The sequence below is a fragment of the Acidocella sp. KAb 2-4 genome, assembly GCF_020567705.1.
Classification (GTDB): Bacteria; Pseudomonadota; Alphaproteobacteria; order Acetobacterales; family Acetobacteraceae; genus Acidocella.
On record NZ_JAJDJU010000006.1, the window covers coordinates 1 to 57,458 of the forward strand.

Consider the following 57,458-nt stretch of genomic DNA (forward strand, 5'->3'; position numbering starts at 1 on the left):
GACGAACTATTGATCTTTCGGCCTGCTCAATCGCCATATGCCACGTAATCCCGCAAATATTCGAAACTGATTTTACCTTATCAACCAGCTAAATTATCACAACAACGAAGCTTTTACGCCACTTGTGCACGTCTATAATATTGCGCGCCCCTAGCCATTAGAGACCAAACTATCGAGCAACATTCCCACCTTCCTGCAATCCTTACTCTCCATGAAGCTTAAGAAAACCTTCAGCACGACGCTTTAGCGCTGCCTTGCGCTCCTCAGGTGTAATTTTTTTCACGCCGCTGGAAAGGGTATCTCCCAACTGCGCGAACTTCACCTTGCGCGTCTGTGGGACCGGTTCTCGCGTAGCCTTATAATTGCGGAACACCACAGTCCCCTGTTCGCGACCGGTAGTATCAATCCAGTTCGCGTAACCCGGATCTCTGTGCGCGACGACTGCGGTAAAGCTGCCATTTTCATTCACCACAGCGTGTCTCATATTTATCGTCGTCTGCCGATGAATGAAATTAAGTGAGCGCGACCACACATCACCCGCTTGTAGTGACCAATATACGCCATCCGGCAATTGGTCGAGTTCGATTATAAGCGCTTCGTCCTCCGCAAGATCAAATACGGCCATAGCGTAATTCGAGGATGGACTACCAACCTGGCTTGTGACCGTGCCAGGAAGAAATTTCATATTATTGAATCCAGATACCTTCGTATACATGTTGAACAAGTTGATATTGAAGTCATTTATGAGGTAGCGTAAAAACGCTGTGCCGCGCTCAATGCGCTCAGCCATAGAATCTTCAGAAAATTCATCAGCGTCATAATAATCATCGGGGATCTCGCTGATGCGCTCAATGCGCATCTCTCCCGGATCATCATTCCAATCGCCGATAAAGCGGCGGAACAATAGGAACTGATATGGTGAGTCCGGACTTAATCCAATCCAATTTCCCTCATGTTTCTCGGCGCTAACAATGCATTCGAATGTACCATCCGGATTGATTTCGAATTGAGACAAATCGTAATTGCCGATCGCCTTTGAATCGGGATGCCCGGATAAATGGTTGAGCACCTGAACCAGGATAAGGACCAGATCGCCGTAACGGCCTGTCAGCTTATAGGTTTGACGCCCATCGAGAAAAGCCGTCAAATAATTAAGGTCCGGACCGTTCTGTCCAAGCGTATACATATCCGTCTGCCACCCGGTATTCTTAAACAGACGCGGATGCATCATGCGCGGCGCGACGGCAAAATTGTATACCATAGCCAAAGCTTCAAGCATCGTATGATACGCTTTAGCCCGGTGTTGCGGATGTTCCTTGAACCGCGGCGTTTCCTCCATCCAGCGCAACACCTCGTTCTGTGTCGCATGGAAATTCCTCCAGGCATCTTTCAGCCGCGGCGTCGATTCTTCGCTTGCAAGCGTCACTTTATTTCTCCCGTGCACCCGGCCCGGGGCTGCGCCAATAGCGCACCCCGGCTCGGGTAATGAAACTGCCAGAGGCGTCAGGGAAAGGCTAAAATGATTGTTTTATCCGCCGACGCGCTGTCTAAAAATTCTTTCAAATCCTCCCCCAGGCGCCGCCCCCTTGCATCGTACGCTGAAATACCATTAGCATGTACACCTAAATGTCAAGCTCTCTCGGAGGGTTCGTAACTGGGTGGCATATGACTGGGTACCTGTATGACGCCAAACTGGAGGAAATTGAATGCAAAAGCCTGATTTAAATGGCTTTTCCGTTGACCTTAACGACAGAGTTGCTGTGGTACTCGGAGCATCAGCCGAGGGAGGCACAGGCTGGGCCGTCGCGGAAGCACTGGCCCGCAACGGCGCCAAGGTCATCGTCGGGGCTCGCAGCATCGCCCCGCTTGAGATCCTGGCCGACCGCATTGGCGGCGTGGCCATGCGCTGCGACGCCGGGAACGAAGCCGAGGTGGCAGCTTTAGCCAAAGCCGCGGTCGAGCATTTTGGGCGTCTCGATGTCGCGGTGAACGCGGCTGGCCTTCCGGTCATGGGCGCCATCGCAGACCTGCCTCAGTCCCAGCTGGATGCCGCCGTGCGCGTCAACCTGTTCGGCAATTTCTATTTTATCCGCCATATGGCCGAGGCCATCGGAAGCAACGGCTCGATCGTCATCATCAGTTCAATGAGCGCCACGCAACCCGTGCAACCGCATGTTGCCTATGCCTGCGCCAAAGCGGGTACAGATTGCTTGGTCCGTTACGCGGCACTCGAATATGGCCGGCGCAACATCAGGGTCAATTCCATCCTACCCGGTGCGATCAAGTCGGACATGGCGCGGGAGGCTTTCGCCACGCCTGGGTTCGAGGAAGCTTTTGCCCGGGAGGTGCCGCTGGGGCGCGTCGGCTACCCCGAGGATTTCGCGAACGCGGTGCTGTTTCTGGCAGGCCCTGCCTATGTCACCGGCGCAAATCTGCAGATCAACGGCGGCGCGCACCTCACCCGTATGCCCTATGCGGACGAATTGCCCGGCGGCGAAAGAGCTTATGGCTCCGGCAAGGTTATTGGCGACCGGTAACACCAGATCACGCCCAAATTAGTTGCAACACTCAAAATCATACGAGGCTTCACGATGGTAATATCTACTAAAGCACAGCGAATTCTCGTCTGGTGGTCGCTTATTTTCGTGACCATTTTCGGATTGGCCTTGGCTTTCCTGATCCAGATGATACCCACCCCGCCAGCGGATTGGTCACCAGCTCAGGTTGCCGCCATGTATGCCAGCCGCGGACCAACGATGCGTCTTGGCTGCGCGATCGCCGCGTGGACCAGCGGGTTCATGGTTCCGCTGGCCGTCGTTATTTATGCGCAGCTTTCACGGCTTGAAAAAGGCACGCCCGTCTGGTCAACACTACAACTGGTCGGCGGCATCATGATGTCGATCTTTCTCGTGCTGCCACCAATTTTCTGGGGCGCGGCCGCGTTCCACCCCGACCGCGCGATCGACGCGACAGCGGTCATGAACGATCTCGCCAACCTTACCCTTGTCACCACCGACCAGTACTACATGTTCCAGATGGTCCCGATCGCGGTGATTGCCCTCACAACCCCCCCGCAACACGACTCCGCCTTTCCCCGCTGGGTCGGCTGGGTCACGATCTGGGCCGGGCTGATATTCGAGGTCGGGCCGTTCGGCTTCTTATTCAAGACCGGCGTGTTCGCCTGGAACGGTCTGTTCGTATTCTGGTTCCCCCTCACGTTTTTCGGTGCCTGGATCGGCGTCATGGCCTGGTCACTCCTGCGTGCCATCCGCCGGCAAGAGGCAGGCTAACTACGACAAAATCTCAACCGGCTGCCGCCCTGACGGCAGCCGGTTGAGATTTGACAGCCGCACCGAAGGCCTATGAAGAAATTTTCAGCTCGTTCTGAATTGCGTGTAGCGTCAACCAGGTCATCACCAGAAGCCAAACGAAGAACGCACTGGCCGCCCCCCAGAAAGCCAGAAGACCATTCCAGGCAAATGGCCCAGTGCGAAAACAATAAGAGAAGCCTCCGGGGATAAAAAGGATCGCCACCCAGATATTGAAAAACGCGCACCAGCGGGGAAATATGGGCATCGGCGCCTGATCCTGTAAAACAGCCGCCGCGATACCGCCAAACTGGGCGATGAAAGTCGGGAAGGCTGGAATAATGATCAACCAGCCTGCATCATTGAGCAACTGCGTCAGGTTGGGGTCACGCTCCGGCCGGAACGCCGCGATCGCGAAGATCATTGTCGGGAACATCACCGTGAGGACACCAATCGCCCCGGCGCCGAGTTGCAAATATGGCCCCAGCCGGCTGATGCCGGAAATGCGCCAGAGCTGCGCCGAAATTGCGCCAATGAGCGCGGTGTAGCCCGTGATTCCAAACAAGCTGAGAATCATCCCCACCCGGATCAGCCCTGCCTTGGCCTGATAAATCGCCGCAATATGGGCCGCGTCCAAATTCGGCGAAGGCGGCGGCACAAAGCCCGCCATCAACAAACCAGCGCCAAATGTTGCGGCACAAAAGGGGCCGCCCCACGCGCAAATCTTTTGGTCAAGCTGGCTCACCACCCATCTCCGCCGTTGAAGCTGTTATTTTGCCAGGGTGCCATATCCCAGTCCGGTACTGCCAGGAGGATTCTTAACAGGTATCGCCGAATTTCAATCGGATTACGCCATCCGCGATGGATTAGCCGGGACAAAGCCCAATCAAGCCCCAAGACGCCGGAGAATTCTTCTTGACTACCGAGCAAGAGCTCTGTAAACGCATTACAGAGCATTTGCTCGGTAATGCCATGTGGCGGCTGTGGCAACAAGAATTTGGAGGAACTCGGCGTGACGACAATGCAAGTGCCGGCGCATGTGCCGGCGGATCTGGTGCGGGATTTTAATTATTTTGACATGCGCGGAGAAACCGATCTCTACCAGCATTTCCGCAAATGGCAGGACGGGCCTGACATCTTCTACTCGCCCCATTTCGGCGGACATTGGGTGCTCACCCGCTACGACGACATTGAACACGTGCTCAACAATGCCGCAGATTTCTCCAGCCGGTACCAAACCACACCGCCCAACCCCTCGTTGGTGACGATGATCGAGCATGATGGCCAGTTGCACCGCGACTTCCGCGCTATCCTGCAACCTTTCTTTCTGCCCAAGAATATCAGCGAGCTGGAAAAAGTCGCCACCGACCTTACCGTATTGCTCATCGATGGCTTTTACGCCAAGGGTGAATGCGAGTTTACATCCGAATTCGCACTGAAAATGCCAATCATCATCGTTATGAGCCTGTGCGAGCTGCCGCAAGAGGATACCCCGTATCTGCTCGGCATCGTGGAGGACATCACCCGCTCGGGCAGCACCGAGGAACAGACCGAGGCATTCGGCAAGCTGTTCGGATATTTCGGCCAGAAGATTATCCCGGCGCGGATGGCCAATCCGGGCAAAGACATGATCAGCGCCATCATCCAAGGCAAAGTCGATGGCGGCCGCTCTCCAACACCGGAGGAAATTCTCGGCCTATGCGGCCTGCTGGCCATCGGCGGGCTCGATACGGTGGCCAGCATGCTCGGCCTCATCGCCCTCTTCCTAGCCAATAACCCAGGCCATCGCCGCCGGCTGATCGAGCAGCCGGAAATTCTAGGCCCAGCGATTGAGGAGATGATGCGCCGCCACCACATCGCCAATGTCGCGCGCGTTGCCGCGCGGGACCTTGAGTACAAGGGCGTTACCTTCAAGCAGGGCGACATCATTCTCACCGCCACCAGTTTCGCTGGCATCGACGACCGGCATTTCCCCGATGCGATGACTGTTGATTTTGATCGTCCGGATAAAAAACACCTTGTATTCGGCCGAGGCCCGCACCAATGCATCGGCTCCTTCCTGGCCCGCACTGAAATCCGCGTCTTCCTCACGGAATGGCTGAAGCGCATCCCCGATTTCGAGGTCAAGGCCGGCGAGAAACCAATCTCCCAGCCCGGTAAGGCCAACCGTGTGGAATATCTGCCACTCACCTGGAAGGTTTCATGAGCGAGACCGTAACAATGAAGCGCTATATCTGCCTTTTTTGTGGCTTTATCTACGATGAAGCCAAGGGCATGCCCGAGCACGGCATCGCTTCCGGCACACGTTGGGAAGATGTGCCCGAAGATTGGATGTGCCCGGATTGCGGCAACGACAAAGCCGCTTTCGTCATGGAAGAACTCTAAGATCAAGCGACAAGACAGCGGGACGCCAAAGCCAAGCCATGGACATAAATATATCCGATGATCTGCTCAAGCAGCACCTCATCGATCCGGAGCTCTGCATACGCTGCGATACATGCGAGTCGGCTTGCCCATCCAACGCCATCACGCATGACATCCGCAACTATGTGGTGGATGCGGATGCCTGCAATGGCTGCCTGGAATGCATCTCCGGCTGCCCCACCGGCGCCATCGACAATTGGCGGACGGTTCACCGCGGCGCAGCCTATACCGTGGCCGAGCAGCTTGGCTGGGACCACCTCCCCCCTGCCATGGGAGTGGCCGAAAAGACCAGGCAAGGCATCCCAGCCTCAGCCGCCACGCCGATGGAGAACGCCTATACCCGCGAAGCCCCGCTGCGTGCCATCGTGGTAGAAAACCGGCGCCTGACGGCGGAGACCAGCGCGAGTGATATCCGCCACATCGTGCTGGAAGCCGCCGACGATTTCGCCTGGCTGGAGGGACAGTCGATTGGCGTCCTTCCCCCGGGTTTGGACGCCGCCGGTCACCGCCACATGATGCGGCTCTACTCCGTGGCCAGCCCCCGCGGCGGTGACAGCGGAATAAAGAACCGGCTGGCGCTGACGGTGAAGCGGGTGTTGGAAGACCATGAAGGCAAGCCGCATCGCGGCCTTTGCTCCAACCATATCTGCGACCTGCAACCGGGCGCGGTGGCCGAAATCACCGGCCCGCATGGCCGTAATTTCCTGATGCCGGATGATCCATCGACAACATTGCTGATGATCTGCACCGGCACCGGCATCGCGCCAATGCGCGCCATGCTCGCTCAGCGCCTGCAACGGCTGCACACAATAAGCGGCCGGCAAATCCTATTTTATGGCGCGCGCACGCCGGAAGAAATGCCTTACCATGCCGAGTTGCTCGCCTTGCCGCGCGGCTTCGCCGAGACTGAATTCGCCTTCTCCCGCGTCGATGGTCAGCCGAAGCGGTACGTGCAAGATGCTCTACGCGATCATACGGCATTGGTGACCAACTGCCTGTCCGACGAAAATTGCTATATCTACCTGTGCGGGTTGAAGGGCATGGAGGCGGGCGTTCTGGCGGCGTTCGAAGAGATCTGCCGAAATTCCGGCATCGACTGGCACGAGTTAGCCGGCAAGCTCAAGCATAATGGGCGTCTGCATGTGGAAACCTATTGAAGCACCCGGGCCGGTTTGCTGGCGACACCAACTGGCGTTATGGAGCCCGGCATGACCACCACGGCAAAGCAAACCACTCGCCCCCGGCGAACCCGTAATGGCCCCTCGACCGAGAGCCGGATTCTCGACGTCGCGGAGAATCTGTTCGCGGAATACGGCTTCGACGCCGTGAGCATCAATCAGCTTGCCACCGTCGCGAACGTGACGATCGGTGCGTTGTATCACCATTTTCCGAGCAAGGAGGCGCTCTACGCCGCGGTAACAAGGCGTGTCTTCACGGCCAAATCCAGTCCGCCGCTCGCGATAACCTGGCCCGGCGCCTCCCCCCGCGAGCAGCTTACCCGGCTGGTCTCCTGGTTCGTCGGCACAATGATCCTCGACAAAAATTTTGGCCAGTTGCTCAAGCGTGAGCTGCTCGACCCGCGCCCCAATACACCGGAACTGATCGGCCAAGAGCTGTTCCAGTCGCAGCGCGAACTCTGCAAGCAACTGCTCGGCGAGCTTGTGCCCGGCGCCAATCCGGATGAGGGCGTCGCCGCCATGCTGGCCCTGCTGTTCGGCTACACCAACCTAAAGGGTATGCAGGCAATACTCCCCGGCATCAAGGACAGTTTCGACCAGCCCGAAGCCATCGCCGAGCGCGTCGTCAACCTGCTCCTTCATGGCTTGCAGGCCGAAAAGACGCAGCAAAACCAAGGCTGACCGGGCAGACCGCGTCAGCCCCGCTTGGCCTTACGCCGCGGACGTTTTCACCCATGCCGGATTCGTCCGCCCCGCCGTGGCCTGCGACGCATAGACCGGGTTCGTGCAATCTTCCAGAATATCCAACCGGTTGGGATTCGGCCCCCACCCAAGCTCTGCACGCGTCCGCGGACAGCGCGTACGGCTGCAGGCAGAAAACACGATCGGGCCGGTAAACTTGTCCCAGATCTGGATCGACTCCTCAACCGTGACGCTGCGCGTGCCAATACCCAGATGCCGGGCAATCCCCTCCGCCATCATGCGGTTGTTCAACTCGCCCGAGACAGCGTGATAAAGCGCGCCGCCGACACCACGCTCAATCGCCCGGCTATACACATCGGCCAAATCTTCAACATGCACATTCGAATATAGATTGAGTCCGCGCCCGACGTAACAGACAGCCCCCGTCGCCTGGGCGGAGTGATACATGTCAGCGATGTAACGGGCGCCACCATTGCCCCAGATCAGTGGCGGCCGGATGCAGATGCCGCGCACACCATCGGCCGTGGATTGACGAACCATTCTCTCCACTTCCAGCCGTGGGGCGACTTGCCGACGCGGCGTAAAAACGTCATCCTCGGCAAAGCTGCGCTCATCCCAATCGCCGTCTGTCCGAATGGACAGCAGGCTGGTGCCGCCCGTAAAAATGAATGTCTTTCCAGTGCCACGAAGCGTCTCCAGAAGCGCGCTCACCACACGCCGCTCGCCTTCATGCATCAACTGCGCCATCCATATCACCGCGTCCTGAGCCGCGATAATGTCCGGCAACGCCGACAGATCCTCCAGATCGCCAAACACCGTCCGCGCGCCAATCTTCTCCAGCCCTGGCACGGCCGACGCATGACGGATATAGGAAGTTACGGCATGTCCATCCTCCGCGAGCCTTGCCGTCACATGCCGGCCTACATAGCCGGTGGAGCCGAATACCAGAATCTTCACGCCCTGTCCCTCCAATTTTATCGTGGTTCAGACTAGATGTGTCTGCGCCACTTGCCTCGCCCACTATGATCAAGGCTGACGGCTACGACAACGCCAAAAACGAGCCGCCATAGCACAGTCCACGCCAAAATCATGCAGGCGCCGCAATCACCTACTCACCATGACGGCGCAAATACGCGCCCCGGCGCCGGCCCAGTTCCTGCGTACGCTCATCTGGCGAAACCCGCCTCGTCTCGGCTGGCAAGTGCCGCGCCAATTCGTCGAACCGAACGCGATGAATTACGGGCTGGGCCGGACGGCTGGAACGGTAATTGCGGATCAGGATCTGGCCTTGGTCAAATCCCGCACAATCCAGCCATTGCGCCACACCAGGGTCCCGGCGTGAGAGCACAAGCCTCACCGCGCCATCGGCATCAGGCGCGACCTGGGCGGAATTCAATGTGCTCTGCCGAGTGCGGAAGTCAATCGGACGCAGCCACACGTCAAAAATCTGAATTCCCCAATAAATCCCATTGGGTGGCTCTTTTAGTTCAATAATCAAAGCCTCATCATCCGCAACCTCGTAGCATGCCAGCACATATTCCGCGGTCGGGCTGCCAACCTCGCCGGAAATCGCCGGACCGATCGGCGCGAACAGGTTAACGCCCTTGGAATTCGCATGCACACGCTGGTAGAAGGCAAGCATCCACTCCTGCACAATGTAGCGGACATAATCGGCGGCAAAATTAATCCGGCGTGCCGTATGCGCCTCGTCAAATTCATCTGCGACGTAATGATCTGGCGCAATGGGGCTGATCCGCTCGATATGCAACTCCGTCGGCACCTTGTCCCACCCCTCAATCGACGGGCGGAACAGGAGCCACTGATAACCAACATCCGGAAGCAGGGGGATCCAGTTCCCCTCGGCCTTTTCGGCACTCAGCGTCACCGTAAAGGAGCCATCCGGCGCGATCTCGAAATCGGCAAAATCATAGTTGGCGACCATGCGTGAATTCGGCGATCCCGGAAGCGCGCTGTTATGCTGCGCGAGCAGCATCTTACTGTCACGGATATTCGCCGTTATCCGGTAGGTCTGCGCACCATCGAGAAATACGGTTGCATAGTGGAAATCCGGCCCATTCCCACCCGAACAATAAACATCAGTTTGCCAAGCCGTGTTCTTGAAAATCCGCGGATGCGCCATCCGCGGCACCAGCGCGAAATTATAGGCGATGGCCTGAGCTTCCATCAGCTGATGATAGGCGCGGGCACGCTGGTTGGGCGCGCTATCGAACTGCGGCGCGGTTTCAACAGCGATGCGCATCTCCTCAAGCGTCGCCAGATACCGCTCCCATGCGCGGCTTAAAACCGTTGACTTGCTCGTGAATTTCTTAGCGGTCGCGTCACCAAACATCGCCTTCATTCCTCCATACATTGCGGTGAACCTTATGACCGACGCCACGGACGGGGAAAGATGACGACCAACGGAGTTTTTACGAGCATCACGAACAGATAAAACATTCCCCTTGGCTGTCGTCACGCCGACGGCCCTGCGCCCCCTTTGCGGCGCCTCGTCTGCCGCTGCTGGGCGGCAAACTCAGTCGGCGACACGCCGTGAAACGCCACGAATGCCCGCGTAAACGAGCTCTGCACCGGATAACCCGTGCGCCGCGCGATTTCAGCGAACGGAATATCGCCCGCTTCAAGCAGCTCGATCGCCCGCATCATACGGATCCGCGTAAGATAAGCCAGAGGCGGCATGCCAATGATGGCCGCAAACCCCGCGGCAAAGCGCGACCGGGAGACACCAACCTCGTGCGCCAAACTGGCGACGGTCCAAGGCCGGTCAGGCCGCGTGTGCAGCAAGATAACCGCCGCATTAACCCAGCGCGTACTCGGCGCCCGGATCTCCATCGGCTGATCCCGCCAAAAGCCGTGATACATCCCGCGCATGCTGTGCACGAAGCACAAACTCGCAAGCATGCTGCCAAAAGCCGACGCCCCCGGCCCGCGCAGGGCCTCCAGCCATTGCGCCGGATCTCCCGCCAACGCCCGGTCGTGAGGCGGCGCCCCGGTTTTGGTCATGAGCAATACCGCCGGGGCCGCCCGCACCGCCCGCGCCGCCGGCGACATATAGGCAAGCTCCAGCACGCAAGACATCACCACCGCCACGGCCGGTGGATTGCCAACCGGAATAGCACGCGGCTCCTCCCGCGGCGGCGTGTCGAGTACGACCTCCTCCTCCCTTCCCCGTCGGGGATGGGTCCCCAGGCTGTGCCGATCACCGTAGAAAACCAAAGCCGTCTCGCCGCTCTCCAGGCGCATGGCGGGCGCCTGCTGGCCGCCAACAGCGAGCCAGACACCACCTTCCAGCACCACATGCAGCACTGGCCGCTCGGCATCCGGGAATATGGCTGCCGCATCTCCGCCCAGCTCCACAACCGACACGCGCGCCTCGATCACCCTCAGATCACTCAACAGGGTCTCGCTCAGTTGCCCCCCGGGCCTGTCCTGCCCATCGGGGGACAAGCCCTGCCCCCATAACGCGCCGGATGATTTGAGACGGCTTCGGTCGTGCATGAGCTTGGCGTTCCGCTCACCGTTTGGCTCGAAGATCTAAATAGTTTTTCCGGCGCCGCGCAAGCGCCAGAGTTACGCCGGTTAGCGCGGCATCATCCGGCGCTCACCTTCGGCTGCTCGATCAACCCGAGCAATCTCATATCCTTCAGGTATTTGTGGATGTACCCCTCACTGAGCTGCGGCACCTCCGGCCCGGCCGGGATGGTCTTCACCATGGCCTGGAACTCAGCACTGCTGACAGACATGGGGTGGGCCGGATGCGGCGCCGCGAAGTGCCCGAGGATCGACAGCGATGATTGCTGCCGCTCACTATCCGGCAGGTTCCGCAATTTATCCTCGAACCTGCGCACCCATTCCTGGTGATCGCCGATGCGCTTCACAGTGTAACCCGCGCTCTCCACCCAATCCACCACCGTGTCGAGCGACAAGCCATCATCGTGGTGAACATTGATCAGGTTGTAGCTGAAGAAGCCGGCATAAGGTCGGGCGCCGATCTGCTGCATCGCCGCCGCGACGAAATTGGCCGGCAACCCGTCATAATGGGCACGCTGGCGCTCACCGTTCGGGCCGAGCTCATAGAAGGATTTGGGCGCGATCCCCGTTTTCACGAGACTGAACAACAGCCGCGTAAACATATCGGTGACGTTGATCTGCCCTATATAGCGGGCATGAGGCATGATCATGTCCGCGCGGAACACATTCACCGGCAGGCCAAATTTTTCATTGACCTCACGCAACATAACCTCGCCGGCCCATTTGCTCGCCCCGTAGCCAGACGCGTACATGTCGATCAACGGCATTTCCGGTGCGCTTTTGCGCACATCCATCGTCTCCGGGCCATGCGCGAGATCGGCGCTCATATGCGGCACCGCGACGGACGACACGTAGTCAAATCGCTTCAGCCGCTCCATCAGCGCCAGACGGATGAGTTCCGCCGTGCCCAGCACGTTGGGCTCAAAGAGATTCCGGTAGGAGAGGCGGTGATTCACCAGCGCGGCGGGATGCACAATGTGATCCACCTCATCGGCAAGCCGCGCGAAGTTTGCCTCATCCAGCCCTAGCTTCGGCGTGGCGAGATCACCGACCAACATTTCCAGGTGGCGGGCGGCAAGCGTCCGGAAGCGCGCGGCCAGGTCATGGTCCAAGCTGCCAATGGCTTCATCCAGCCGCGCCCGCGCCGCCTGTGCATCCGCGCCGCGAATGATGCAGATGAGCTTACCGTCCACCTTGGCAAGCTGCTCCAGCCATTCCAGACACAGGAACCGGCCAAGGAAGCCATTCGCACCTGTCAGCAGTACCGTCTTGCTGACAGTCACCGGCGGTGCCGCCGCCTTCGCCGCCGCCAGCGTCGCTGCATCGAACAGCACGTCGAGCTTGAAATCAGACGCCTTCACACGCTCCGGATCAGGATGAATCTGCTTGTACCGTTCCAGCGGCCCGGCTTTGCCGAGCGCATCGTCGATATAGGCCGCCAGGCGCGAAGCGCTGGCCGAGGGATGCAACACGGTACTGACAGGCACGGAGACGCCGAACATCTCCTCGAACAGCAGCGAGAGGCTGACCGCGCCAAATGAGTCGCCGCCAAGGTCGGAATAGCTCTGATGATTATCACCATCCAGCGCAGCGAGGCCAAGATTCGCCTTGAACGCACCGACGACGCGATCAAGCGTCGACTGGCCGTCGCCACCCTGGCGCAGCAATGCGAGTTCGTCCCGCTGCTGGCGCTCCATCTCCTGATACATGGCCTCAAGCCTGTCGGCGTAGCGCCGCTTCAAATTGGGCCGCAACGGTTTTCGCACGCTGGAGAGAAGACCGTTTTCAAGGGTGAAAGCCTCACGCTCGATCAGTACATCGCGCGGCACCTCGAAGGATTTCAGCCCGGCATCCCGCGCCGCCTCCTGGAGGTCGGCAAGTACAAGCTCCCTCAGCTCAGCATCGCTCGGTGCATGGCCGAGCCGTGCCTGCGCAAGGTCAAGCGCCGGGACAACCACGGCAAGCAGGAAAGACCGCTTGGAGCTGCCATAAACGTAGATCTGCCTAATGAACTTGCCACGGGCGAGAAACGCGGCCTCCAGCGGCCCGATGGCCACAAACTCCGCCTGGGAGAGCTTGATGACATTATTGCGGCGATCAACCCAGACCAGGTGCCCGGGCCCCCGCTCCTCCATAACATCGCCGGTTTTAAGATAACCATCCGCATCGAAGATCGCAGCACTCGCCTCCGGGCGCTTAAAATAGCCCTGGATCATAAGCGTGGTTTTCACCAGCAGCTCACCGCGCGGGAACGGCCGGTCCGTTGTGTAATAGCCGAGCTCCGGCACATCAGCAAGCTTGTAGTCGACCACCATGCGGGGGACGATTTTGTTGAGCCAGGCCAACGCGCCGCCGCCCGCTTCCGTGCAGCCATAACCTTCAATCATCGGAATATCGAAACATTCCGCCATGAACTGGCGCACCTCCGGCGCGGTTGGCGAGCTGCCTACGCCACCGGCATTAAGGCGGTCACCGAGGAAGGACTTACTCATCTCCACCCGGACCGCCGCATCGGCAATTTCGGGAGCCTCCCCGCCCGCAACGCGGCGCTGAACCTCGGATTGATAGTGCTGGTAAACCAGCTCACACACACGCGGTATGAAGCTGATGAAGGTAGGCCGCGCAATGCGGATATCCTCAAAAAGCGATGACATGTCGCTCTTCAGCGTGAAATAAACAGTACCGCCCTGCGCAAGGCCGGAATGCACCATATTCCGGCCCATGAAATGGTTCATCGGCGCGTAGCCGATGGCCACGGTTGGCACGTAAACAGGCATCCAGCTCCAGAACTGGATACTGATCGCATCGTGGATCAATGCCCCCTTCGGCGTGCCGGTACTGCCAGAGGTGTACATGATCATCGAGATATTATCGCGGCCGCGAGGCGACGGCGGTAGCGGCTCGAAGGTGAATTGCCCGCCATGGCCGACTGCTTCCGAGAATGTCGTCAACGTCGCCTTGCCACCATTTTCCGCGAGCCTCGCACGGACCGCCTCCACCAATCGGCGCTCGGCATCAATCCGGCTGTCATAGTCAATCACGATCAGACTACGGATCGTATCCTGCCTGCACGCATACTCGGTCGCCAGCGCCAGATTGTCGATATTCGCAATCATGGTGACTGGTGCGGTATCACGCAACACCTCTTCCATATCGTGCCTGGACAGATTGGCTTGCAGCGGCACGCTCACGGCCTGGGCATAGATACAGGCAAGATCAACCGCCGCCATCTCCGCACCGGTAAACGCGATGAACGCCACCATGTCACCGGCCGCAACGCGATGCTGCGGATGGTGCCGCCAGAAATTGGCGATCCCCTCGACCTGCCCGCGAAGCTCAGCGTAGCTAATCGTTTTGAATGCAGGCAGATAATGCCGCAAGCTTTCGCCCGTGCGGTCATCCTGTCCGATTTCATAAGCGCGCGATCCTAACGCGGGGCGTTCGGCATAGCCCTCCAGAGTCGCGGCGATGATTTCACGGTATGAGATGTCGGGTTCTTGAATCCTGCGCGTTACCTCGTCCTTGGGCTTCAGCGCGTTTAGCTGCGGGTCGGCCTCAGCCATGTCCCAGATCCGGGCTCCGGCTTTTTCAATGAGATGCTGCTGATTGAACTCCTGGACCATCTCTTCCCCCTAATTATTGGCCTTAGAGGAGTATGCTAACGTTCACGCGGCCGGCAGGCCACGATTTCCTGAGGCACATCTATCGCAGATCGTCCAGAACATTTAACGATTAATCCACCCCCCGCATATCAGCTTCGTCGCGCTCACAGCGCACCATGGCGGAATTAGCGCGCCGGCGGAGCAGGTCCAGCTCACCTGCGCCGGCATTTATCTCCACCGCCGCCTCGAAACAAGATCGCCCCCGGTGGTGGTGTAGGAGCCCGGCAATCGGGGCGGCACGAATTGAAAGTCACTTGCTCGACGTCATCCTTGCCAACATCGCATCCATCCAGCGCGTTGGCAGCAGACGGCTGAGCAGCACGGTAAGCTGCGCGTCCTTGCCGACAAGATAGCGCAGCTTCGGCATGCCGGGGCCAATTGCCGCGCGCACCGCCACACGCGCGACGTCTTCCGGCTTGGACGCGAATTTAAGCGCACCCGTCGCCATTTTCCGATAGCCGCGATAAAGCGCGCCATAAGTCGCCTCAGTCTGCGCATCCATGCCTGCCAGCGCCTGATCCACCAACGGGCCTTGTGCCGCCGCCATCGGCGTATTTACGCCGCCTGGTTCCACCAGGCTGATGGCGATGCCGGAGCCATGCAGTTCCCGCCGCAGCGCATCCGCCAGCGCCTCCAGTGCAAATTTGGAGGCCGCATAACCGCCGATCATTGGCGCGGCCACCCGCCCTGCCATCGAGCTGAACAGCACGATGCGCCCACGCGCTGCGCGCAGCAGCGGCAACATACCCTGCACCACACTCACGGTGCCAAATACATTGATCGCGAAAATCTTCTCCAACGCCGCCCGCGACATGAGTTCAACCGGGCTGACCGGCTGCACCGCGGCACAGAACAGCAGCGCATCCAGCCGTCCGGCCAATGCCGGAATAAGCGCCGCCAGCAGCGCTTCCACCGAGGCCGCATCCGCAACGTCACAGACAAAACTCCGCACGACCAAAGGCGCGACCTGGGCCGCCTGCTCCTCGTTCTGTACCACGGCGAAAATCCGCGCCTGCCCTTGCAACTGGCGGACCGCCTCCAGCCCGATTCCCCCCGCGGCACCGACAACCAACGCCGTACGTCCTGCTTCAATCCCCATATTCCACCTCTCCAGCGTTATCGGTAATATTTTATGTCGTTGGTTACCTTTATGCCGCCGACACCCGATCCGTGATCGCCACCCAAGGCACCATTTGCACTGAGCCCATATCAAAAGCGCTCGAGATCACCATGTCTGGCGTTCCGGCACGCGCCGCCAACGCCGCCAATGCCTGTGCCGGGTCTGCCGCCTCAAACTCATAAATAGCCATGTACTTCCATTGCGTTTCACCAGCTCCAGCGAACGAAAACCGCCGCGCCGCCTTGAAACCGGGAACACGCAAGACGTCCGGCAGATGCTGTTTCGTGTACCAGGCATTGTACTCATCGTCCTTGCCCGCCACCGGGTTGGACAGCACAACCAGCACGCAACTCTTCATATCTTGGCTCATTTCCAGTTCCCTCGCGCAAAAGCACACATCGCCACTACAGAGCGCTTATTCTGTAAACACAATTACCGGACAAGCCATTCATGGTCAACCAGTGGGATACGCCTACTTTTACCGAGAATGGCGTGATTCACAGCAAGCATGGCGAGATCCGTGTCATTCCTTCCCTTGTCCAGACGCGCCCCGGCTCTTAAATCGTCCGCATTATCCGTCACTATGCTTGGGATAACCGCGGTTGCGGAAAAGCCCGCGCGCCTCATAGGTCCCCTCCATAAGGGCATCTTGAGTTAAGATATCTGGAGACCTCCACATGCTGACCGCACGCAAGCCTGGCATCCAGATCAACCAAGCAATCTCCCAAATCGTCTGGTCTAAAGATGTCGAGTTCGCCCACATCTTCAACGGTGTCTCCGTGGTCGTGCCATATGTCGAGCATCTGCTTAACAGTGTGATGAATGAAGTCCGGACAAACTACGCCGCCGACAACCCGCTACTAAAGGAAGAACTTGACCTCTTCATCAGGCAGGAGACCAACCACTCGATCTATCACAATCGATTTAACAAGCTTATGCTTGACGCTGGTTACGACATAAAGCCGGTCATGACCAAAATCACAGCTGAGCTGAAGGCATTACGCGACAAGCGCTCACTCGCGTTCATCTCCGCTTATTGCGCCGGCTTCGAGAACACCGCAACCTTCACGGCACAGTATGTATTTGAGGCATGCGACGAATTCTTCATCGGCGCCGATCCCACCGGCGCCAATCTTTGGTTGTGGCACATCGCCGAGGAATTTGAACACCGCATGACCTGCCATGAAGCGTTCAAAGCCGTATCAGGAAATTATCTGATGCGCATATGGGGCTTTGCGTACAGCTTTTGGCACATTAACTGGAGCTTCTGGCGTGCCACCGCCGTGCTCCTGAAGAAGGAGCGAGAGAGCATGACGCCGGCCCAACTCAAGGCCTCGCGGCGGAACCACATGCGTCTGATGCGCCGCCAATTCGTCTATGCCATACCACGCATGCTGCCTCTATTGCGGCCCGGCTTCAATCCGGCCAAGTTGACCGTGCCGCCAAAAATCGCCGCCGCTCTTGAGTTTTTCAAGAAGACGGATCCAATCAACGAAGCCTTTACCAGCGTTTACCCCATGGCGGCGGAATAGCCGCGCCTCCACCACCGGCCCCGTCACCAGGTCTGCATCTACAACTTCAGGCGGCCCCTGTGTTCTTCAACAAGCATTTCGAGCAAAGCTTCGAGCTTTCTGGCCTGCTGATCGCCAAGAATGGCATCAATTTCCTGCACCTGCGCGCGCGCCGCGGCGCCGAGCGGATCGCGCACCGCGCGCCCTTTCTCGGTAAGATGAACAACCGACACGCGACCATCGGTCGCGCTGCGGCTTCGCCGCACGAAACCCGCGCGCTCCAAACGTTTGAGAGACTGCCCAACCGTCGCCTTGCCAATGTCCAAACGCTGCGAGATTTCCACCTGAGACAGCGGCTCCTCCCGCCATAATTCGCGCAGCACATAAGATTGCGCCGGCGGCACACCTGTATCCGCCACACGCCCAAGAAAATCCATCGTCATCAGCCGCGCCAGATATTGCACCAGGTATGGAATCGACCGACGGGACGGCAGATCCGGTAAATCAAAAACCTCGCGCTCAGCGGCACCGGGGGGCTTAGCCATCTCTATCCTTCTTCAGATTATTCCGTCATACGACTGACAAAAGCACCACAACACATATTTTAGGGCCCTGCGGCAATCAGTGCTTGCGCGCTGCGGATAAAGTTCGGCGCATGGATATACGGCAGCACCGTCATCTTCAAGTCCTTCACCAAGCCCCTACTGAACCGAGATGAAATGATATTCCCCGCGCTTGCATTGCGTAAATTGGCCCAAACACGGAAGTAATGCAGCGTCTTCTCATCCACCTCAGCGCCACCGGCTTCGCGGTAGCAATCCATGAACCGCGCCCAATCGAGCGCACGGCCGACCGTAACCTGGACATACCCCAAATCCTCCGCCGGATCGCCGATATGCGCGAACTCCCAGTCCAGAATGGCGCTGATCTTGTCGTCATGAAACAGGAAATTGTGGAACCCGATATCGCCGTGCAGCAGGCTCGGCCGGCCGGCGCGCTCCGGCACATTGTCGAACATCCAGCCATAGAGCGCACAGATCGTGGGAGACGGATGATGCGCCTCGGTCAGAAAGAACTCATACCAATTACGGATATAACGCTCTATGCAGCCCGAGAGGTCCATATCCCATAATTCCGGCCGGATCGAATCCGTAAGCGCACCGAGTTCCAGCATCGGTGGCAAGTTGTGCAGCGCAGCCATTTCACGCGCCAGCATGTCGGCGAGCCCCTTCGGAATTTCCGCCTGCGCCCCAAAGAAACTGCCGCCGATCCTGCCCTCTGACTTTCGCATGACAATGAAATGCCCTCCGGGGAGCTTCTCATGCTTCGTATCCAACCAAAGAGCATCCGGTGCGGCAAAACCTCGCTCATGCACGGCGCGGATCAGTGCATATTCCGGCTCGATCTGGTGGCAGTCATTCGCCAAACTGGCATTGTCGCTCAAATCCCGGCGCATAACATATTCACCGGAAAGCGCCTTGCCCTTGGCCGCAAAAATCGTCGTCTGCTTACCGAAGCCGCCCGCGAGCGGCAACACCTTGGTCACCTGCAAGTCTGGCTCATCGAAACGCTCTCGCAGATAAGCCGACAGCGTCTCAACCGTTATCGGGGCGTCCTGCACAGGCTTCGTCTCCGGCGCGGGCGGAACATGCATCTGGCCGGTCAAGTCATCCGCTTCCCATCCGGTAAGCGCCGCCGCCAGCCGCGCCCGCAATTCTGGCGCAAGCACCGCCCGGTTGGCGGCTATAACGGCTTGTTCTACCACCGCAACGCCCTCGCGCCACAACGCTTCGAGGCCGGCAATGCTGTGTTCGTCAGCCGCCGCCGCTGCTATGGCCTTCCACTCAGCCGGCATCGCCAAGGGGAGCGCAGGCTCTTCGAGCACCGCCGTGAGCCGGGCAAACTGCGCGCGTAGCGCCACTTCGCCCCCCGCCTCACGAGCCTGCAACAGCCGTAAACTATGAGCGATTGCCTGGGCGCTCGATCCATCGGTGCCCGCGTCAGCGAGCAGCGGCAGTAATTTATCAAATTCCGTGACCAGTGACGCCAGCACACGATCCGCGGGAATAAGCATGGACGCCCTTTCATCGTATTCTTCTGGAGCTTTGCACCTTGACCACTGGCCGCAACGTTCGCTAGCATACTACCGACGAATTCGGACCATGACAAGCCGCCTTGTCGAGGCGCATAAGTAACGAGGACTGCCCTAGCGCCACTTGCACCAGCAAACACAAACCAACACCAGCATCACACAAGACATCCAGGAATGACCTCAAACCGCATCCCAATGCCTAGCCTTGCCGTCGGGCATAGCTCCGTTCTTGAGCTCCATGGCAAGCGCGTCTTTATCTGCCGTTCCGCGGCTGGCTGGCACGCCATGCTAGATGCCTGCCCCCATCAGGACAAATCTCTGGAAGGCTCGCGTATTCGGCACGGTTCGGTGATTTGCCCGCACCACGGCGCGCGCTTCAGCCTCGATGACGGCCGCTCCATGTCTCCCCTCACCCCCAACGGATTGACGTTATTGCCCTGCCGCACGATTGACGGTGAGTTGGAAATCGACATCCTGTAGCGCGGCGCCACTTGTTATGCGCAGCCCGCCGATGAAATAAAGAAACTCCGCAATGGGGATCCGGATGAATATCTCGCGCGCGCATATTCGTGTCCGGTTATTTCATAACCGGCACAAAATTCTCTGGAACCCGAGAACGATCTCCCCAGGGACCCAATGTTTTCGCGTCGTCTGTTAAACACGCTCCACGCCGTCGCCGGCGTCTTTCAGCCGGTCACGCGCGTCGCGCCACAAACCTGCGCCACCCTTCAGCGCGCAACTCACACGCGGGGCAGGCGCCGCAGCCATAGCCCCATTCGTGCATGGTCTGGCGATCGCCATGATAGCAACTATGCGAGCCCGTACGGATCAGGTCCACGAGCGCCGCGCCGCCAAGTTGCTCGGCCAGCGCCCAGGTTTGCGCCTTGTCGATCCACATCAGCGGCGTATGCAGCACGAAGCGCGTGTCCATGCCCAGATTAAGCGCGAGCTGCATGGCTTTCACCGTATCGTCGCGGCAATCCGGGTAGCCGGAATAATCGGTCTCGCACACGCCGGTGACAAGGTGCTTGATCCCGCGCCGGTAGGCGATGGCGGCGGCAAAAGCAAAGAACATCAGGTTGCGGCCCGGCACAAAGGTGCTGGGCAGGCCGTTCGCCTGCATGGTGATTGCGGTGTCCTTGGTCAGCGCGGTATCGCTGATCTGCCCCAAAACGGCGAGGTCGACGACATGATCCTCGCCCAGCTTCGCCCCCCAGTGCGGAAACGCGTCTGCAATGGCCGCGCGCAAGGGGGCGCGCACCGCCAATTCCACCCGATGCCGCTGGCCGTAGTCAAAACCGATCGTCTCAACGCGGGCGAAGCGGTCCAGCGCCCAGGCCAGACAGGTGGCGGAATCCTGCCCTCCGGAAAACAGCACCAGCGCGGAATCGGCGTCCATGCTCAGCCCTCGCCCGGCCCGAAATAGCTGCAGCGGTCGCCATTAGAGGCGCGCGAGACGGTCACGCGGCACAGCCCGGGGACAACCGGAGCCAGGCGGCGCCAAATCCAGGTGCAGAGATTCTCCAGCGTCGCGGGGCCGAGATCGGGGATTTCATCAAGGAAATGATGATCCAGCGCCGCGCGCGTGTCGTCGAGGGCACGCGCCAGCAACCCTACATCCATCAGCATCCCGCTTTCAGGGTCAGGCTTGCCGCGCAGCGCCACCTCGGCGCAATAGGAATGGCCATGGATACGACGGCTGGACGCCGTCTCGATCTGCCGGTTCAGCGTATGCGCGGCATCGAAGATGAATTGTTTGCTGAGCTCAAACATTAGCGGATTCCCAGGACCTTATGGGTTTGCAACGACAAGCGCCAGCGCGGATGGCCAAGGCAGTACGCCACCGCCGCCTGGGTGTTGGCGGCGGCGTCCGGGCCGTCCATGGGTTGCAGGAGGAAATGGCTAAAGGCCAGGGTCTCGAAGCTCTCCGGCCCGGCACCCTCTTGCGGAAACACCAGCTTCAGCTCGTCCCCCGAGGTCACGGCCAGAGGCGCGCCGGCCTTGGGGCTCACGCATAGCCAGTCGATCCCCGCGGGCGGCGCGATGGTGCCGTTGGTTTCCACGGCGATTTCAAAGCCCTGGGCATGCAGCGCGGCGATCAGCGCGGCGTCCACTTGCAGCAGCGGCTCGCCGCCGGTGAGCACGGCCAAGCGCTCCCCCGCCCCCGGCCACTGCGCCGCCAGGGCCGCCGCCAATTCCTCCGCCGTCGCGAAACGCCCGCCCGCGGTGCCGTCCGTGCCGACGAAATCGGTGTCGCAGAAGCGGCAAACAGCGGCGGCGCGGTCAGCCTCGCGCCCGGACCAAAGATTGCAGCCCGCGAAGCGGCAAAACACCGCCGCGCGGCCGGCATTCCGCCCCTCGCCCTGCAAAGTGTAGAAAATTTCCTTAACGCTATAGGCCATCGCAAGGCGCTTTAAAGACACCCTGCGCCGGTGGCAACGGCTGGTGCCGGCATGTCAGCCGCGAACAGGGCCGCCGCTCCCGTGGAGAGTTTCGGCCGCCGCAGGTGCATGGCGCAAATTCCGACTCGACTCCTGGGCTGGGTTGTGGATTCTATGTTCCCGTTATGTTCTAACCCCAACCCCTCCCTGCCCCACTGCGCGCCGTCCCGGCGCTGCACGAGCTGCGCGCCCCGCTCGGCACGGCCGCTCATGCCGGGCTGGCGGTGGCGTTGCTGGCGGCGTCGAGCGCGCCAGTGCTGTGGGTGGGCGTCTCGCCCGACTGGTATCCGCCCGGCTTGGCCTGGGCGGGGCTCAACCCGTCGCGCTGCCTGTTCGCCCGCGCGCGCAACGATGCCGAGGCCCTGGGTCTGGCCGAACTGGCGCTGCGCGGCCGTATGGCGGCGGCGTGCGCGGGGCTTTCGCGTCTCGCCGCCAAGCGCCTGGCCCTGGCCGCCAAGCATGGCGGCGCGCTGGGGCTGGTGCTGCGCCATGCCCCGGCGGTTACGGCGCAAGATTCCACCGCCGTGCTGGCATGCTGATTTGGCACGCCAGAAGCGGGGGGCAGACTGCGGGCCGAGCTGCTCTACGCCAAGGGCGTGATGCCCGGGGTGTATTGGCTGGAGGCTCATGATGACACGCCGTTGGCTCTCCCTGGCCTGCGCGCGACTGGAAGAGGCGTGCCTGGGCGCCACGTCGCTCAACGCCCGCTTCTACCGGGTGGACCGCGCCTGCCCGGCCATAACGCTGGGCTTTACCACCCCCTGCCGGGACGCGGCGCAGATCGCCCGGCTGCTGAAGGAGAAACTCACCGAAATCGCCCCCGGTTTCGGCATTGAGGCCCTGGCGCTTGAAGCCGGCAGCACCGAGACGCTGGCCTTCACCCAGCGCAGCACGCTCGACGACACGCCGGATTATACCGTGGCGCTCAACACGCTGCTCAACCGGCTGGGGCCAGAGCGGCTTTGGCGGGCGGCCGCGCGGGAGAACCATATCCCCGAATACGCCGCCACGCCGCCCACACCACCCGCGCCAGGAGCGCATCATTGGCAAAAGCAGGGATTTTCACTGAGTCCGAGGGCGGCAATTTCTCCTGTCGCCCGGCGACTCAGCGCAGCGCCGCCCGGCAAGCGGAAATGGCGTTGCGCAGATGTCGCCGCTGCCGCTCCGGCGGCCAATGCGACGGTTCATCAAAGGCCGCCTGCACGGCAACGCCCATCAGCGTGGTCAACAGCCTGGTCGCTTCATCATCCAGCGCCGCCGGCGAAGCGGTTGGGCATTCTTGCGCGAGCAGCCCCCCGACCCGCTGCCGGGCCGCCCGTAATTGCTCGCGCTGCACGGCGGAAAACTCGGGGTCGGCAATGGCCACGCCCCAAAACACCACCCAGACTCGCCAGTTTTCCCGCGCCTGCGCATGGCAGGGCAGCAGCGCGTCGAGAAAGGCTGCCAGCGAGTCTTCGCCGTTTTCCGCCGGCATCCGCGCGGCGCGCGCGGCCGTCAGCTGGTAGCAGTGCAGAAGCAATTCGCGCTTGCCGTTGAAGTAATGGCTGACCACCGCCGTGCTGTAGCCCGCTTCCTCGGCCACGGACCGGACGGTAACGGCATCGAGCCCCTGGGTGGCGATCATCCGCGCCACGAGTGCCGCGATCTCCAGCCGGCGCTGATCATGGTCGACGATAAGAGGCATTGACCCAACCTGCATAAAAGTATAATCGCATTATATATAACGCTTGTAATAAAATAAATCCAGCCGCGCTTCGTCAAGGCCGGTGAGGAGGGGAACGATGATGCAGGCAACGGCTTCAGCCGGTCAAACACAGGCCCCGGTCCAGGATGAAATGACGGTTGACGTGCTGGTGGTCGGGTCCGGCATTGGCGGCATGACATCCGCCGTCACCGCGCATGATCTGGGCTGCGGCGAGGTGCTGGTGATCGAAAAGGCAGCCAAATTCGGCGGCACCAGCGCGCTGTCCGGCGGTGTCATCTGGATCCCCCACAACCGCCACGCCATCGCCGCCGGGCAGCAGGATTCCCTGGCCGAGGCGCATGATTACCTAAAGCGCACGATCCCCGACGAGATCCGCCGCGATGACATGCTGGACGCCTATCTGCGGGCCGGGCCCGAGATGATCGATTTTCTCGAGGACAACACCGCAGCCCGTTATGTCTCGCTCGGCATGTACCCCGACTACCACTCGCATATTCCCGGCGCGAAGCTCGGCCACCGCGCGCTGGAGCCGGCGCCGTTCAACGCCGCGCGCCTGGGCGGGGATAACGAGATCGTCAGCCACAGCCATCAGCTCTGGTACATGTTCGGGCGCATCCCGATGACGCTGACCGAGGGCAACACCATCCAGGTGCGGCTGAAGGGCTGGCAGAAAATGGTGGCGCGGCTGCTGCTGCGCTACGTGGTGGACATTCCCTGGCGCCTGCGCTCGCGTTACGACCGGTACCGCAAAGTCGGCGGCGCGGGGGCGGCGGCGCTGTATCTGTCGCTGCAGCAGCGCGGCGTGCGCATGTGGCGCAATGCGCCGATGCTCGAACTCTTGCACGAGAATGGCCGCGTGACCGGCGCGGTGGTGTGCCATGAGGGGCGTGAGATCATTGTGCGCAGCCGGCGCGGCGTGGTGCTGGCCGCTGGCGGCTTCGAACATAACCAGGCGTTGCGCGAGCGGTACTTGCCGAAGCCGACCAACGAGGCCTGGAGTGCGGGCGTGCCAACGAATACGGGCGATGCCCTGACGCAGGGCCAAAATCTCGGTGCCGCGACGAGCCTGTTGAACAAAGGCTGGTGGAACATGACCTGCAATGTTCCCGGCGAGCCGCGCCCGCGCCTAGTGATCATCGAGAAGGCATTGCCCGGCTGCTGCCTCGTCAACCGCGCCGGGCGGCGCTTCCTCAATGAATCACAGAATTACCAAACACTGGTCGACCGTCTCTACGAAGCGCATACCGAGGAAAACCCCTGCGTCCCGGCTTTCCTGATCTTCGATGCGCGATACCGGCGCGATTATATCATCGGCCCGCTCCTCACCGCGCGGATGCGCCCTGATTGGACCTTCCCGAAAAGCTGGTTCACCGAAGGTTTCATTGCCAGGGACCGCAGCATCGAGGGGCTGGCGAGACGGATGGGGATCGACCCGGCGGGGCTCGCGCAAACCGTCGCGCGCATGAATGAGTACGCGAAGACCGGCAAGGATCTGGAGTTCGGCCGTGGCGACACCGCCTATGACCGCCATTACGGCGACCCGGAGATCAAGCCGAACCCCAATCTGGCGCCCATCACCGAAGCGCCGTTCTACGCGATGAAGCTGCATCCGGGCGATATCGGCACCCAGGGCGGGCTGGTGACCGGCACGAACGGAGAGGTGCTGCGCCCGGATGGCACGCCAGTTGCCGGGCTGTATGCCACGGGCAATTGCACGGCGGCGGTGATCCCCACCTATCCCGGCCCTGGCGCCACGATCGGCCCGGCCATGGTGTTTGGCTACCTGGCGGCCAAGCACATGGCGGGGCTCTCGCAGCTTGCCGCGGCGGGAGCCGCGCCGTGACGCCCGGCATCGGCGCGCCGTTGCGGCTGGCCTCGGCGCAGGCGCTGGACTGGGATGCGGAGGCGGATATCGTCATCGTCGGCTTTGGCGGTGCCGGCGTGGCGGCGGCGCTGGAGGGGCTGGAGCGCGGCGCCAGCGTCATCGCGCTGGACCGGTTCGATGGCGGCGGCGCGACCGCGTATTCCGGCGGGATCGTCTATGCGGGCGGCACGGCGCAGCAGCACGAGGCGGGGTGCGAGGACAACCCGGAGGAGATGGCCAAATATCTGGCGCAGGAGGGCGTGCCGGTGAGCTCCGCGACGCTGGAGCGCTTCTGCCGTGACAGCGCGGCGAACCTGGCCTGGACCGCGGCCCATGGCGTGCCCTATGCCAGCACGCTTTACACCGGCAAGATCACCTACCCGCCCGAAGGCAAGTTCCTTTACTACAGCGGCAATGAAAAAAACCCGCAGCGCGCCGCCAAGGCCAAACCGGCCCCGCGCGGGCACCGCGCCGTGGGCAAGGGGTTTACTGGCTCTACGTATTACGCCCGGCTGCGCGAGGCGGCATTGCGCCTGGGGGCGCGCGTGATTCCCCACGCCCCGGTGCGAAGGCTGATCATGGATGCGGCGGGGAATGTTCTCGGCGTCGAGGCGGATCAGCTCCCTGAGGCAGCCCAACCTATGCACCGCAAGCTGTATGCCAGGGTCAACCCCTACATCCCGCTAAACGGCAAACGCGCGGAGCGGGCGATTGCCGCCTGCGCCCGGTTCGAGCGCGAGGCCGGCGCGCGCCCATTGCGCGTGCGCGCCCGCAAGGGTGTGGTGCTATGCGCTGGCGGGTTCATCTTCAATCTCGCTCTGCTGGCCCAGCACCGGCCTGAGCTCGCCGCCTCCTACAACGCGCTGATGCGCATGGGCAGCATGGGCTGCGATGGCAGCGGGATCGAACTCGGGCTGTCCGCGGGCGGCGAGGCGGCGCTGATGGAGAGTGTCTTCGTCGGCCGTTCTCTGTCTCCGCCGGAGGCGTTTCTGCGCGGCATCCTGGTGAACCGGGAGGGGCGGCGCTTCATCAATGAAGATGCGTATATCGGCGATGCCGGACAAGCGATCGCCCGCCAGCCGGGCGGCTCCGCCTGGCTGGTGCTGGACGCCAGGATGTTCTGGCGCGGCGTGAAGGATGTGCTGCTGTTGGGGCGCGGGCGCTTCCTGCTCTGGGGCTTGCCCGTGCTGATCAACATCCTGCTCGGCGGCACCCGCCGCGCCGGCACGGCGCGGGCATTGGCGAGGCGCTGCGGGGGGGATGCCGCCGGGCTGGAGGCCAGCATCGCCGCCTATAACGCCGCGCAGGCGCAAGGCGCGCCTGATCCGCAGGGTAAGCAGGCGACGAACACCGCCGCCATTGCCGCCGGGCCGCTCTATGCCATCGATGTCTCTGTGCATAACCGGTTCGGCGCCACCTCGGCCTTTACGCTGGGGGGCCTGCGCGTCGCCGAAGACAGCGGTGCTGTGCTGGGCAAGGATGGCCGGGCAATCCCGGGCCTCTATGCCGCCGGGCGCACCGCGTTGGGGGTTTGCTCCAGCGCGTATTTCAGCGGCATGTCGATTGCCGATACCCTCTTCTCCGGCCGCCGGGCCGCACGCGCGGCAGCCGAGAAGGACGCCGAAAAGAGCCTATAGCGGCGGCATCGCGACGTAGCGGGCCAACGTTTGGTGCAGGTGGCGGATGCGCACCTCCTGGTAGCTGGAATAGATCACGTCGGCATCGCCGCCATCGCGCAGGCCTTCCTGGCACATCGCCAACCCGGTGCTGTCCTGGTCGTAGATTTGCCCCAGCCATGGCGGCAGGGCGCCGGAGCCGCTATAGCTGTCCTCCGGGCCAAGCTCGACCAGTTCGGTCTCCGGCAGGGGAGAGCCATCCGCCGGCTTGGGGCGGAAGATGAAGAAATCGAAGACGGCTTGGTTGGGGTTATCGCGCACCGGGGTGAAGCGGTAGGCGTAGGGGTAGGTCAGAGACCGGAACAGAATGAAATTGGGGAAGACCGAATACTGCATGGCATCGGCGGCCTCCGCATCCGAAAGCTGGCTGTAGTCGCGCCCATCGGCGGCGCTCATCGCCTGGCGCGTCGCCTCGGCCAGAAAGGTGCGGGCGCGAACGCCCTCGGGCAGTTCCGGCACCTCGGCATCACGCCCAAAGACCACGCGGATCGCCGCGTCCAGCACTTGTTGCTCGTTCAGCCGGTTTGGATACTGGTCGCTCTGTACGCCGGTGGGCTCCAGGAAGCGGCTGATGTTCTCGTTGCCGGGCCAGACATCATATTGTGTGCTGGAATCGCCGCCGAAGGGAAGCGCCTGCGCGTGGATGCCGCTGAGATGGTAGGATTCGACGAACCCCTCGATGCATGTTTTCCAGTTGGCGTTGATGGTCTTGCGGATCATCTTCGCCAGATACACCGAATCCCGCGGCCAGCTGGCGAAATGGGCTGGCAGATTGCCGAGATAATCCTCCAGCGGTTTCGCGTTCTTGTCGCGGTTGATGAAGACGAAGCCGCCCCAGCGCCCGACGCGCACGTCCCGCAAGTGGAATTTCGCATCCTCGATCTGCGGGAAATCCCAGCGCGCCGGAACATGCGCCAGGCTGCCATCGAGATTCCACGTGAAGCCGTGGAAGGGACAGGTGATTTTCTGTACCGACGTGTCCTGCATGCACAGCTTCATGCCGCGATGCAGGCAGCTATTGTAAAATGCCTTGATCTCGTCCGGCGCGTTGCGCACGATGAGCACAGACGCGCCGGGGCTTTCATACACAACGCAATCGCCGACTTCCGGAATCTGTTCCTCTCGGCAGGCAACCTGCCAGACGCGCGGCCACATCCGTTCCAGTTCCAGCCTGGCGAAGTCCGGGCTCGTATATTGCGAACGCGGCACACGCGAACAATCGATCGCCGTTTCCGAATATTCCGTCACCACGGGCGGCGCTGGGTGCGCGTCATTCTTGATGACATCCTGATAGAGTGGCGCCGGGCTGTCTCGATAGGCCGGTGTCGTGCGCGTGTCTGCGGCTTGCGGCATGGCTCCATTCCCTCATTGGCTGTTCGTGGGCTGATTTTCCGCGAGCATAAGGGGGGAACCGGGAAAGTCAATCTCGTATTCTAGCATATCATTTAGAGATGCCGCGGCGGCGCGGCCAACTCCGATGCCCCGGTCTTGCCGCTGCGCTCAATCAGGCGGGCGAACGATACGACGCGGCCAGCGCGATAAAGGCGCGGATATAATCAACGGCCTCATCGGCCTCGCGCACACCCAGAAAAATCTGTTTGGCCACGCCTTCAGGCCCCAGCTGCACGGGGTACACATCAAAGCGCGGGCGCGCTTCCTCCACCAGCCAGCGCGGCAGGGCGGCCACGCCGCGCCCATGCGCGGCCATCAGGAGCATGATGTCGGTGGTCTCGATGGGTTTATGCTGCCGCGGCGCAATGCCGGCGGGCGTGAGAAATTGGGTGAAAATATCCAGCCGGTCGGCGGGCACGGGATAGGTGATGAGCACTTCGTCGATCAAATCCTCGGGCCGCGCGAATTTGGCCCCGCGCAATTTATGCCCCGGCGCCACCACCAACACCTGCTCATAATCAAACACCGGCATGAAGCTTAAGCCCGGTTTGAACAGCGGGTCGGGGGTGACGAGCATGTCAATCTCGTGCCCAAACAGCGCGCCGATGCCGCCGAACTGGAATTTCTGGCGCACATCCACGTCCACACGCGGCCAGGCATCCAGATAAGGCGCGATGATTTTCAGCAGCCATTGATAGCAGGGGTGGCATTCCATGCCGATGCGCAATTTGCCCCGTTCGCCTTTGGCGAATTGTGTCAGCCGCTCCTCGGCGCGGACAAATTGCGGCAGCAGCCGGCTGGCGACCGCCTGCAAAAACGCACCCGCCTGGGTGGGTGCCAGACTGCGCCCCTCCCGCCGCCAGATTTGCACGCCAAGCTGCGCCTCCAGCTTAGCAATGGCGTGACTGAGCGCCGATTGCGTGAGGTTGAGCTTGGCGGCGGCGGCGGTGAGAGAGCCTTCGCGTTCAACCTCGTTGATGATGGAAAGATGGATGCGGTCGAGAATGGGCACAGGAGATCCATGACAGAATTTCATTGATTTATGAAATCATATCACTTTTGCTCATGTGCGCAACGCCCTATAGGCACGTCAGTTCTCCTCTCCTGCGCAGGTGTTGTCATGGCCCACACGCAAAATCTCAGCTTTCCACGCCTCGGCGCCGCGCTTCACCAAGGATCACGCCGCGATGACATCCACGCCCCCACCATCCCGGCGAAGGCCGCGGTCCACCCCCTGCGCGCGGGGGCCGCATGAGCAACATGACCAAGGTTGCGCCCACCTTGCAGCGCTGGCTGGCGGGTGAGCGCATCGGCCCGCTGCCCGCGCGGAACACGAGCGCGCCGCCACCTGCCCTGTCGTTCGAATTCTTCCCGCCCAAAACGCCGGCGCTAAAGCAGCAGCTATGGCATTGCATCCATCGCCTTACCCCGCTGGCGCCGCGCTTCGTCTCGGTCACCTATGGCGCCGGGGGCAGCACGCATGCGCGCACCCACGCCACAGTCTCGCGCCTCGCGCGTGAGACCAGCCTGGTGCCCGCCGCGCACCTCACCTGCGTCGGCGCCACGCGCGACGAGGTTGATGCCGTGGCCCGTGGCTATTGGGCGGCAGGCGTGCGCCATATCGTGGCGCTGCGCGGCGATGCACCGGCGGGGAGCGCTTACGCCCCGCATCCGGGCGGCTATGATTATGCCAGCGATCTGGTGGCGGGCCTGCGCCGGATTGCGGATTTCGAAATCTCCGTCGCCGCCTATCCCGAAACCCATCCATCGGCCATGAGCGCGCAAGCCGATCTCGACAATCTCAAGCGCAAGCTGGATTCCGGCGCGACGCGCGCCATCACCCAGTATTTCTTCGACACCTCAACCTATCTGCGCTTCCTCGACCGCGCCTTGGCCGCCGGCATCACCGCGCCCATCGTGCCGGGCATCATGCCGGTCTCAAACTACGAACAGGCCGCGCGGTTCTCGGCGCTATGCGGCACCAGCGTGCCCGCCTGGCTGGGGCATCTGTTCGAGGGCACCGAAAACGACCCCGAGATACGGCGCATCGTCGCCAGCATCGTCGCGGCCGAGCAAGTGCGCACGCTACAGGCCAACGGGGTGGACGAGTTTCATTTCTACACCCTCAACCGCCCCGACCTGACTTACGCGATTGCCCATATTCTCGGCGTGCGCCCCAAGGGCGGCTTGGCGGATCGGTGAATCCGCCTCCCCCCTCCTGAACACTCCCGCAAACCCCGCCAAGGCCATTTTCACGCTCAACGCTGCGCCGGCGGATCCCCCTTGATCACCGTCTTGCGCACGCCCTTGGGATCAAGAGCCGCGATCAGTGCCAGTTGCTCCGCATTCGGCAGCGGCGTGGTCGGAATATGCTCCGGGCGTTCCAGCGGGAAGCCCGTATTATCCTGCACCTCCTCAAAACTCACTCCCGGATGCAGCGACCTCACCCGCATCGCATTTCCCTTGCCGCCAAAATCCAGCACCGCCAGATTTGTCACGACGAGGGGTATCTTGAGCTCCGACGGAATCCGTCCTCCCGGATAACGCTGCGGGTTGAAGCCCGCCGAACAGACATAATCCACCTCGCCGGACACAAAAGCCCGCGTGTTATGCGCCGGAAAGAAGAAACTATTGGGATGATGGATCGAGTTTCCAGGAAACCCGCGCGCGCCCAACATCGCGGCTTTCGGCTTGGCATGATCCCCGATCACCGAGATATTCGACTGTCCAAACCGATCCATCTGAACCGGCGCGACCATCGCGTGGCGCTTCCCTCCCCACAACCCGGAAAACACGCGATCATAGGGCGACCACCCCTCGACCTCTACGTCATCGACATTACCACCAACCGGCAAAGGCTGCGTCGTATACCAACACTCACCATCGGTAATCGCCAGCGCCGGATTGAAGGTCTGCTTCGCCAAGCTCACCGCGATACGCGGAAGCGGGCCAATACCCGTCCCCATGATCTCGCCATCATGACGCCAGGCCTCCGCCGCCGCTACAATAATCAATTCCGCCAGGGAACAGGAGATTTCACTCATATCGTACTCGCTTCAATATATGGGCTTAGATAGCGCTAAAATGGCGTCCGGCCCGCCAGCCGCCGCGAGATAGGCCGCATCGTCCACATCCAAAAATGTCTGGCGATAAGCCGCCCACGCCTCTGCGGAAGCCGCGCTATCCGCATATAGTTTAAGATGCTTCAGATCCAGATGATAATCTGGCGCCGCCGACGTCGGATGCGCGCCAAACCTCGCCTCGGCCACACCATTGATCATCGCGCGCTCTACCAGATTGTAGCGAAAATTATTCCGCATATCGAGCGCCGCCGTCGGCACCACTTGCTCCGCCGTCACGTAGGTCGCATCAGCGGCACGGGAAAACAGCTCATCAAAAAACGGATCCGGCGACAGCGTCAGCACGTTACCGCGTTGATCCGCCCGATGCACATGCAACAGCGCCACATCAAGCTTAAGGGCGGGCATAGCCACAAACTCTTCGCCATCCTCAAATGGGCTTTCAACTCGTTTCGACAGTTCCGGCTGATTTACGATATCTGTGCCGAATCCAACACGTGTGGGCAAAAACGGCAGGCGCATGGCGGCGGCGCGCAGCCCCCAATGCATCAATCCCTCATCCAGCTCCAGCACCGAGAACGCCCCCGCTTGGCGCGCATTGCGAAAATGCGGCTCCAGCGGATAATGATCGAGACTGACAAACGCAAAAACCAGCTTCTTGATCTTGCCTGCCGCCGCCAGGATGCCAACATCCGGCCCGCCATACGAAACGATCGTGAGGTCCTTGAGGCTGGAGCGCGCAATCGCACGGATCAGCGCCATCGGCTTGCGCCGCGTCGCCCAGCCGCCAATCCCGATCGTCATCCCATCGCGCAACTTGCCGACAATCTCGTCAATTGTCATGCGCTTATCAAGCTTTGTTGCTTGTACCATATATTTGCGTTATCCCTTCAAAAATGCGATCGAATAGGCGTTGAACTCAGCCGCCCGTTCCACCTGAACCCAGTGCCCGACTTTATTGAATGTCATGAAGCGAGCATCTGCGCACTGTTCCAGGAAATAGCGCGCGCCGCTCGCCGGCAAAAACTGATCCTGAGCGCCCCAAAAACCGAGAATCGGCATTTTCAATTCACCAAGCCGTGGCTGCAGATTCGGCGTACGCATACGTGCGATTACATCCTTGGGCTGGCGCCGAGCCACTTCGAACCGCTCCGCCACCAATTCATCCGTGACAAATTTCTCAGCCTCAAACATCAGATTGCAAACCAGCCGGCGCTGATCGGCAATGGTAAAATCTGGACTGCCAAAATCACTCTTCATTTTGGCGATGCCCGGCATGGCGAAATAGACGTCCAGCGGCTCAACGCATCCAGGAGACATCAGAATCAGCTTCTCAACAAAATCCGGGTGATCAAGAGCGATCTGAATGGCGATCCCCCCGCCAAGCGAATTACCGACCAGCGTCGCCTTCTTTACCCCCGCCTGTGCCAAGGCCTCGAATAACGTATCGGAAAACAGCTCCAGTGTGTAATCGATCCCGATCGGCATCGACGACTTTCCGTATCCAATCAGATCCGGCAACAGAACCTTATATCCGGCGGCAACAAACGCCTCGTAATTACGCTTAAAATTTGATGCGCCGCTGGCGCCAGGACCACTGCCATGAATAAACACAACGGCCGAACCAGTGCCAGCCTCGTCTATATTAATCTCATAACCACCCGATACGGCGTATTTCTTTGATACGATGTCAGACAATTTCTTCACTTCCCGCATTTGTTTGCATTTCTTAGGCTACCGTCAGATCGTCCTAAAATTATCAGGACCGAAAAAAGCGCGCATCTCAATAATTTTTCCGTCCTCATTGAACCGGAACGTATCAATTACGTCGACGTGCCCCATGCCTGGAATACGTGCCTCAAAAGCAAAGGCGGCATATTCCGCACCAACCCTTGTTGCGCCCTGCTGCTCCAGAACCGCGCCAAGTTCTATGGATTTTGCGTAGAACTCCCGGATCGCGGCCAGCCCGTCGTGCTTTGGCGTTCCCACAGGGTCCTCAACCGTCGCCTCCGACGCGAACAATTTCACGATTGCATCAAGATCCTTATCGCGGAACGCTGAAATATAGGTGTGCACCGCCTGCTGCATGATTTTCGGGTCAGGCATATCAAAGCCTCTCGATGATCGTAACATTCGCCTGGCCGCCGCCTTCGCACATCGTTTGCAGACCGTAGCGGCCGCCCGTGCGCTCCAAGGCGTGCAACAGCGTGGTCATCAACCTCGCGCCGGTGGCGCCGATCGGGTGGCCGAGCGCAATGGCGCCACCTTGCACATTCACTTTTTCATGCGGCACGCCAAGCTCCTGCATCCAGGCCATCGGCACCGAGGCAAATGCCTCATTGCACTCAAACAGGTCGATATCCTCCACCTTCATTCCCGCCTTCTGCAGCGCGTAGCGTGTTGCCGGAATCGGGCCAGTAAGCATCCAAACCGGATGATCAGCACGCACCGACATATGATGAATGCGCGCCCTGGGCTTCAACTTATGCGCCTTCACCGCGTTCTCGCTGGCGATGAGCAAGCATGCGGCCGCATCGCAATTCTGGCTCGCGATGCCCGCCGTCACGAAACCATCTTCACGCACAGGCTTCAGCGCCGCCAAACCTTCAAGCGTCGAGCTCGGCCGCACGGTTTCGTCACGCGCGAATTCGCCGACAGCCGCAATCTCCCGATCGAACCAGCCATTGTCGATCGCCATCTGCGCACGCTGATGCGACGTCAGTGCGAACCTCTCCATTGCCTCGCGCGAGATGTTCCATTTCCGGGCGATCATCTCCGCGGATTTAATCTGGTCCACCTCTTCATCGCCATAGCGCGCCAGCCAGCCCGGAGAAGAGAGAAACGGGCTATCAAATCCATAGGCCTTCCCTGCAAACATCGCGGCCATAATGGGAATCTGGTTCATCGCCTGGCTGCCACCGGCGACCACAAGATCCTGAGTACCGCTCATCACGGCTTGCGCCGCAAAATGCACCGCCTGCTGTGATGAACCGCATTGCCGGTCCACCGTCACACCTGGCACCTCCTCCGGCAACCCGGCCACGAGCCACGCCGTACGGCCGACATCGCCAGCCTGCGCCCCGATCGTATCGGTGCAGCCCCAGATTACATCATCCACCGCCGCGGGATCGATGCCCGTGCGCGCGATGAGCGCCTTGATCGGCAACGCGCCAAGATCCGCCGGATGCACCCCGGCCAGCGACCCTTTCTTGCGCCCCACCGGGGTCCGCACAGCATCGATAATATAGGCTTCGGCCATTTTCGCTCTCTTCAAAACTTGGCCATCTGGCCTTTATGTTGGACAAATGCATCGCGCGCCTTCTGGCTGTCCTCGTGCATATACATTTCGAGTGTGAAGCCCTGCTCAATCCGATAACGCTCCACCGGATTCACCGGCTCGATCAGGTTAAGCGCCTGCTTGGCGATGACCAGCGCGGCGCGGCTCTTAGCCGCAATCACCCCGCAAAATGCAAGAGCTTCCGCTTTCAGGTTATCCAGTGGCACGATCTTTTCCACCGAGCCGTGGCGCCACAGATCTTCCACTGGCACGCGGCCGCCTGTGAAGAAATTAGCGCGCATTTTCTGCACCGGCAGCATCCGCGTCATGGCCGCCGCCCCGCCCATCGCGCCGCGATCAATTTCGGGAAGCGAGATATAAGCCCCCTCGGCCGCGATCAACGCATCGCAGGCGCCCGCCATGTTCACGCCACCGCCAATTACAAACCCATGCAACGCCCCCACCACCGGCACCGCGCAATCACGGATGGCCTTGAACGTGAGATAATTGCTCCGGTTGAGCTCCACGATCCGCTCCGGATGCACCTGCATCTCTTTAATATCGACACCACCGCAGAAGCCGCGGCCCTCGGCGCGGATCAGCACGCATCGTATGTTGTCGTCAGCACTGGCACGGTTGAACAGCCCCGGCAGCGCGGCCCACCCCTCGGTATCCAGCGCGTTAACCGGCGGATGATCCATGACGATCTCCGCGATATGGCCGTGAATGTTATAGTTGATCGGCATGACAGACTCCGTCTTCGTTAGGCCGCGGCACAATTAGATTGACCGGTGAGCGCCGCGATCCGTCCACGCGCCTCGGCCACGATCCGGTCCACGAGGTCCTGGCAGGTGGGAATATCCTCGATCCGCCCGCCAACCACACCGGTCGCCATCACGCCATGCTCCAGGTCACCCTCCACCACAGCCTTTTGGATCATCATCGGCATCGACGCCGCCAGCATCGCCTGGTTCAGCGGCACCTCGCCATGCCCCACCATGTTGCGCGCGGCTTTGAACATTTGTAACCAGCTCTGCCCGGTTTGCCGACGCATGGCGTTACCCGCCTCCAGCGCCCGCAGCCATAACCCCAGCGTCCCAGACCGCTCAATCCGGTCCAGCGCCTTGGTGCGCACCATGCGCTGCGGAATACCATCCAGCTTTGTGGTGACAATGATATCACCCGTTCCCGCCTTGAGATAAGCCGCCTTCACATGCGCTGGCACCGGGCTTTCCTGCGTCAGCAAAAACCGCGTCCCCATGGCGATGCCCACCGCGCCGTAAGCCAGCGCCGCCGCCAGCCCGCGCCCATCGGCAAAACCGCCACTGGCGATCACGGGAATTTTCACCGCGTCCAGAACTTGCGGCAACAGCACGGTAGTGGGCACCGCACCAGTATGCCCGCCCCCCTCGCCACCCTGCACATTCACCATGTCCACGCCCAGCTCAGCCATTTTCTGCGCGTGCTTCACGGCGCCCACAGTCGGGATGCACAAAATACCCGCATCCTTGAAGCGGCCGATCATCTTCGCATTTGGTCCACGCCCGAAACTGACCGCGCGCACCTGGGCCTTGTTGGCAAGGATCAGCTCCACGATCTCTTCCGCGCCAGGCTGGAACGAATGGAAATTCACACCAAACGGCTTATCAGTCCCCCGGCGCACGGCGAGAATCTTCTCCCGCGCCTCATCCGGCGTCATCACCGCGGCGCCCAGAAACCCAAACGCCCCCGCATTGCAACTGCCTATCACCAGCGCGGGCTCCGCGATCCAGCCCATCGCCGTCTGGATGATCGGCCAGCGGCAGCCCAGCCGCTCCACCATCACCGTATGCAGCGGATCCCCCATCACGCCCCGCCCGCCTGCTTCTTGTTGGCGGCCGCCATGGATTTCGCATCCATGCCGCCAAGGCTGTTGGAGGAGACAAGATCACTCTGCGCATGAGCGAAATGATGCATATGGAAATGCGCGTCCATCGCCGAACGTTTGCCGCGCAGATCCTCCACCAGATTCAGCGCCTGCTTGGTCAGCCAATTGCCCAGGCGCGGCCGGCTCGCCAGCTCCATCGCCATCGCCTTCACATCCTCATCCAACTTTTCACGCGTCGAGAGCCGGTTGACCATGCCGAAATTATGGGCGCGCTCGGCGCTCATGCGCTCGCCAAGCATGATGAATTCCTTCGCCACACGCGGTGGCAATTCAAATCCATGCGCCGAATATTCGACCCCCGGAATCCCCATGCGGTTGACCGGGTCCTGGAAAAACGCATCGTCGGTGGCAACGATGAAATCGCACACCCAAGCGAGCATCAGCCCTCCGGCGACGCAAGCGCCTTGCACGGCGGCGATGGTCGGCTTGGGCATATCCCGCCAGCGGCGGCACATGCCCAGATAAACCTCCTGCTCACGCGTATAAAGCAGCTCCGCCCCCGGCTTGTTGGTGTGGCCCGGATAAAGCAGCTTGCGGTCAAACTCCTTGTGCAGATCGCGCCCTGGCGTGCCGATGTCATGCCCGGCGGAAAAATGCCTGCCCGCCCCCTTCAGCACGATCACGGCGATGGCGTCATCATCCACCGCCCGCCGGAAAGCCGCATCCAGCGCGTAGGTCATCTGGCTGTTCTGCGCGTTGTTGTATTTCGGCCGGTCCATGATCACGTACGCGATCGGCCCATCCGTCTCATAGCGGACGGGCGCGTCGGTTTCGTAGGTGATCTCCACCTCCTTCGGCTCGACAAGATTATTCAATTCCATTTTATCCCACCCTGGCGTCCACCCCGCAAAAAACCCACCAAAAAGGATTTTCGCGTAATATACATGCATCATTAACAACGTAAATTCAATTTATACCTATTCACATTTACACTTTGCGCATTTATTGGCAACATAAATTACCATTACCAAGACCAGGATACCCGCCATACCGCCCCGTCGCGCTGATCAACCCGCCCCAAGGCTCGCCCTTGATCATCTGACCGTGGTGGACGCCACGCCCCCGCAATTGGTGGAACTGGCCGCCGAGGCTGGCTATCGCGGCGTTTGCCTGTTCATGGAGTCAATGCCAACCCTGCCGCTGATGCCAGCTTTCCATCTACGCGGCCGCACCGCCATGGCGCGCGACACCAAAGCCCGGATGCAAGCCTCTGGTATCGAACTGGACCTCGCCTATCCGTTCACACTCAGCAGACATAACGAAGCGGCTGATTTCCTGCCCGCCTTGGAGACCGCCGCGTGGCTCGGCGCGAAAGCCGTCAACCTGCTCCTTTATGATCGCGATCCGGCACGGCGGTTCGATCAGTTCGCCGCGTTCAGCGCCCTGGCGGAAGATCACGGCCTCCGCGTCGCGGTGGAATTCTATCCCCCTTCACAAATCGGTTCATTCACCGCCGCACTGGCGTTAGTGACGAAACTGGGCCGCCCCGCCGTGGCTGGCGTGAATATCGATCTGCTGCATCTGATGCGCTCTGGCGGCAGCTTCGACGAATTGCGCGCGGCGCCCTCGGCATATCTCCACTACGCACAGTTTTGCGATGCCACCTTACCGGGACCAGACCTTGACCCCGCTGAAGAGGCATCCGCCCACCGATTACTCCCCGGCGAAGGTCAGTTCGACCTCGCGAGCTTCGCCGCCGCCCTGCCTGCCGGGCTTTCAGCCAGCGTGGAGGTGCCGCGCAACCCAGCCATCCTCGCGGGCGAGGCCCAGCTGGACCGGGCCCGCCGGGCCCTTCACGCAACGGCCCAAAGTCTTGCGCTCAGTCCTCGGGCGCGATCCTCACCTCTAGCCCCGCCAGCGCCTCGGTAACCTGAATCTGGCAAGACAGACGCGAGCCATCCGTCCGATGGGTCGAAGACGACAGTAGCTCATCCTCATCCTCGGACATCGGCGCCAGCGTTGCCGCGGCCGGGCCGCCGACATAAACATGGCACGTCGCGCAGGAGCAGCTGCCGCCGCAAACCGCCTGCAACTCGTCGAAACCATGATCCCGCAGCAGCCGCATCAGGCTCTTGCCCGGTTGAATTTCAACTTGAGAGGTCTCCCCCTCCCGATTGGTAATCGACAGCACGCCCACCTTATATCCCGTCCCTTCATGCATATGTTTCAATCAACCACCGCATCCGCAGAGGGAGAGCGGCGCGGCGGCGCCCTCTGGATATCACATCCCTCGACCTTATAAATATGTTTTCGCGTTCTTTTAAGATGTTATTTATATGCATTCCGCGTTTATTGGTGTATTTAAGCTCATAATAGCGTAGATTTTTCGAAAATCAGAAGTGAGGCCACGATGCTCGACCGCACACAGTTCCGTGAAGCCATGGCCCGCCTCGGCGCCGCGGTGAATATCATCACCACTCATGGGCCGGACGGCGACACGGGGATGACGGTATCAGCCGTATGCAGCGTCACGGACGATCCGGCCACGCTGATCGTCTGCATCAACCGGTCCAGCCGCCAGCACGCCATTTTCAAAAACGCGGGGATCATCTGTGTCAATATTCTGGGCCCCGGGCAAGAGGACCTATCCGCCATTTTCGCCGGCAAGGATCATCTGCCCATGCCGGAGCGGTTTGCCCGCGCCACCTGGCACAAGCTGGAAACCGGCGCGCTGGCCTTGGCGCAATCCGCCGCGAGCCTCGATTGCAAAGTGAGCCAGATGCTCGATATCGGCACCCACACCGTATTTTTCTGCGAGGTTCAGGCCATCGCGCTAGGCCAGAAAAACGCTGGCCTGGTCTATCACGGGCGGGCCTACCACCACGTCCCGCATCCGGCCGCATAATTGCGGCCGCTCAGGCTCAGCGCCAAAAATGAGCCAGGATATAATAGCTGCCAATGGGAAATAACCAGCCCAGCCAACCAAGTTTAGCCAAGCGTGGATTTTGGTGATTCCACAACGAAAGCGCCCCGGCCGCGCCCATCGCGCCCGCGCCGTCGATCCAGAACCCCGCCAAACCGCCCAGCCCCAATAAGCCGAGCAGGCGGATCAGTCTCCCCGCCTGCGTCTTGGCGCAGGGCGCGCGAAGGCCAGCGAGGCCCGCGAGCCCCGCCAAACCAAGCAACCCCGCCAATTGCGCCGGGACCAAAAGCCTACGCTCCCGCCAAATGCGGCGGACGGCGGGAGCGCCAAGGCGCGGCCTGCTCAAGCTGCCCGGCGAGGCGGAACAGCAGCGCCTCCTCGCCATACCGGCCAATGAACTGCACGCCAATTGGCAACCCGCTGCGCGACATCGATAGCGGCACGGACATCGCAGGCTGGCCGGTGATATTCGCAATCTGGGTAAACGGCGTGAACATTGCCGCGCGCTTGCCCCAGGTTTCAAAATCAACACCCGGCGACAGATTAATCTGCCCTAACGGCAGCGGCAGCTGGGCCAGCGTCGGCGACAAAATCACGTCGTAATTCTGCATGAAGTTGCTCATCGCCGTCGCGGCGGCCTGGAACGCATAGATGCCGTTCAGATAATCCGTTCCCGACACATGCTGGCCATAACCATAGAAATCAAGCGTGATCGGCTCCAGCACATCCGGCCCGGGCGGAATGCCACTGGCCTTGGCGCGGGCATCCACCTCCGCCGTCACCGAGGCGCCAATCACCGCGAACGCCGCAGCCCCCAGCGTCGCCATGTCGATCGTCGGCGCCGCTTCCTCGACATAGTGCCCGAGGGACTCACAAAGATGCGCGGCCGCGCGCGCCGCATCGGCGCATTCAGGGTCCACAGGGCTGTGTGACAACGGACTCAGCATCAGCGCCACACGCAGTTTGCCCGGTGGACGCCCCACCTGCGAGAGGAAGCTGCCATCGGGCGTCGGCGCCCCAAACCGCGAGCCCGGCTCAAGCCCCCAGGTGGCGTCCATAATCGCCGCGGAATCACGCACCGTCCGCGTAAGCGCGTGCTCCACCGAGAGCCCGCCCCACGACTCGGTATGCGGCGGCCCCATCGGCACGCGGCCAAGGCTCGGCTTGAGCCCGAACAAACCGCAACACGAAGACGGAATACGGATCGAACCGCCGCCATCGGAGCCATGCGCCGCCGGCACCACCCCGGCAGCCACCGCCGCCGCCGCCCCACCCGAGGACCCACCGGTAATCCGCTCCGGATTCCACGGATTACGGGTATCGCCCGTCACCTTGTTCTCGGTCGTGCCCGTCAACCCGAATTCCGGACACGTCGTCTTGCCGAAAATGACAAACCCGGCACGCTCATGGCGCTTAACCAGATCGGAGGTAAAGCTCGCGACATCCCCCTTGAAATACCGGCTGCCATTGGCCGTCACCGTGCCCTTGAGGTAGACGCCGAGATCTTTCAACAGCCAAGGCACGCCGGTAAACGGCCCATCCGGCAGCTCTTTCTTCACAGCCGCGCGGGCAAGATCGTAATGCTCCTGCTCCATGAAGTTGAATTTCGGATTCATCGCCTCCGTGCGCGCGATGGCATCCTCCAGCAACTCCGCCGCCGAAATTTGCTTGTCACGAACCAGCTTCGCCAGGCCCAGGGCATCATAATCGTCGAGAACACTCGAGGCCCGCGGTGGTGTATCCGCCTGCGCCGCCACCGCGGCCAGCGCCGCGGCGGATGTTCCCAACATCTCTCGTCTTGTCATCATGCGTTCCCCGTCCTGGCGCTTGTTGTTGTCGTTATCGTTGATAACCCGCGATCAGGCCTTCACGTAATAGCGGGAGTAGAAGTCGCGGAATTGTGGAATCGGGCCGTCGCCATCGCAGATGATCGGGCTGGTCTCATATTTCTGCCGGTCCCAAACAACCTTGTCCTGATCAAACTGCTTGCAAATATCACGGATGATCGCCTTGGCCACGCCGGCGCGCTCCCCTTCCGCCTGCGCCCGCGGCTGGGTGAAGCAGAAGCGGGCATGCACATGGTCAAGCTCCACCGGCGTCAGGCAAGCCACGAGTATCGTTTCGCTGATCCCGGTAAAGCGCGTCCAGCTCTGCCCCGGCCCCATGGTGTCGTAGCTGATGCAGCCATCAACCTCGCCCCATGGCGTGCCCATCTTCGCCTTCACATCCGCACCACGGCCCCACTCACCCCAGCGCAGCTCACCCAGGGGCACATTCGCGGTGCCATGAATATAGCGGAAATGGGCAACATCCACGCCATTCTCGGCCATGTTCTGGATGGAGCCCCAAACGTTCCACTCATAAACCTCATAATCGGTCCAGTCCGGATCAGTCGTCTCCGGCAGGCGCACAACCTCCCAAAGCGGCGCGATGTCCTGCGGATGATACCAGGCCCAGATCCAGCGGTTGGCTTCCGTCACGTGCCAGGTGCGGATGCATTTGCGCTTGACCTGCGGCGGAATCACACGCGCATAAGGAATATCCTTAACCGTTCCATCGCCATCATAACGCCAAGCGTGAAACGGGCATTCCAGCAAATTGCCATGCACCTTGCCGCCATGCCCCATATGCGCGCCAAGATGCTTGCAATACGCATCAACGATATGAACCTGGCCATCCTCGCCACGCCACATGGCGAGGTCCTTCGAGAAATAGCGCAGCGGCCGCACCTCGCCCGGGGCCAGATTGGCGGAAAGCTCGATCGGGTACCAGCCAAACGGAATGCCGATATTCAGGTTACGCTCCTCCACGGAAGCGCGTCCCTTGACATCGGCAAGACGCCAATCATTCAGCTCCTTGCCTTTGAGTTTTTCGATAACCTGCCAGACCGCGACGGGCGGCGTGCGGGCGTCGGTCGCGTCAGCCTGATGTTCGTTGGACATGTGACACCTCAAAAATTTACTTATTTCAGATTAAAAACCTTAACCGCGTTCTCACGCAGGAATTTCGGCCAAACCTCATCCTTGAACGGAACCTTCGTCATATCACCAAAGATACGGTCCAGACTCATCCCCATCGGGAAATAGCCGGCATAGATGATCTTGTCGGCCCCGCGGGTATTCGCGTAATCGATGATCGCCTTCGGATAGTGCTTGGGGGCAAAGGCGCTGGTCGAATAATAAAGGTTCGGCCATTTCAACATCAGCTTCACTGCCAACGCCTCCCACGGCTCGGCACCATGGCGCATCACGATCTTGAGGTTCGGGAAGAACCAGCAGATTTCGTCGAGATGCTCAACCTTTTGCGGCTCCATCGGAATACGCGGCCCAGGAATGCCGACATTCAACAAGATCGGCAGGCCCAACTCCTCGGCGCAGGCATAGAGCGGGAACATATATTTATGGTTGATCGCAACCTGCGGAAACGTTCCACACGGAAACACGCTGATCGCGGACAGCCCAATTTCGGCATGGATGCGCTTGATCCGCCGGACTTCCTCCATCCCCTTATTAGGGTCGCACGGCAAATCAAAGAAAAACCGGTCGCCGTGCTTCTCTTTCGCACGATAAGAGGTGGCGTTGCCGCCCCACCCCACCATCGCCTTCTCGATGTTGAAACGGTCCATCTGATCGACGACCCATTTCACCACATCATCCGTTTCGGTGATCTTGGGAATGTCCTTGAACATATACTGCGCGGGCATCGCGAATTGCTGCAGCGATTGCTCATCGCGCAACAGCGCGCGGAACGGGTTGAACCAATCGGAGCGGTCATCCGCCTCCGGAATTCCCATCATGCAATCTATGACTCTAATATCACTCGGCATCGCCATATCATTTATCTCCAATCAATTCCGGCCACGCCTGGCGCAAGGCAATCTTATTCACTTTGCCCAGATGGTTGCGCGGCAGAGACTCCTTGCTAAACGCCACACGCCCCGGCGCCTTATACCGGGCTAGATGCTCGGCCACCCAATGGACCACCGCCTGCTCATCATGCGTGCCGCCAACCACGACCGCGACGAGCAACTCGCCCAGACGCTCATCGGGAATACCAAACGCCGCGCATTCGCGGATGCCCGGCATATGCCCCATCACGCGCTCCACCTCGGCGCAGTAGATATTCTCACCGCCCGAGATCACCATGTCCTTCATCCGGTCAACGATGAAGATATAACCTTCATCATCAACATATCCGACATCCCCGGTGCGGAGCCAGCCCTCCTCGGTGAAGGCGGCCTCGGTCTCCTCCGGGCGGTTCCAATAGCCCAGCATCACCATGGCCCCGCGCACCTGGATCTCGCCGCTCTGCCCGGCGGGAAGCACCTTATGATCCGGCGAGACAATCCGCACCTCCGCCAATGGCAGCACGCGCCCGGCCGACGACGGCCGGCGGGTGAAATCCTCGCCAACGGCCTGGGCGATGGCGCCGGAGGCTTCCGTCATGCCATACCCCGTACCCATCACCGCCTGCGGACAAGCGGCTCGGATTTCCTCCAGCAGATTAACCGGCAGCGCCTGTCCGCCCGAGGCGATATTGCGCACCGAAGACAGATTCGCATCGCCCAGCTTGGCGTTATGCAGCATGTCCCACAGCATGGTCGGCACCGCCGAAAGCTGCGTGATCTGTTCACGCTCGATCAGCCGAATCGCCTCCTGCGCATCCCATCGGCGCATGATGACAACCTTCGATCCCGCGAAGAGCGGCGCCAAAAATGTCGAACTCAAGCCGGAAACATGGAACAGCGGGTACACCAGAAGCACCGCTTGCTGCGGCAGCTTCTCCAAGATGGCCTGCACCGGCACGCCATGCGCGCGCGCCATATTATGCAGCACCATCATGCCGGAAAGCTGCGTCGCCATCAGTCCCGTGATCAGGCTGCGATGCGTCAGCACCACGCCCTTGCTGCGCCCGGTGGTGCCGGAGCTGAACAAAATCGCGCACGGGTCCAGCGCGGCGGCCACCCCCGGATCGGGCATCGGCTCACGCGCGCGCCGCGCCACCTCTTCGGGGTCAAACGGCTTGGTCAGATCGAGCATGCGCCCGCTATATCCACCCTCACGGATCAGACCCGCCCGCGCCGTATCGGCCAGCACCACCTTAGGCGTGACTTCCTCGATCATGCCAACAAGCTCATCGGCCGAACCACGGCTATTGAGCAGCACCGCGACGCCACCCGCCTTGATGATGGCAAGAAACGCGACCATCCATTCCGCGCGGTTGCGCATGCAAATGGCGACACGTTCGCCGCGCCTGATCCCCAGCATCGGCGCAAGCTGGTCGCGCCATGCGAAGATCTGACCGAACGTCAGCCGCCGCTCAACACCGCTTGAGGAAAAATCGACAACAAACACCTTATCGCCATGCCGCCGCGCGCCCTCGATCATCATATTGATGTCAGGCTGAGCATTCGCGAATTGGCGCAGCCCGTCGCGCTCGACGATCTCGAACGGCGTACCCGGCGCCGTCACCGCGGCGAAAACAGGATCAACTTGATTCATAACAAAAACAATCCGTCCATCTTGCCGCCGTCGCGTTGGCGGGCTCTCTTCAATAGACCGCCGCTGGATTCTTGGGGCAAGGGCTGCCCAGCATCTCGCGGTAGGAAGGACGCTCATGCCCGCGGTCCGTCACCCCCAGCGCCCGGGCGATTTCCGCACCAATCAAGGTCTGCCCGGAAAGTTCATCGCGGTTGGGCGCACAATTCACGGCATCGACGATATGCGCGGTGAACTCTGGATTCTCGGCATTCGCAATGAATTCCTCATATTGTTCCGGATTGGTCTGCCGCGCGGTGAGCGAACGCTCGGTCACCAGCGGCCCCATCCAGATGGACACCGCCACCACCCCGGTACCGCGCAGATCATGCTCCATGTCGTGCGCCAGCTTGTCCACACCAGCCTTCTGCGCCCCATAAGCCGGACCATGCATGTAACAGCTAGCGCCGAAGGACGAGCCAAACGCGATCATCCCGCGACCTTGCGGCACCATGATCTGCGCCGCGTGCCAGCTCGCCACATAGGCCGAACGCAGCCCGACATCGAGGATCCGCACCGCGTCGAGGTCTTTCTCCCAGAACGGCTTTTTCTCAATGAGCTGGCGATGGATGTAGGTCGCGTTGTTGAACAAAACATCCAACCGGCCAGCCTCACGCTTGATCCGCGCAAACAGCGCGGCGACCTGGGCGTCATCGCCATGGTCGCATACCACCGGAATCCCCTCGCCCCCGGCGCGCGTCACCTCCGCCGCGGTTTCGGCAACTGTGCCAGGCAGCACCGAGCCATCCCAGCCCTTGGCATCGCCGGGTGAAATCGTCCGCCCGGTAACATAAACCGTGTAGCCAAGCTCACCAAAGCCGCGCGCGATGCCGCGTCCAGCCCCACGACTCGCCCCGGTGACCAGCGCAACCTTGTGAGTTGTCATTTCCTCTCCGTCTTGCAACAGCGCATGTTATTTAAGACACCGGATAACACACCATATGCGAATAAACAACACAAATAATTTACGCGTTATTGGTTCTAATTAGATTTAATTAGAAGTTTCGCGAAGCAAAACCTCGCCATCAGTCGCGCTGAAGAGACCCGCCATTCACATGCCAGATCTGGCCATTGACCCACTCGCCGTCATCCGAGGCCAGAAACGCGACCGCCCCCGCAATATCCTCGGGCTTGCCGAGGCGGGTGTGCGACAAGGCTTTCAATGAGGTTTGCACATAATCATCGGTGAGGTGCTGCGCCACCGCCTCGGTCAGCACCAGACCAGGGCAGATACCATTGGCGCGGATGCCCTTTTTACCAAATTTGCGAGCCACGTGCCGCACCAGCGCATGAATTGCGTTTTTCGTCATCGGATAGGCGACCTGAAACGGATTGCCTGCCAACGCCGCCCCCGAGGAGGTATAGATCATGGCGCCGCCGCCCTGCTCGATGAGTACCGGCAACGCCGCCTGGGTCGCCAGGAAATGGCTCTTGGTGTTGATCGCGAAGGAACGGTCGAGCACCTCTTCCGTGCAGTTCAACGCGTCGATATCGCCCTCCGTGCCGCCCGCGAGGTTGGAATGGTAGAAATCCAGCCGCCCGAAGGCCTTCAGCGCCGCGGCCACAATCCCCGCCTGCGAATCGGCCTTGGTGCCATCCAGCCGCACCCCGATCGCGGCACCACCGCTGGCCGCGATCTCCTCGGCGGTCTTCACCGCCCAGTCCTCGGCGATGTCGCCAATCACCACGCGCGCGCCCTCTTCCGCGAGCCGCTTGGCCGTCGCCGCGCCAATGCCGCGCCCGCCCCCGGCGATAATCCCTACCTTGCCCTGCAGACCGCGCATGCATCCTCCAAATTGTAATTGCGCTTCAATTATCGATATGTAATACGCAAACAGCAAATAAAATCAAATTATTTAATTCTTTGCGCAGATTTTTATCGGTTTGCGTGAATACAGAAAGAGGACCCCCAAATGCCGCAACTCACCGGGCGCAATGCGGTTATCACAGGCGCCGCCACTGGCATAGGCAAGGGCATCGCCCGGCGGTTCGCGGCGGCGGGCGCGCGTGTCGTCATCGCCGATTTCGATGAGGCCGGCGGCCGCGCCACGGCGGCCGAAATCGCGGCAGACGGCGGCACAGCGGTATTCCTGCCGGTGGATATCACACAGAAGACCAGCACCCTCGCCATGATGGCGGCCGCAGGCCCGGTCGATATTCTCGTCAACAACGCCTGGCGCGGCCATGGCATCTCGCGGCTCGAACACAAAACGGACGAGCAGCTGGAGCTCTCGCTGCGGATGGGCGTATTCGCCTGCCATTGGACGATGACCGCCGCTCTGCCCCATATGAAGGCCCAAGGCTGGGGGCGGGTGATCAACATGGCGTCGCTGAACGGCGTCAACGCCCATATGGGCAGCGCCGATTACAATGCCGCCAAGGAGGCCCTGCGCGCCCTGACCCGCACCGCCGCGCGCGAATGGGCCCCGTTCGGGATTTGCTGCAACATCATCTGCCCGGCGGCGCTGGCCGAGTCCACCCGGCGGGTGATGAGCGCCCAGCCCGGCATGATCGAGCGGATCAACGCCGCCAATCCGATGCGGCGCATAGGCGATCCCGAGGCGGATATCGGCGGCGTCGCGGTGTTTCTGGCCAGCGAGGACGCGCGCTACCTGACCGGCAACACACTTTTCGTCGATGGCGGCGCGCACATCAACGGCGTCGCCTGGGCCCCGGAGCTCCCGGACTGAACGGCAAGGAGTTGCGAATTATTCGTATTTTAAATGCGTCTAAGATACGCAAAAAATACTAATAGCTTGAGTAAATAAATCCTATACGTATTATCTCTGTACACTTAGCCTGGCCCGCGTTATGTTGGCGGCAATATTCCGATGGGAGGAAATGATGGCGAAAACCAGTGATTACGGTCTTGGCGAATTCACTTACCCGCGCGGCTGGTTCATGGTCGCGCGCTCGCAGGATCTGCAAAGCGGCGTCATGTCCGTCCGCTATTTTGGCGAGGATATGGTGATCTATCGCGGCCAGAGCGGCAAGGCCTACATGGTGGAGGCGTATTGCCCGCACATGGGCACGCATCTCGGCCTCAACAAAACATCTTATATCGTCAAGGACAGCACTCATATCGAGGGCGACAACATCCGCTGCCCCTATCACGGCTGGCGGTTCGGGCCGGATGGGCGCTGCAACCAGATCGCCTACTCCCCGGTTTCACCACCCAAGGCGGCGGTGTTGCGGCGCTGGCAGATCGTCGAGCGCGCCGGCTGCCTGTGGGCTTGGTACGACCCCGAGGGCGGCGAGCCCGATTACGAGCTGCCCGCCTTCGAGAATTACGGCGCGCCGCATTGGGTGAACTGGGAGCTGCGCCATCTCGGCGACATGGATTGCCACCCTCAGGAGGTGGTCGACAACATCGCCGACAAGGCGCATCTGGAGCCCGTGCACGGCTCGCTTGCCATGGTCTCGTTCGAGAACGAGTTCGCCGGACATACGGTCCGCCAGATCCTGTCTGCCGGGCACCGAACACTGGCCGCCGATGGCGGCGAGCCGATGACCAATGACACCTGGTACACCGGCCCCGGCATTCTGCAATCGGTGATGATCGGTGCCAATCCCTCGCATATGCTGATCGCGCATACGCCCATCGATGATGGCCGGCTGCGCGTGTGGTACGGGCTGCTGGTGAAAGTCGCCAGCGCCGAGCCGACGGCGGAAGACATCGCGGTGGCGCGCAGCTACGAAGACGCCGGGGTTGACGCCTTCGCGCAGGATTTCGAGATCTGGGCGAATAAGCGCGCCTGCGTCAACCCGATGATGGTGCGCGGCGACGGCCCGTTCGACAAGGTGCGGATCTGGTACCGCCAGTTCTACAATCCGCGGGCGCAGGCTGAAGCTTTCCAAAAACGCGTGGATGGCCGCTACACCACCCGCGGCACCAAGACCGCACCTTGGGATAGCGCCGCCTGATCCGCGGCGCCATCATTGCAAACATGTTCGCAAGGGGGGCTTCGCCAAAAAGCCCCCCTTATTCTTGCCTCACATCGCGGTGGCGCCGCCATCGACCACCAGTGGATGCCCGGTGACGAAGCTGGCCTGATCCGAACACAGCCACAGCACCGCCGCCGCGATTTCCTCGGCCCGCCCCATGCGGCCCATCGGCGTCATGCTGTCCATCAGCTTGCGCATCTCGGGCTGCGCCACGAGCGGCGCGGTCATCGGGGTTTCAATCACGCCGGGGCAGACCGCATTCACGCGGATGCCGTTCTTGGCCCAGCGCAGCGCGCCATGGCGGGTCAGGCCGATTACCGCATGCTTGGTGGCGGTGTAGCCTGGCTGCGCCCCATTGCCGACCAGGCCGTTGATCGAAGAGGTATTGACGATCGCCCCCTTGCCCTGAGCCAGCATGATCTCGGCTTCCTCGCGCATGCAATACATCACACCGGAGAGATTGATGGCGAGGCTGCGGTCCCACACCGGGGTGTCATACTCATTCGCACCCATATTATTGATGCCGGCATTGTTATGCGCGAAATCCAGCCGCCCGAACGCGCTCACCGCCCGCGCGAGGAGCGCCTTCACCTCGGCCTCGTTGGCCACGTTGCAGCGCTGATACACCGCCTTGCCCCCGGCGGCCGCGATCTGGGCCACGGTCTCCTCGCCGCCCTCATCGTTCACATCCGACACCACCACCGCCGCGCCAGAAGCGGCAAAGGCCAGGGCGGTCGCGCGGCCAATGCCGCCGCTGGCGCCGGTGACCAGCGCAACCTTGCCGGCAAAATCGTAGACCATCACGTTTCTCCTTGATATGCGTATGTATAAGACTATATTAAAACGCAAACTTAATTCTGTTTGCGCAAGACGGGGAGATTTTCGGACAATGGATGGGCTTTTTTCACCCGTCAAGCTAGGCGCCATCGCGCTGGCCAACCGCATCGTGATGGCGCCGATGACGCGCGACCGCGCCGGCCCCGGCGATGCGCCGACACCGCTGATGGCGGAATATTACGCGCAGCGGGCCAGCGCCGGGATGATCGTGACCGAAGGCGTGCAGCCCTCGCCCGCGGGCAAAGGCTATTGGCGCACGCCGGGGATTCATTCGCAGGCGCAGATCGAAGGTTGGCGGCAAGTGGCTGACGCCGTGCATGCGCGAGGCGGGCGGATCGTGATGCAACTGATGCATTGCGGGCGCGTGGTGGTGCCCGCCAATCGCGGCTTTGAAGCAGATATCATCGCCCCCTCCGCCCTGCCTTGCCCGGTGAAGGTGCCGGGGCCGGATGGCACGCCAGTCGCCCCCGCCATGCCGCGCGCCCTCGCGCTGGCCGAACTCCCAGGGCTGCTGGAGGAGTACGCGCAGGCCGCGCGCAACGCCATCGCCGCCGGGCTGGATGGCGTGGAGCTGCATTGCGCCAGCGGCTATCTCATCAACCAATTCCTCAACCCCGCCAGCAACCAGCGGCAGGACGCCTATGGCGGCAGCGCGGAAAACCGCATCCGCTTTCCGGTCGAGGTCTTGGCCGCCCTCGCCGGGGCGATCGGGGCTGACCGCGTTGGTTTCAGGATTTCGCCCGGCAACCCCTATAACGGCATGGATGTGAGCGCGCCGGAGGCGACCTTCGTGCCGTTCCTGCGGGCGGCGGACAAGCTCGGGCTGGCCTATCTGCACATCGTCGACATGGCACTGCCCGAGCTGGACACGCTGGCCATGGCGCGGGCGAATTTCAACGGCCCGGTCATCACCAACAACAACCTCACCGCCGAGAGCGCGCGCCAGCTGCTCGATGACGGCAAGGCCGAGGCGGTGAGCTTCGGCCGCGCCTTCATCGCCAACCCCGATCTGGCCGAGCGCCTCCGCGACAACGCGCCGCTCGCCAAGCCTGATTTCAGCCTGCTTTATACGGGCGAGGAACGCGGTTACACGGATTATCCGCCCCGCTGACAACAACTCCCCACAGGCGGGGAAGCTCTGCCGGCCATGGCGCGGCACGTGATTTACCCCACCAGAGAGGCCCCATGCCCAAGCCTGATACCGGACCAACCTCGGCCAGCTTCATTTCACAAAGGCTCCGCCTGAACTATCTCGATTGGGGCAACCACGGCGCGCCGGTGCTGATCCTGCAGCATGGCGGCCGCGACCACGCCCATAGCTGGGATTGGGTGGCGCGCGAATTGAGCCGGGACTGGCACGTGATCGCCCCCGATCTGCGCGGCCACGGCAACTCCGCCTGGTCACCGGATGGCGGCTACTCCATGTCATCCTTCGTCTATGATTTCGCCCAGCTCGTCCGGCATTTCGGCCGCAACGGGCCGGTGCGCATCGTCGCCCACTCGCTGGGCGGTTTCATCGCCCTGCGCTATGCCGGCCTTTACCCGGAAACAGTCCACAAGCTGGCCGCGATCGAAAGCTGGAACATCCCGCCGGAGTTCAGCGAGCGCCTGGCCACCATGCCCATCGACGCGATCTGGCGGGCCTGGATCGATGAGCGCCGCGCCATCGGCGCCAAATCCAGCAAGGCCTATCCGACGATCGAGGCGGCCGTGAACCGCATGATGGCGGAAAACCCGCATCTGAGCACCGAACAAGCCCAGCACCTAACGGTGCACGGCGTCACCGTGAATGAAGACGGCACATATTCCTGGAAATTCGATAACTACGTCTATTCGGTGCCGCCATTGGACCTCACGGAAGACCAGATCATCCATCTGCGCGCCCGCGTTTCATGCCCCGTACTGCTGATGCGCGGCGATAATAGCTGGGCCATCGATCCTGAAGCCCATGGCATCACCCGGCAATTCAAGGATGCGCGGCATATCACGTTCAGCGATGCGGGGCATTGGCCCCATCACGACAAGACAGCGGAATTCATCGCCGCCCTCAGAGCGTTTCTGTAGCAGACCGGGGCACGATCATGCCGGGCCGTACCCGCGCCCTCAGCGGTAGCCTGCGCGGATGTCGCACCGGGAAAAGACGGAAAAATCACTGAAAAATTCTTAAATATAACACCGAAAACAGTATAATGCGTAAATTTTATTGATTTTTACACCGCAAAATAAAAAATTTTTGATATAGATCAAAGCGTCTCCACCCCATCGGTGAAATTTTACCGGCTATTGGGAAGCCATCCTCCCGAAGCAGGAGACGCCATGAACATCAAAGCCCTCACCTACCTCGTCGTGGAGTCGACCGACCCACGGGATTGGGCCGCCTTTGGTGAACGCGTCATCGGCCTCTCCGCGCAGCCTTTGGCTGATGGCGGCATTGCCCTCAGGGCCGACGAGCGGTTGGGGCGGATCTTCGCCGTGCCGGGCGCACGCAACCGCTATCACGCCTCAGGCTGGGAGGTGCGGAACGAGGCCGAATTCACGGCCGCGCTGAAAATATTTGAAGCCAAGGGCGTCAATTTCGACATCGGCACAAACGCCGAAGCCGCACAGCGCGGCGCCCTGGGCCTGGCCCGCTTCGCCGATCCCGCGGGCAACCGCCACGAATTGGTGTGGGGCTTCCGCTCCGATTTCTCGCGCTTCACCTCGCCCGCCGGCGTGCCCAAATTCGTGATGGGCGATCTTGGCATGGGCCACACCGTGCTGCCCGCCCCAAATTTCGACGAGACCCGCGCCTTCTTCACCGATATTCTGGGCCTTGGCCTGTCAGACCTCATGGTCCACCGCCCCGGCGGCGCGGATGGTCCGGCCATGCGCATCCATTTCATGCATGTCGGCAATCCCCGCCATCACAGCCTCGCGCTGTTCGAGGGCGAGGTGCCCGCCGGCTGCGTGCATTTCATGTTGGAATATGAGTCCATGGATGAGGTTGGCCGCGCCATCGACCGCGCCGCCGCCCATGGCGCGAAGATGACCGCCACGCTGGGCCGCCATGTGAATGACGGCGTGACCTCTTTCTATTGCGCCACCCCTGGCGGCTTCTCGGTGGAGCTGGGCTGGGGCGGCACGCTCATCGACTGGTCCCGGAACACGGTGTTCGAAAGCACGAGCGTCAGCCTCTGGGGCCACGATTTCAGCCTCGGCTTCAAATAACCCTCTCATCTCACGGAGACACCAATGTCCGCCATTCTCTCACATCCGGCCCCGACCCCCGCCGATATGATCGCCGCCGCGCGCGCCCTCGGCCCTTCGCTGCGCGCCCGCGCCGCGCAGGCCGAGATCGATTGCAAAATCCCCAATGAAACGATCGCCGAAATGAAGGCGGCCGGGCTGTTCCGCGTGCTCCAGCCGAAGCGCTTCGGCGGCTACGAGATGGGTGTCTCCACCTTCTACGACATCCAGATGGAGCTGGCGAAGCACTGCATGTCCACCGCCTGGGTCTATGGCGTGGTCGCCGTGCATAACTGGCAGCTGGCGCTGTTCGACCTCAAGGCGCAGGAGGATGTGTGGGCGACGAACCACGACATGCTGATCTCCTCCTCCTACATGCCCAAGGCCAAGGTCACCCACGCGCCGGGCGGCTACCGCATCTCCGGCCGCTGGGGCTTCTCCTCGGGCGTCGATCATTGCGGCTGGGCCTTTCTCGGTGGCCTGCTCACACCGCCCGGCGGCGGCGCGCCGGAATTCGTCACCTTTCTCGTGCCAAAATCAGATTTCGTGGTGCATCGGGTGTGGGATACGGTCGGCCTGCGCGGCACGGGCAGCCAGGATGTGGAGGTGAAAGACGCCTTCGTGCCGGCGCATCGCATGCACCGCTCGCAAGATGGCGCCGCAGGCACCAGCCCCGGCCTGAGCGTGAATCCCAGCCCGCTTTACCGCCTGCCCTTCGGCCAGATTTTCGTGCGCGCCGTCTCCAGCTCGTCCATCGGCGCGCTGGAAGGCGCACTGGAAGCGTTCCGCGGCTATAACCAGAACCGCACCTCCAGCAACGACATGAGCCGCTCGGCACTCAACCCGGTGGCCCAGCGCGTGGCCGCCGATACCGCTGGCGCGATCGACGAAATGAAGCTCACCCTGCACCGTAATTTCGCGCGCATGATGGAGCTGGCGGCACAGAGCAAGGGGCCGGAGCTGGAGGAGCGCCTGCGCTTCCGCCTGCAGGCCGCCCAGGTGGTGGATCGTTGCGCCGAGCTGATCTCCGCCATGTTCTATTCCTGCGGCGCCTCCGGCGTGTATCGCAGCGGCCCGGTGGCCCGCACCTTCGTGGACATCCACACCGGCCGCACGCATGTCGCCAACAACCCCGACAAATTCGCGCGTAATTTCGGCGGCTGGCTGCTGGGCGAAGAAAATACCGACACGTTCATCTGATGCGCCACCGGGCTCCTCGCCAAAAGGAGCCCGGAACGCGACGCCTCGGATTGATCCGCGCCGGGTGTTTACCCGGCGGTTTGGCCACCATCGACCGACAACGCGATGCCGGTGACATTGCAGGCATCCGCCGAGGCCAGATAAGCCACCGCCGCGCCGATCTCCTCCGGCGTCGAGGGCTTTCCGGTCTTGGTCGCCAGCGACATCACCTTCTTCATATCCGCCCAGGCGGGGACGGTGGATTTGCGAAGCAGGGGGGTTTCCACCGTGCCCGGGCAGATGGCATTCACGCGCACGCCCTGGTCGGCATATTCCACCGCCATGGCGCGCGTCATGCCCAATACACCGGCCTTGCTGGCGCAATAGGCGGCGGCATAAGGCACGCCCGCCAGCGCGGCCGAGGAGCTGATATTCACGATATTTCCGCCCACCTTGAGCAGATGCGGCAGCGCGGCGCGGCTGACATGAAACACCGCGTATAAATTGACCTTGAGCACGAGATCGAATTTCGCCGGGTCACACTCATGCGTGCGCGCCCAATCGAGGATGCCGGCGCTGTTCACCACCACATCCAACCCACCCAGCGCCGCGAGCGCCGCGCCCGGCAGTGCGGCACAGGCCTGCGCATCGGTGGCGTCAAACGCCATCCCGACCGCCTTCACCCCCTGCGTGGCGACAATCTGCGCGGCCGCCTGCTGAGCGCCGTCGGCGTTGATGTCAGCCAGCGCCACATCGGCGCCTTCCTGCGCCAGCCGCGTGGCCGTCGCCAAGCCGATGCCTGATGCCGCGCCCGTGATTAATACCGCCTTACCCGCAAACCTCTTCATGTTTCCTCACTCCTATTTTCATCACGCATCACGCCGCGGCCACCCTAGCGAGAATCGCCGCACAAATAGCAGAAAACTTTACATAAACACACAAAATCAAAACATACTTGATATTTTGCGTATTTGCTACCATATATACTCTACGAACAACACAAGCGAGGCCATAGCTGTAGCGCCGCGCTGCGAATGTCATGGGGATGTGACGCGATGACCAATATCCAGAAAGTCGTGATCGACACGGCACCCGCGCCCGAAGAGCTGATCGCCCGCGCCCGGGCGATGATCCCGGCGCTGAAAGCGCGCGCCAAACGCACCACCGCCGAGCGCAAAATCCCCGATGAAACCATCGCCGAAATGCAGGCGGCCGGGTTCTTCCGCGTGCTGCAGCCCAAGCGCTGGGGCGGCTATGAGATGCACCCCAACGTGTTCTTCGAGATCCAAAAACTGCTGGCCGAGGGCTGCATGTCCACCGGCTGGGTGTATGGCGTCGTCGGCGGCCACCCTTATGAGTTGGCCCTATTCCACGACCAGGCGCAGCGCGAGGTCTGGGCCGAGGACGACTCCATCCTGGTCTCTTCCTCCTACCAACCCGTCGGCAAGGTCGAGCGCGCCGAGGGTGGCTTCTACCTCTCCGGCCGCTGGGGGTTCTCCTCCGGCAGCGAGCATTGCCAATGGGTGCTGCTCGGCGCCATGGTGCCGCCGCTGAACGCGGACGAGCCGCCGGATATGCGCACCTTCCTGGTGCCGCGCGCCGATTATCAGATCGACCAGACCTGGGACACGTTCGGCCTGCAAGGCACGGGCAGTCACGACATCGTCGTCGAACGCGCCTTCGTGCCCGAATACCGCACCCATAAGGCCATCGACGGCTTCCTCTGCCAAAACCCCGGCCAGGCCGAAAACAGCGCGCCGCTGTTCCGCATGCCCTGGGCCCAGCTCTTCCTCCGCCTCGTCTCCACCGCCGCCCTCGGCGGCACCCGCGCCGCCATCAACGCCGCACTCGAGATCGCGCAATCGCGCATCTCCACCAACACCGGCAAGGTGTCAAAATCCGATCCGATCCTGCTCAACGCCATCGCCACCGCCTATGCCCAGCTCGACGAAATGGAAGCCGTGCTGCGGCGCAATTTCGACGACCTCGTCGCCATCGTCGAAGCCGGCGAGGAAATCCCCATGGCCAAGCGCCAGCTCTACCGGTTCCAATCCTCCTCCGTCGCCCGCCGCTGCGCCGATCTCGTCGATAACCTGCTGCCCCTGCTCGGCGGCCGCGCCATCTACATGCACAGCCCCATCATCCAGCCCTGGCTCGACCTCAACGCCGCACGCGCCCATGTCGCCAACGACCCCAACAACATGGGGCCAGACCTCGCAAACGGACTCATGGGAATCCCACTCGCATTCCACTTCCTGTAAGGCGACCCACGTGAACGCAAAGCCGGAACAAACTGTCCCCGCCGCACACATCAAACACTGGGACAGCGTAACAGATGTCGCCATCCTCGGGTTCGGGATCGCAGGCGCATGCGCGGCGCTGGAAGCTGCGCGTGGCGGCGCCGCGGTCACCATCTTCGAGGCGGCGGGCGGTTCCGGCGGCGCCTCGGCGCTCTCGGGCGGGGAGATGTATGTCGGCGGCTCCGGCGGCACCGATATTCAGCAGCGGAACGGCTTCACCGATTCCACCGAGGATTTCGCGGCCTATCTTACCCTTGCCGGTGGACCGGCGCCGGACCAGGCCAAGATCGCGCTCTATGCGCGGGAGGCGGTGGATCATTTCAACTGGATCCGCGCTCAGGGCGTACCCTACAAAGGCACGTTCCTGCCCGGCAAGATCATCGAACCCGAGACCGACGACACGCTGATCTGGTCCGGCTCCGAGGAAGCCTGGCCGTTTTCGGCCACGGCGAAACCAGCGCCGCGCGGCCACACGATTCAATCCCCCGGCTGGGGCGGCGGTCGCAAGCTCATGGATATCCTGGAGGCGCGCGTGCGCGAAGCGGGCGTGCAGGTGGAGACCTCCGCCCGTGGCCGCGCGCTGGTCGCGGATGACGGCGAGATCGTCGGCATGATCATCCGCCAGAACGGCAAGGAGCTGGCGGTGCGCGCGCATCGCGGCGTG

General features: G+C 61.4%; 57 protein-coding genes (1 of these 57 running past the window's edge). 22 read left to right on the top strand and 35 right to left on the bottom strand.

Going from position 1 to position 57,458, the window contains the following annotated elements:
* Positions 1–202: 202 nt before the first annotated feature.
* The gene (locus LI953_RS15570; protein WP_227075098.1) at positions 203–1,426 is read right to left on the bottom strand and encodes a DUF1214 domain-containing protein; all 1,224 of its coding nucleotides are present in this window, start codon (positions 1,424–1,426) and stop codon (positions 203–205) included.
* A gap of 280 nt (positions 1,427–1,706) precedes the next feature.
* On the opposite strand from LI953_RS15570, the gene LI953_RS05820 reads away from it, so the two are divergent.
* A complete protein-coding gene (locus LI953_RS05820; RefSeq protein WP_227075099.1) occupies positions 1,707–2,537 on the top strand; it encodes an SDR family NAD(P)-dependent oxidoreductase in 831 nt (276 codons plus the stop codon).
* A 108-nt stretch (positions 2,538–2,645) separates the two neighbouring features.
* Positions 2,646–3,290, top strand: a complete 645-nt coding sequence (locus LI953_RS05825) for a hypothetical protein (protein ID WP_227075100.1) — start codon at positions 2,646–2,648, stop codon at positions 3,288–3,290.
* A gap of 70 nt (positions 3,291–3,360) precedes the next feature.
* Here LI953_RS05825 and LI953_RS05830 read toward each other — a convergent pair whose 3' ends face one another.
* Entirely contained in the window at positions 3,361–4,053 is a 693-nt protein-coding gene (locus tag LI953_RS05830) for a hypothetical protein (RefSeq protein WP_227075101.1), read from the bottom strand.
* A 276-nt stretch (positions 4,054–4,329) separates the two neighbouring features.
* Here LI953_RS05830 and LI953_RS05835 point away from each other — a divergent pair, with 276 nt between their 5' ends.
* From LI953_RS05835 to LI953_RS05850, 4 genes are read left to right on the top strand one after another with little or no spacing between them, the layout of a single operon-like run.
* Positions 4,330–5,514, top strand: coding sequence for a cytochrome P450 (locus tag LI953_RS05835; protein WP_227075219.1), 1,185 nt, complete (start codon positions 4,330–4,332; stop codon positions 5,512–5,514).
* Between the two features lie 14 nt (positions 5,515–5,528).
* Positions 5,529–5,693, top strand: a complete 165-nt coding sequence (locus LI953_RS05840) for a rubredoxin (RefSeq protein WP_227075220.1) — start codon at positions 5,529–5,531, stop codon at positions 5,691–5,693.
* 38 nt (positions 5,694–5,731) lie between these two features.
* Positions 5,732–6,889: a 4Fe-4S binding protein gene (locus LI953_RS05845; protein ID WP_227075102.1), complete on the top strand. Its 1,158-nt coding sequence runs from the start codon at positions 5,732–5,734 to the stop codon at positions 6,887–6,889.
* Positions 6,890–6,940: 51 nt separating this feature from the next.
* Positions 6,941–7,591 carry a TetR/AcrR family transcriptional regulator gene (locus LI953_RS05850; protein WP_227075103.1) on the top strand — a complete coding sequence of 217 codons (651 nt, stop codon included), beginning with the start codon at positions 6,941–6,943 and terminating at the stop codon, positions 7,589–7,591.
* A gap of 30 nt (positions 7,592–7,621) precedes the next feature.
* On the opposite strand, the gene LI953_RS05855 is transcribed toward LI953_RS05850, so the two are convergent.
* From LI953_RS05855 to LI953_RS05880, 6 genes are all read right to left on the bottom strand, one after another.
* A complete protein-coding gene (locus LI953_RS05855; protein WP_227075104.1) occupies positions 7,622–8,569 on the bottom strand; it encodes an NAD-dependent epimerase/dehydratase family protein in 948 nt (315 codons plus the stop codon).
* A 151-nt stretch (positions 8,570–8,720) separates the two neighbouring features.
* Positions 8,721–10,088: a DUF1214 domain-containing protein gene (locus LI953_RS05860; protein WP_227075105.1), complete on the bottom strand. Its 1,368-nt coding sequence runs from the start codon at positions 10,086–10,088 to the stop codon at positions 8,721–8,723.
* Positions 10,085–11,128, bottom strand: coding sequence for an AraC family transcriptional regulator (locus LI953_RS05865; RefSeq protein WP_227075106.1), 1,044 nt, complete (start codon positions 11,126–11,128; stop codon positions 10,085–10,087). The genes LI953_RS05860 and LI953_RS05865 overlap by 4 nt, the downstream gene beginning before the upstream one ends.
* Positions 11,129–11,220: 92 nt before the next feature.
* On the bottom strand, positions 11,221–14,784 hold the full coding sequence (gene car, locus LI953_RS05870; RefSeq protein WP_227075107.1) for a carboxylic acid reductase: 3,564 nt from the start codon (positions 14,782–14,784) through the stop codon (positions 11,221–11,223).
* Between the two features lie 289 nt (positions 14,785–15,073).
* On the bottom strand, positions 15,074–15,922 hold the full coding sequence (locus LI953_RS05875) for an SDR family NAD(P)-dependent oxidoreductase (RefSeq protein ID WP_227075108.1): 849 nt from the start codon (positions 15,920–15,922) through the stop codon (positions 15,074–15,076).
* A 49-nt stretch (positions 15,923–15,971) separates the two neighbouring features.
* Positions 15,972–16,313, bottom strand: coding sequence for a DUF4286 family protein (locus tag LI953_RS05880; RefSeq protein WP_227075109.1), 342 nt, complete (start codon positions 16,311–16,313; stop codon positions 15,972–15,974).
* Between the two features lie 307 nt (positions 16,314–16,620).
* On the opposite strand from LI953_RS05880, the gene LI953_RS05885 reads away from it, so the two are divergent.
* A complete protein-coding gene (locus LI953_RS05885; protein ID WP_227075110.1) occupies positions 16,621–17,475 on the top strand; it encodes a metal-dependent hydrolase in 855 nt (284 codons plus the stop codon).
* 38 nt (positions 17,476–17,513) lie between these two features.
* Here the strand turns inward: LI953_RS05885 and LI953_RS05890 are convergent, their stop codons facing one another.
* Both LI953_RS05890 and LI953_RS05895 read right to left on the bottom strand, forming a co-directional pair.
* Positions 17,514–17,999, bottom strand: coding sequence for a MarR family winged helix-turn-helix transcriptional regulator (locus LI953_RS05890; protein ID WP_227075111.1), 486 nt, complete (start codon positions 17,997–17,999; stop codon positions 17,514–17,516).
* A gap of 59 nt (positions 18,000–18,058) precedes the next feature.
* Positions 18,059–19,528 (bottom strand): phosphotransferase family protein, encoded by a 1,470-nt coding sequence (locus tag LI953_RS05895; protein ID WP_227075112.1) that lies wholly within the window; start codon positions 19,526–19,528, stop codon positions 18,059–18,061.
* 192 nt (positions 19,529–19,720) lie between these two features.
* Between LI953_RS05895 and LI953_RS05900 the strand changes: the two genes are divergently transcribed.
* Positions 19,721–20,026: a Rieske (2Fe-2S) protein gene (locus tag LI953_RS05900; protein ID WP_227075113.1), complete on the top strand. Its 306-nt coding sequence runs from the start codon at positions 19,721–19,723 to the stop codon at positions 20,024–20,026.
* Between the two features lie 214 nt (positions 20,027–20,240).
* Here the strand turns inward: LI953_RS05900 and queC are convergent, their stop codons facing one another.
* Genes queC through queE form a run of 3 tightly spaced genes read right to left on the bottom strand, consistent with a single transcriptional unit; the run spans position 20,241 to position 21,948 of the window.
* Positions 20,241–20,945, bottom strand: a complete 705-nt coding sequence (gene queC, locus LI953_RS05905) for a 7-cyano-7-deazaguanine synthase QueC (protein WP_227075114.1) — start codon at positions 20,943–20,945, stop codon at positions 20,241–20,243.
* Between the two features lie 2 nt (positions 20,946–20,947).
* Positions 20,948–21,319: a 6-carboxytetrahydropterin synthase gene (locus LI953_RS05910; RefSeq protein WP_227075115.1), complete on the bottom strand. Its 372-nt coding sequence runs from the start codon at positions 21,317–21,319 to the stop codon at positions 20,948–20,950.
* Entirely contained in the window at positions 21,319–21,948 is a 630-nt protein-coding gene (queE, locus tag LI953_RS05915) for a 7-carboxy-7-deazaguanine synthase (protein ID WP_227075116.1), read from the bottom strand. Before queE ends, LI953_RS05910 begins: the two co-directional genes overlap by 1 nt.
* Before the next feature lie 263 nt (positions 21,949–22,211).
* On the opposite strand from queE, the gene LI953_RS05920 reads away from it, so the two are divergent.
* Positions 22,212–22,526: a hypothetical protein gene (locus tag LI953_RS05920; protein WP_227075117.1), complete on the top strand. Its 315-nt coding sequence runs from the start codon at positions 22,212–22,214 to the stop codon at positions 22,524–22,526.
* 171 nt (positions 22,527–22,697) lie between these two features.
* Here the strand turns inward: LI953_RS05920 and LI953_RS05925 are convergent, their stop codons facing one another.
* Positions 22,698–22,892 carry a hypothetical protein gene (locus tag LI953_RS05925; protein ID WP_227075118.1) on the bottom strand — a complete coding sequence of 65 codons (195 nt, stop codon included), beginning with the start codon at positions 22,890–22,892 and terminating at the stop codon, positions 22,698–22,700.
* A gap of 200 nt (positions 22,893–23,092) precedes the next feature.
* Positions 23,093–23,671 carry a TetR/AcrR family transcriptional regulator gene (locus LI953_RS05930; protein WP_227075119.1) on the bottom strand — a complete coding sequence of 193 codons (579 nt, stop codon included), beginning with the start codon at positions 23,669–23,671 and terminating at the stop codon, positions 23,093–23,095.
* A 151-nt stretch (positions 23,672–23,822) separates the two neighbouring features.
* Here LI953_RS05930 and LI953_RS05935 point away from each other — a divergent pair, with 151 nt between their 5' ends.
* Positions 23,823–25,535, top strand: a complete 1,713-nt coding sequence (locus LI953_RS05935; RefSeq protein ID WP_227075120.1) for an FAD-dependent oxidoreductase — start codon at positions 23,823–23,825, stop codon at positions 25,533–25,535.
* The gene (locus LI953_RS05940; protein ID WP_227075121.1) at positions 25,532–27,193 is read left to right on the top strand and encodes an FAD-binding protein; all 1,662 of its coding nucleotides are present in this window, start codon (positions 25,532–25,534) and stop codon (positions 27,191–27,193) included. The genes LI953_RS05935 and LI953_RS05940 overlap by 4 nt, the downstream gene beginning before the upstream one ends.
* Here LI953_RS05940 and LI953_RS05945 read toward each other — a convergent pair.
* Together LI953_RS05945 and LI953_RS05950 are read right to left on the bottom strand one after the other, a co-directional pair.
* Positions 27,188–28,585: an SRPBCC family protein gene (locus LI953_RS05945; protein WP_227075122.1), complete on the bottom strand. Its 1,398-nt coding sequence runs from the start codon at positions 28,583–28,585 to the stop codon at positions 27,188–27,190. The two genes, LI953_RS05940 and LI953_RS05945, sit on opposite strands and share 6 nt — an antisense overlap.
* A gap of 151 nt (positions 28,586–28,736) precedes the next feature.
* Complete coding sequence (locus LI953_RS05950) at positions 28,737–29,636, bottom strand: LysR family transcriptional regulator (protein ID WP_227075123.1); 900 nt, start codon at positions 29,634–29,636, stop codon at positions 28,737–28,739.
* Positions 29,637–29,884: 248 nt separating this feature from the next.
* Here LI953_RS05950 and metF point away from each other — a divergent pair, with 248 nt between their 5' ends.
* Positions 29,885–30,826, top strand: coding sequence for a methylenetetrahydrofolate reductase [NAD(P)H] (metF, locus tag LI953_RS05955; RefSeq protein ID WP_370635768.1), 942 nt, complete (start codon positions 29,885–29,887; stop codon positions 30,824–30,826).
* A gap of 56 nt (positions 30,827–30,882) precedes the next feature.
* Here the strand turns inward: metF and LI953_RS05960 are convergent, their stop codons facing one another.
* The 8 genes from LI953_RS05960 to LI953_RS05995 are packed head-to-tail and all read right to left on the bottom strand — an operon-like array spanning position 30,883 to position 37,729.
* Positions 30,883–31,668 carry a CoA-transferase subunit beta gene (locus LI953_RS05960; RefSeq protein ID WP_227075125.1) on the bottom strand — a complete coding sequence of 262 codons (786 nt, stop codon included), beginning with the start codon at positions 31,666–31,668 and terminating at the stop codon, positions 30,883–30,885.
* Positions 31,669–31,680: 12 nt separating this feature from the next.
* Positions 31,681–32,547, bottom strand: coding sequence for a CoA transferase subunit A (locus LI953_RS05965; protein ID WP_227075126.1), 867 nt, complete (start codon positions 32,545–32,547; stop codon positions 31,681–31,683).
* A 39-nt stretch (positions 32,548–32,586) separates the two neighbouring features.
* The gene (locus LI953_RS05970) at positions 32,587–33,420 is read right to left on the bottom strand and encodes an alpha/beta fold hydrolase (protein WP_227075127.1); all 834 of its coding nucleotides are present in this window, start codon (positions 33,418–33,420) and stop codon (positions 32,587–32,589) included.
* Positions 33,421–33,444: 24 nt separating this feature from the next.
* Positions 33,445–33,810 carry a nuclear transport factor 2 family protein gene (locus tag LI953_RS05975; protein ID WP_227075128.1) on the bottom strand — a complete coding sequence of 122 codons (366 nt, stop codon included), beginning with the start codon at positions 33,808–33,810 and terminating at the stop codon, positions 33,445–33,447.
* A 1-nt stretch (position 33,811) separates the two neighbouring features.
* A complete protein-coding gene (locus tag LI953_RS05980) occupies positions 33,812–34,963 on the bottom strand; it encodes an acetyl-CoA C-acetyltransferase (RefSeq protein ID WP_227075129.1) in 1,152 nt (383 codons plus the stop codon).
* A gap of 11 nt (positions 34,964–34,974) precedes the next feature.
* A complete protein-coding gene (locus LI953_RS05985; RefSeq protein WP_227075130.1) occupies positions 34,975–35,727 on the bottom strand; it encodes an enoyl-CoA hydratase family protein in 753 nt (250 codons plus the stop codon).
* 17 nt (positions 35,728–35,744) lie between these two features.
* Complete coding sequence (locus tag LI953_RS05990; protein WP_227075131.1) at positions 35,745–36,827, bottom strand: nitronate monooxygenase family protein; 1,083 nt, start codon at positions 36,825–36,827, stop codon at positions 35,745–35,747.
* Positions 36,827–37,729: an enoyl-CoA hydratase gene (locus tag LI953_RS05995; protein WP_227075132.1), complete on the bottom strand. Its 903-nt coding sequence runs from the start codon at positions 37,727–37,729 to the stop codon at positions 36,827–36,829. The genes LI953_RS05990 and LI953_RS05995 overlap by 1 nt, the downstream gene beginning before the upstream one ends.
* A 223-nt stretch (positions 37,730–37,952) precedes the next feature.
* Here LI953_RS05995 and LI953_RS06000 point away from each other — a divergent pair, with 223 nt between their 5' ends.
* The gene (locus tag LI953_RS06000; RefSeq protein ID WP_227075133.1) at positions 37,953–38,777 is read left to right on the top strand and encodes a TIM barrel protein; all 825 of its coding nucleotides are present in this window, start codon (positions 37,953–37,955) and stop codon (positions 38,775–38,777) included.
* On the opposite strand, the gene LI953_RS06005 is transcribed toward LI953_RS06000, so the two are convergent.
* A complete protein-coding gene (locus tag LI953_RS06005; RefSeq protein WP_227075134.1) occupies positions 38,728–39,069 on the bottom strand; it encodes a 2Fe-2S iron-sulfur cluster-binding protein in 342 nt (113 codons plus the stop codon). The genes LI953_RS06000 and LI953_RS06005 overlap by 50 nt on opposite strands.
* A 189-nt stretch (positions 39,070–39,258) precedes the next feature.
* Between LI953_RS06005 and LI953_RS06010 the strand changes: the two genes are divergently transcribed.
* Positions 39,259–39,753, top strand: a complete 495-nt coding sequence (locus LI953_RS06010; RefSeq protein ID WP_227075135.1) for a flavin reductase — start codon at positions 39,259–39,261, stop codon at positions 39,751–39,753.
* A gap of 16 nt (positions 39,754–39,769) precedes the next feature.
* On the opposite strand, the gene LI953_RS06015 is transcribed toward LI953_RS06010, so the two are convergent.
* From LI953_RS06015 to LI953_RS06045, 7 genes are all read right to left on the bottom strand, one after another.
* The gene (locus LI953_RS06015; protein ID WP_227075136.1) at positions 39,770–40,024 is read right to left on the bottom strand and encodes a hypothetical protein; all 255 of its coding nucleotides are present in this window, start codon (positions 40,022–40,024) and stop codon (positions 39,770–39,772) included.
* Between the two features lie 37 nt (positions 40,025–40,061).
* Positions 40,062–41,561 carry an amidase gene (locus LI953_RS06020; RefSeq protein WP_227075137.1) on the bottom strand — a complete coding sequence of 500 codons (1,500 nt, stop codon included), beginning with the start codon at positions 41,559–41,561 and terminating at the stop codon, positions 40,062–40,064.
* Between the two features lie 69 nt (positions 41,562–41,630).
* The gene (locus LI953_RS06025; RefSeq protein WP_227075138.1) at positions 41,631–42,713 is read right to left on the bottom strand and encodes a Rieske 2Fe-2S domain-containing protein; all 1,083 of its coding nucleotides are present in this window, start codon (positions 42,711–42,713) and stop codon (positions 41,631–41,633) included.
* A gap of 20 nt (positions 42,714–42,733) precedes the next feature.
* Entirely contained in the window at positions 42,734–43,507 is a 774-nt protein-coding gene (locus LI953_RS06030; protein WP_227075139.1) for an amidohydrolase family protein, read from the bottom strand.
* Positions 43,508–43,604: 97 nt separating this feature from the next.
* Positions 43,605–45,272 (bottom strand): class I adenylate-forming enzyme family protein, encoded by a 1,668-nt coding sequence (locus tag LI953_RS06035; protein WP_227075140.1) that lies wholly within the window; start codon positions 45,270–45,272, stop codon positions 43,605–43,607.
* A 49-nt stretch (positions 45,273–45,321) separates the two neighbouring features.
* Positions 45,322–46,194 (bottom strand): SDR family NAD(P)-dependent oxidoreductase, encoded by an 873-nt coding sequence (locus LI953_RS06040; protein WP_227075141.1) that lies wholly within the window; start codon positions 46,192–46,194, stop codon positions 45,322–45,324.
* Between the two features lie 139 nt (positions 46,195–46,333).
* The gene (locus LI953_RS06045; RefSeq protein ID WP_227075142.1) at positions 46,334–47,092 is read right to left on the bottom strand and encodes an SDR family NAD(P)-dependent oxidoreductase; all 759 of its coding nucleotides are present in this window, start codon (positions 47,090–47,092) and stop codon (positions 46,334–46,336) included.
* Positions 47,093–47,221: 129 nt separating this feature from the next.
* Between LI953_RS06045 and LI953_RS06050 the strand changes: the two genes are divergently transcribed.
* Both LI953_RS06050 and LI953_RS06055 read left to right on the top strand, forming a co-directional pair.
* Positions 47,222–47,998 (top strand): SDR family NAD(P)-dependent oxidoreductase, encoded by a 777-nt coding sequence (locus LI953_RS06050; RefSeq protein ID WP_227075143.1) that lies wholly within the window; start codon positions 47,222–47,224, stop codon positions 47,996–47,998.
* Positions 47,999–48,152: 154 nt separating this feature from the next.
* Complete coding sequence (locus LI953_RS06055; RefSeq protein WP_227075144.1) at positions 48,153–49,232, top strand: Rieske 2Fe-2S domain-containing protein; 1,080 nt, start codon at positions 48,153–48,155, stop codon at positions 49,230–49,232.
* Positions 49,233–49,301: 69 nt separating this feature from the next.
* Here the strand turns inward: LI953_RS06055 and LI953_RS06060 are convergent, their stop codons facing one another.
* Positions 49,302–50,054: an SDR family NAD(P)-dependent oxidoreductase gene (locus LI953_RS06060; RefSeq protein WP_227075145.1), complete on the bottom strand. Its 753-nt coding sequence runs from the start codon at positions 50,052–50,054 to the stop codon at positions 49,302–49,304.
* Between the two features lie 88 nt (positions 50,055–50,142).
* Between LI953_RS06060 and LI953_RS06065 the strand changes: the two genes are divergently transcribed.
* From LI953_RS06065 to LI953_RS06080, 4 genes are all read left to right on the top strand, one after another.
* Positions 50,143–51,201, top strand: coding sequence for an alkene reductase (locus LI953_RS06065; RefSeq protein WP_227075146.1), 1,059 nt, complete (start codon positions 50,143–50,145; stop codon positions 51,199–51,201).
* A gap of 74 nt (positions 51,202–51,275) precedes the next feature.
* Positions 51,276–52,154: an alpha/beta fold hydrolase gene (locus tag LI953_RS06070; RefSeq protein WP_227075147.1), complete on the top strand. Its 879-nt coding sequence runs from the start codon at positions 51,276–51,278 to the stop codon at positions 52,152–52,154.
* 252 nt (positions 52,155–52,406) lie between these two features.
* Positions 52,407–53,297 carry a VOC family protein gene (locus LI953_RS06075; protein ID WP_227075148.1) on the top strand — a complete coding sequence of 297 codons (891 nt, stop codon included), beginning with the start codon at positions 52,407–52,409 and terminating at the stop codon, positions 53,295–53,297.
* Positions 53,298–53,321: 24 nt separating this feature from the next.
* Positions 53,322–54,515 (top strand): acyl-CoA dehydrogenase family protein, encoded by a 1,194-nt coding sequence (locus tag LI953_RS06080; RefSeq protein ID WP_227075149.1) that lies wholly within the window; start codon positions 53,322–53,324, stop codon positions 54,513–54,515.
* Between the two features lie 68 nt (positions 54,516–54,583).
* On the opposite strand, the gene LI953_RS06085 is transcribed toward LI953_RS06080, so the two are convergent.
* Positions 54,584–55,342, bottom strand: a complete 759-nt coding sequence (locus LI953_RS06085) for an SDR family NAD(P)-dependent oxidoreductase (RefSeq protein WP_227075150.1) — start codon at positions 55,340–55,342, stop codon at positions 54,584–54,586.
* A gap of 207 nt (positions 55,343–55,549) precedes the next feature.
* On the opposite strand from LI953_RS06085, the gene LI953_RS06090 reads away from it, so the two are divergent.
* On the top strand, positions 55,550–56,755 hold the full coding sequence (locus LI953_RS06090; RefSeq protein ID WP_227075151.1) for an acyl-CoA dehydrogenase family protein: 1,206 nt from the start codon (positions 55,550–55,552) through the stop codon (positions 56,753–56,755).
* A 10-nt stretch (positions 56,756–56,765) separates the two neighbouring features.
* On the top strand, positions 56,766–57,458 hold the beginning of the coding sequence (locus tag LI953_RS06095; protein ID WP_227075152.1) for an FAD-dependent oxidoreductase. 771 nt of this gene lie beyond the right edge of the window; the window shows 693 of its 1,464 coding nt (coding positions 1–693); the start codon lies at positions 56,766–56,768; the stop codon falls past the right edge of the window.

Coding starts and splice junctions, on each gene's coding strand:
- LI953_RS05820 (WP_227075099.1), top strand. CDS start 1,707: ATGCAAAAGCCTGATTTAAATGGCTTTTCCGTTGACCTTAACGACAGA.
- LI953_RS05835 (WP_227075219.1), top strand. CDS start 4,330: ATGCAAGTGCCGGCGCATGTGCCGGCGGATCTGGTGCGGGATTTTAAT.
- LI953_RS05840 (WP_227075220.1), top strand. CDS start 5,529: ATGAAGCGCTATATCTGCCTTTTTTGTGGCTTTATCTACGATGAAGCC.
- LI953_RS05845 (WP_227075102.1), top strand. CDS start 5,732: ATGGACATAAATATATCCGATGATCTGCTCAAGCAGCACCTCATCGAT.
- LI953_RS05850 (WP_227075103.1), top strand. CDS start 6,941: ATGACCACCACGGCAAAGCAAACCACTCGCCCCCGGCGAACCCGTAAT.
- LI953_RS05865 (WP_227075106.1), bottom strand. CDS start 11,128: ATGCACGACCGAAGCCGTCTCAAATCATCCGGCGCGTTATGGGGGCAG.
- car (WP_227075107.1), bottom strand. CDS start 14,784: ATGGTCCAGGAGTTCAATCAGCAGCATCTCATTGAAAAAGCCGGAGCC.
- LI953_RS05875 (WP_227075108.1), bottom strand. CDS start 15,922: ATGGGGATTGAAGCAGGACGTACGGCGTTGGTTGTCGGTGCCGCGGGG.
- LI953_RS05880 (WP_227075109.1), bottom strand. CDS start 16,313: ATGAGCCAAGATATGAAGAGTTGCGTGCTGGTTGTGCTGTCCAACCCG.
- LI953_RS05885 (WP_227075110.1), top strand. CDS start 16,621: ATGCTGACCGCACGCAAGCCTGGCATCCAGATCAACCAAGCAATCTCC.
- LI953_RS05890 (WP_227075111.1), bottom strand. CDS start 17,999: ATGGCTAAGCCCCCCGGTGCCGCTGAGCGCGAGGTTTTTGATTTACCG.
- LI953_RS05895 (WP_227075112.1), bottom strand. CDS start 19,528: ATGCTTATTCCCGCGGATCGTGTGCTGGCGTCACTGGTCACGGAATTT.
- LI953_RS05900 (WP_227075113.1), top strand. CDS start 19,721: ATGACCTCAAACCGCATCCCAATGCCTAGCCTTGCCGTCGGGCATAGC.
- queC (WP_227075114.1), bottom strand. CDS start 20,945: ATGGACGCCGATTCCGCGCTGGTGCTGTTTTCCGGAGGGCAGGATTCC.
- LI953_RS05910 (WP_227075115.1), bottom strand. CDS start 21,319: ATGTTTGAGCTCAGCAAACAATTCATCTTCGATGCCGCGCATACGCTG.
- queE (WP_227075116.1), bottom strand. CDS start 21,948: ATGGCCTATAGCGTTAAGGAAATTTTCTACACTTTGCAGGGCGAGGGG.
- LI953_RS05930 (WP_227075119.1), bottom strand. CDS start 23,671: ATGCCTCTTATCGTCGACCATGATCAGCGCCGGCTGGAGATCGCGGCA.
- LI953_RS05935 (WP_227075120.1), top strand. CDS start 23,823: ATGACGGTTGACGTGCTGGTGGTCGGGTCCGGCATTGGCGGCATGACA.
- LI953_RS05945 (WP_227075122.1), bottom strand. CDS start 28,585: ATGCCGCAAGCCGCAGACACGCGCACGACACCGGCCTATCGAGACAGC.
- metF (WP_370635768.1), top strand. CDS start 29,885: ATGACCAAGGTTGCGCCCACCTTGCAGCGCTGGCTGGCGGGTGAGCGC.
- LI953_RS05960 (WP_227075125.1), bottom strand. CDS start 31,668: ATGAGTGAAATCTCCTGTTCCCTGGCGGAATTGATTATTGTAGCGGCG.
- LI953_RS05965 (WP_227075126.1), bottom strand. CDS start 32,547: ATGACAATTGACGAGATTGTCGGCAAGTTGCGCGATGGGATGACGATC.
- LI953_RS05970 (WP_227075127.1), bottom strand. CDS start 33,420: ATGCGGGAAGTGAAGAAATTGTCTGACATCGTATCAAAGAAATACGCC.
- LI953_RS05975 (WP_227075128.1), bottom strand. CDS start 33,810: ATGCCTGACCCGAAAATCATGCAGCAGGCGGTGCACACCTATATTTCA.
- LI953_RS05980 (WP_227075129.1), bottom strand. CDS start 34,963: ATGGCCGAAGCCTATATTATCGATGCTGTGCGGACCCCGGTGGGGCGC.
- LI953_RS05985 (WP_227075130.1), bottom strand. CDS start 35,727: ATGCCGATCAACTATAACATTCACGGCCATATCGCGGAGATCGTCATG.
- LI953_RS05990 (WP_227075131.1), bottom strand. CDS start 36,827: ATGGGGGATCCGCTGCATACGGTGATGGTGGAGCGGCTGGGCTGCCGC.
- LI953_RS05995 (WP_227075132.1), bottom strand. CDS start 37,729: ATGGAATTGAATAATCTTGTCGAGCCGAAGGAGGTGGAGATCACCTAC.
- LI953_RS06005 (WP_227075134.1), bottom strand. CDS start 39,069: ATGCATGAAGGGACGGGATATAAGGTGGGCGTGCTGTCGATTACCAAT.
- LI953_RS06010 (WP_227075135.1), top strand. CDS start 39,259: ATGCTCGACCGCACACAGTTCCGTGAAGCCATGGCCCGCCTCGGCGCC.
- LI953_RS06020 (WP_227075137.1), bottom strand. CDS start 41,561: ATGTTGGGAACATCCGCCGCGGCGCTGGCCGCGGTGGCGGCGCAGGCG.
- LI953_RS06025 (WP_227075138.1), bottom strand. CDS start 42,713: ATGTCCAACGAACATCAGGCTGACGCGACCGACGCCCGCACGCCGCCC.
- LI953_RS06035 (WP_227075140.1), bottom strand. CDS start 45,272: ATGAATCAAGTTGATCCTGTTTTCGCCGCGGTGACGGCGCCGGGTACG.
- LI953_RS06040 (WP_227075141.1), bottom strand. CDS start 46,194: ATGACAACTCACAAGGTTGCGCTGGTCACCGGGGCGAGTCGTGGGGCT.
- LI953_RS06045 (WP_227075142.1), bottom strand. CDS start 47,092: ATGCGCGGTCTGCAGGGCAAGGTAGGGATTATCGCCGGGGGCGGGCGC.
- LI953_RS06050 (WP_227075143.1), top strand. CDS start 47,222: ATGCCGCAACTCACCGGGCGCAATGCGGTTATCACAGGCGCCGCCACT.
- LI953_RS06055 (WP_227075144.1), top strand. CDS start 48,153: ATGGCGAAAACCAGTGATTACGGTCTTGGCGAATTCACTTACCCGCGC.
- LI953_RS06060 (WP_227075145.1), bottom strand. CDS start 50,054: ATGGTCTACGATTTTGCCGGCAAGGTTGCGCTGGTCACCGGCGCCAGC.
- LI953_RS06065 (WP_227075146.1), top strand. CDS start 50,143: ATGGATGGGCTTTTTTCACCCGTCAAGCTAGGCGCCATCGCGCTGGCC.
- LI953_RS06070 (WP_227075147.1), top strand. CDS start 51,276: ATGCCCAAGCCTGATACCGGACCAACCTCGGCCAGCTTCATTTCACAA.
- LI953_RS06075 (WP_227075148.1), top strand. CDS start 52,407: ATGAACATCAAAGCCCTCACCTACCTCGTCGTGGAGTCGACCGACCCA.
- LI953_RS06080 (WP_227075149.1), top strand. CDS start 53,322: ATGTCCGCCATTCTCTCACATCCGGCCCCGACCCCCGCCGATATGATC.
- LI953_RS06085 (WP_227075150.1), bottom strand. CDS start 55,342: ATGAAGAGGTTTGCGGGTAAGGCGGTATTAATCACGGGCGCGGCATCA.
- LI953_RS06090 (WP_227075151.1), top strand. CDS start 55,550: ATGACCAATATCCAGAAAGTCGTGATCGACACGGCACCCGCGCCCGAA.